General features: G+C 70.9%; 37 protein-coding genes and 1 tRNA gene (1 of these 38 only partly in view). 14 read left to right on the forward strand and 24 right to left on the reverse strand.

The annotated features are described in order from the left end of the window. Positions 1-351: 351 nt before the first annotated feature. Positions 352-1773 (forward strand): glucuronate isomerase, encoded by a 1422-nt coding sequence (gene uxaC / locus QMK61_RS10235; RefSeq protein WP_302072099.1) that lies wholly within the window; start codon positions 352-354, stop codon positions 1771-1773. A 287-nt stretch (positions 1774-2060) separates the two neighbouring features. Here uxaC and QMK61_RS10240 read toward each other — a convergent pair whose 3' ends face one another. The 8 genes from QMK61_RS10240 to QMK61_RS10275 all read right to left on the reverse strand — a co-directional run bounded on the left by QMK61_RS10240 (position 2061) and on the right by QMK61_RS10275 (position 16233). Continuing rightward, positions 2061-3632: an alpha-L-arabinofuranosidase C-terminal domain-containing protein gene (locus tag QMK61_RS10240; RefSeq protein ID WP_302072100.1), complete on the reverse strand. Its 1572-nt coding sequence runs from the start codon at positions 3630-3632 to the stop codon at positions 2061-2063. A gap of 81 nt (positions 3633-3713) precedes the next feature. After that, complete coding sequence (locus QMK61_RS10245; protein ID WP_302072101.1) at positions 3714-5186, reverse strand: mannitol dehydrogenase family protein; 1473 nt, start codon at positions 5184-5186, stop codon at positions 3714-3716. Then, positions 5186-6226 carry a sugar kinase gene (locus QMK61_RS10250; RefSeq protein ID WP_302072102.1) on the reverse strand — a complete coding sequence of 347 codons (1041 nt, stop codon included), beginning with the start codon at positions 6224-6226 and terminating at the stop codon, positions 5186-5188. Before QMK61_RS10250 ends, QMK61_RS10245 begins: the two co-directional genes overlap by 1 nt. A gap of 180 nt (positions 6227-6406) precedes the next feature. Further along, positions 6407-9103, reverse strand: a complete 2697-nt coding sequence (locus tag QMK61_RS10255) for a glycoside hydrolase family 3 protein (RefSeq protein ID WP_302072103.1) — start codon at positions 9101-9103, stop codon at positions 6407-6409. A 16-nt stretch (positions 9104-9119) separates the two neighbouring features. Then, a complete protein-coding gene (locus QMK61_RS10260; protein WP_302072104.1) occupies positions 9120-10829 on the reverse strand; it encodes a glycoside hydrolase family 43 protein in 1710 nt (569 codons plus the stop codon). A gap of 16 nt (positions 10830-10845) precedes the next feature. After that, complete coding sequence (gene manD, locus QMK61_RS10265) at positions 10846-12099, reverse strand: D-mannonate dehydratase ManD (protein WP_302072105.1); 1254 nt, start codon at positions 12097-12099, stop codon at positions 10846-10848. A 1-nt stretch (position 12100) separates the two neighbouring features. Continuing rightward, complete coding sequence (locus QMK61_RS10270; RefSeq protein WP_302072106.1) at positions 12101-14101, reverse strand: sialate O-acetylesterase; 2001 nt, start codon at positions 14099-14101, stop codon at positions 12101-12103. Then, complete coding sequence (locus tag QMK61_RS10275) at positions 14095-16233, reverse strand: alpha-glucuronidase family glycosyl hydrolase (RefSeq protein ID WP_302072159.1); 2139 nt, start codon at positions 16231-16233, stop codon at positions 14095-14097. The genes QMK61_RS10270 and QMK61_RS10275 overlap by 7 nt, the downstream gene beginning before the upstream one ends. 253 nt (positions 16234-16486) lie before the next feature. Between QMK61_RS10275 and QMK61_RS10280 the strand changes: the two genes are divergently transcribed. Continuing rightward, positions 16487-17518 carry a LacI family DNA-binding transcriptional regulator gene (locus QMK61_RS10280; RefSeq protein WP_302072160.1) on the forward strand — a complete coding sequence of 344 codons (1032 nt, stop codon included), beginning with the start codon at positions 16487-16489 and terminating at the stop codon, positions 17516-17518. Positions 17519-17847: 329 nt separating this feature from the next. Here QMK61_RS10280 and QMK61_RS10285 read toward each other — a convergent pair whose 3' ends face one another. The 6 genes from QMK61_RS10285 to QMK61_RS10310 form a co-directional block, all read right to left on the reverse strand. Further along, the gene (locus QMK61_RS10285) at positions 17848-19302 is read right to left on the reverse strand and encodes a sugar porter family MFS transporter (RefSeq protein ID WP_302072107.1); all 1455 of its coding nucleotides are present in this window, start codon (positions 19300-19302) and stop codon (positions 17848-17850) included. Between the two features lie 200 nt (positions 19303-19502). Further along, entirely contained in the window at positions 19503-20843 is a 1341-nt protein-coding gene (gene xylA, locus QMK61_RS10290; protein ID WP_302072108.1) for a xylose isomerase, read from the reverse strand. Positions 20844-20904: 61 nt separating this feature from the next. Then, positions 20905-22419, reverse strand: coding sequence for a xylulokinase (gene xylB, locus QMK61_RS10295; RefSeq protein ID WP_302072109.1), 1515 nt, complete (start codon positions 22417-22419; stop codon positions 20905-20907). 256 nt (positions 22420-22675) lie between these two features. Then, positions 22676-22752 (reverse strand) — tRNA-Arg (locus QMK61_RS10300). A 175-nt stretch (positions 22753-22927) separates the two neighbouring features. Beyond that, positions 22928-24826, reverse strand: a complete 1899-nt coding sequence (locus QMK61_RS10305; protein ID WP_302072110.1) for a M61 family peptidase — start codon at positions 24824-24826, stop codon at positions 22928-22930. A gap of 125 nt (positions 24827-24951) precedes the next feature. Then, complete coding sequence (locus tag QMK61_RS10310; protein WP_302072111.1) at positions 24952-26880, reverse strand: M61 family peptidase; 1929 nt, start codon at positions 26878-26880, stop codon at positions 24952-24954. Positions 26881-27139: 259 nt separating this feature from the next. Between QMK61_RS10310 and QMK61_RS10315 the strand changes: the two genes are divergently transcribed. Continuing rightward, a complete protein-coding gene (locus tag QMK61_RS10315) occupies positions 27140-27988 on the forward strand; it encodes an energy transducer TonB (protein ID WP_302072112.1) in 849 nt (282 codons plus the stop codon). Between the two features lie 173 nt (positions 27989-28161). Here QMK61_RS10315 and QMK61_RS10320 read toward each other — a convergent pair whose 3' ends face one another. The 6 genes from QMK61_RS10320 to glk all read right to left on the reverse strand — a co-directional run bounded on the left by QMK61_RS10320 (position 28162) and on the right by glk (position 38719). Next, complete coding sequence (locus QMK61_RS10320) at positions 28162-29181, reverse strand: DUF3667 domain-containing protein (protein WP_302072113.1); 1020 nt, start codon at positions 29179-29181, stop codon at positions 28162-28164. 64 nt (positions 29182-29245) lie between these two features. Then, on the reverse strand, positions 29246-30787 hold the full coding sequence (locus QMK61_RS10325) for an amino acid permease (RefSeq protein ID WP_302072114.1): 1542 nt from the start codon (positions 30785-30787) through the stop codon (positions 29246-29248). 141 nt (positions 30788-30928) lie between these two features. Beyond that, on the reverse strand, positions 30929-31960 hold the full coding sequence (locus QMK61_RS10330; RefSeq protein ID WP_302072115.1) for a glycerophosphodiester phosphodiesterase: 1032 nt from the start codon (positions 31958-31960) through the stop codon (positions 30929-30931). Positions 31961-32189: 229 nt separating this feature from the next. Next, positions 32190-34499: a family 20 glycosylhydrolase gene (locus QMK61_RS10335; protein ID WP_302072116.1), complete on the reverse strand. Its 2310-nt coding sequence runs from the start codon at positions 34497-34499 to the stop codon at positions 32190-32192. Between the two features lie 133 nt (positions 34500-34632). After that, entirely contained in the window at positions 34633-37551 is a 2919-nt protein-coding gene (locus QMK61_RS10340) for a TonB-dependent receptor (RefSeq protein WP_302072117.1), read from the reverse strand. 103 nt (positions 37552-37654) lie between these two features. Further along, a complete protein-coding gene (gene glk / locus QMK61_RS10345; RefSeq protein WP_302072118.1) occupies positions 37655-38719 on the reverse strand; it encodes a glucokinase in 1065 nt (354 codons plus the stop codon). Between the two features lie 405 nt (positions 38720-39124). Between glk and QMK61_RS10350 the strand changes: the two genes are divergently transcribed. The 5 genes from QMK61_RS10350 (at position 39125) to QMK61_RS10370 (ending at position 44534) form a co-directional block, all read left to right on the forward strand. Next, positions 39125-40411 (forward strand): sugar MFS transporter, encoded by a 1287-nt coding sequence (locus QMK61_RS10350; RefSeq protein ID WP_302072119.1) that lies wholly within the window; start codon positions 39125-39127, stop codon positions 40409-40411. Between the two features lie 82 nt (positions 40412-40493). Next, complete coding sequence (locus QMK61_RS10355) at positions 40494-41525, forward strand: LacI family DNA-binding transcriptional regulator (RefSeq protein WP_302072120.1); 1032 nt, start codon at positions 40494-40496, stop codon at positions 41523-41525. Positions 41526-41744: 219 nt separating this feature from the next. Continuing rightward, a complete protein-coding gene (locus QMK61_RS10360; RefSeq protein ID WP_302072121.1) occupies positions 41745-42779 on the forward strand; it encodes an SIS domain-containing protein in 1035 nt (344 codons plus the stop codon). Then, a complete protein-coding gene (gene nagA, locus QMK61_RS10365) occupies positions 42779-43936 on the forward strand; it encodes an N-acetylglucosamine-6-phosphate deacetylase (protein WP_302072122.1) in 1158 nt (385 codons plus the stop codon). Before QMK61_RS10360 ends, nagA begins: the two co-directional genes overlap by 1 nt. A gap of 46 nt (positions 43937-43982) precedes the next feature. After that, the gene (locus QMK61_RS10370) at positions 43983-44534 is read left to right on the forward strand and encodes an SRPBCC domain-containing protein (protein ID WP_302072123.1); all 552 of its coding nucleotides are present in this window, start codon (positions 43983-43985) and stop codon (positions 44532-44534) included. A 239-nt stretch (positions 44535-44773) separates the two neighbouring features. Here the strand turns inward: QMK61_RS10370 and QMK61_RS10375 are convergent, their stop codons facing one another. Continuing rightward, the gene (locus tag QMK61_RS10375; RefSeq protein ID WP_302072124.1) at positions 44774-46498 is read right to left on the reverse strand and encodes a sulfatase-like hydrolase/transferase; all 1725 of its coding nucleotides are present in this window, start codon (positions 46496-46498) and stop codon (positions 44774-44776) included. 212 nt (positions 46499-46710) lie between these two features. On the opposite strand from QMK61_RS10375, the gene QMK61_RS10380 reads away from it, so the two are divergent. From QMK61_RS10380 to thrC, 5 genes are all read left to right on the forward strand, one after another. Continuing rightward, on the forward strand, positions 46711-48711 hold the full coding sequence (locus QMK61_RS10380) for a bifunctional 2',3'-cyclic-nucleotide 2'-phosphodiesterase/3'-nucleotidase (protein WP_302072125.1): 2001 nt from the start codon (positions 46711-46713) through the stop codon (positions 48709-48711). A 208-nt stretch (positions 48712-48919) separates the two neighbouring features. Beyond that, a complete protein-coding gene (locus tag QMK61_RS10385) occupies positions 48920-49072 on the forward strand; it encodes a hypothetical protein (protein WP_302072126.1) in 153 nt (50 codons plus the stop codon). A 90-nt stretch (positions 49073-49162) separates the two neighbouring features. Further along, positions 49163-50314, forward strand: a complete 1152-nt coding sequence (locus tag QMK61_RS10390; RefSeq protein ID WP_302072127.1) for a homoserine dehydrogenase — start codon at positions 49163-49165, stop codon at positions 50312-50314. Then, positions 50311-51306: a homoserine kinase gene (locus QMK61_RS10395; RefSeq protein ID WP_302072128.1), complete on the forward strand. Its 996-nt coding sequence runs from the start codon at positions 50311-50313 to the stop codon at positions 51304-51306. Before QMK61_RS10390 ends, QMK61_RS10395 begins: the two co-directional genes overlap by 4 nt. A gap of 14 nt (positions 51307-51320) precedes the next feature. Then, positions 51321-52637, forward strand: coding sequence for a threonine synthase (thrC, locus tag QMK61_RS10400; RefSeq protein ID WP_302072129.1), 1317 nt, complete (start codon positions 51321-51323; stop codon positions 52635-52637). Between the two features lie 114 nt (positions 52638-52751). Here thrC and QMK61_RS10405 read toward each other — a convergent pair whose 3' ends face one another. Both QMK61_RS10405 and QMK61_RS10410 read right to left on the reverse strand, forming a co-directional pair. Then, positions 52752-54350 carry a glycosyl hydrolase family 39 gene (locus QMK61_RS10405; RefSeq protein ID WP_302072130.1) on the reverse strand — a complete coding sequence of 533 codons (1599 nt, stop codon included), beginning with the start codon at positions 54348-54350 and terminating at the stop codon, positions 52752-52754. A 34-nt stretch (positions 54351-54384) separates the two neighbouring features. Next, complete coding sequence (locus QMK61_RS10410) at positions 54385-55740, reverse strand: GH1 family beta-glucosidase (RefSeq protein WP_302072131.1); 1356 nt, start codon at positions 55738-55740, stop codon at positions 54385-54387. Positions 55741-55859: 119 nt separating this feature from the next. On the opposite strand from QMK61_RS10410, the gene ugpC reads away from it, so the two are divergent. Then, positions 55860-56954 carry a sn-glycerol-3-phosphate ABC transporter ATP-binding protein UgpC gene (gene ugpC, locus QMK61_RS10415; protein ID WP_302072132.1) on the forward strand — a complete coding sequence of 365 codons (1095 nt, stop codon included), beginning with the start codon at positions 55860-55862 and terminating at the stop codon, positions 56952-56954. A gap of 212 nt (positions 56955-57166) precedes the next feature. On the opposite strand, the gene QMK61_RS10420 is transcribed toward ugpC, so the two are convergent. Then, positions 57167-57671: the 3' portion of a carbohydrate ABC transporter permease gene (locus QMK61_RS10420; RefSeq protein ID WP_302072133.1), read on the reverse strand. The gene runs 317 nt beyond the window's last position; 505 of the gene's 822 nt are visible here — the last part of the coding sequence; its start codon lies off the right edge, out of view; its stop codon occupies positions 57167-57169.

Consider the following 57671-nt stretch of genomic DNA (forward strand, 5'->3'; position numbering starts at 1 on the left):
GCGAAGCCTCTCTCCCTTCGGGAGAAGGGCTGGGGGTAAGGGTTCGGCGACGCCGCAGCGCCCCGCTCCGCACGAACCCTCACCCGCCTGCCGGCGCCCTCTCCCGGAGGGAGAGGGGTTCACCCGGCAGCGTGGGCGAGAACGGGTAGCTCATGGGTTCCGATGGCATGCCGTCCTTGCCGGACTGGCGCTGCTGGCCTGCACGCCGGTCCACGCGACGACCGATTGCGCACGCCGGGCCACAGCCTGCGCGTCGGCCACCCGGCGTAGTGTTCCAGCGCGCCGAGGTCGACCTCGGCGCGCCGGAAAGCGCACGGCGATAAAGTGACTCCTCCTTCCCGAAGCATGCGCATGAACGACGCCAAGCCCCTGCACCTGGACGAGCACCGCCTGTTCGCCGCCGATCCGACCCAGCGCGCCATCGCCGCGCGCCTGTACGCGCAGGCCGGCACGCTGCCCATCGTCAGTCCGCACGGTCACACCGACCCGTCGTGGTGGGCCACCGACGCGCCCTTCTCCAGCGCCACCGAGCTGCTGCTGGTGCCGGACCATTACGTGTTCCGCATGCTCTACAGCCAGGGCGTGCCGCTGGACGCGCTGGGCATCCCGCGCCGCGACGGCTCGCGCGCGCGGGTCGATCCGCGCGAGGCCTGGCGCGTGTTCGCGCGCCACTTCCACCTGTTCCGCGGCACGCCGTCCGCGCTGTGGCTCAACCACGTGTTCCACGAGGTGTTCGGCCTGCGCGTGCGGCTGGACGAGGGCACTTCCGACCACTACTACGACACCATCACCGAGGCGCTGCAGACCGACGCGTTCCGCCCGCGCGCCTTGTTCGAGCGCTTCAACATCGAGGTGATCGCCACCACCGAAGGCCCGCTGGACGCGCTGGCGCACCACCAGACGATCCGCGACAGCGGCTGGGGTGGCCGCGTGCTGACCGCCTACCGCCCGGACGAAGTGGTCGACCCGGAGCACGAGGCCTTCGCCGGCGCGCTGCGGCGCTTCGGCGAGCTCACCGGCGAGGACGTGCTGGACTGGGACGGCTACCTGCGCGCGCACCGCAAGCGCCGCGATTTCTTCATCCGCATGGGCGCCACCTCGACCGACCACGGCCACGAGACGGCGCTCGCCGCCGATCTCTCCGCCGCGCAGGCGCGGGCGCTGTTCGCGAAGATCGTGCGTGGCGACTTCGACGCCAGGGACGCCGAGCTGTTCCGCGGCCAGGTGCTCACCGAGATGGCCGCAATGAGCCTGGACGACGGCCTGGTCATGCAGCTGCACCCGGGCTGCTGCCGCAACCACAACCCGGCGCTGTTCGAGACATACGGCCGCAACGTCGGCGCCGACCTGCCGCTGGCCACCGAGTACGTGCGCTCGCTCAAGCCCCTGCTCGACCGCTTCGGCAACGCGCCTGGCTTCCGGCTGATCCTGTTCACCCTCGACGAAAGCACCTACTCGCGCGAGCTCGGCCCGATGGCCGGCCACTACCCCGGCCTGCTGCTCGGCCCGGCCTGGTGGTTCCACGACGCACCCGAGGGCATGTGGCGCTTCCGCGAGCAGACGCTGAGCACGGCCGGCTTCTACAACACCGTGGGCTTCAACGACGATACCCGCGCCTTCCTCTCGATCCCCGCCCGCCACGACGTGGCCCGGCGCATCGACTGCGCGGTGCTGGCCAGGCTGGTGGCCGAGCACCGGCTGGACGAGGACGAGGCTGCCGAAGTCGCTGTCGACCTGGCCTACCGGCTGCCCAAGCGGGCCTACCGGCTGTAGGCCCGGGGTTCGGCGCGCGCTTCGGCGGCGCGGCTCCCAGGCCGGCGAGGCACCGGCACCGACTCGTCCTCCAGCGCCTCCCGTCATGCCGGCGAAGGCCGGAGGGCTGGTCATCCAGTGCCTCCTGGGTCCGGAGACATCCAGTCGCTGGATTCAAGCTCCTCCCCCTGCTTGTAGGGGGAGGTTGGGAGGGGGTGCTTTGATCTACAAACCCGGAAGCACCCCTCCCCGACCCGCCCCTGCACGCAGGGGAGGGCGCCGTCTCCACGCCCACGTTGGGCATACGCTCAGGGCCGCAGCACCACGACCGTGACCGAAGCGGGCGGCAGGGTCAGCATGATGGCGCCGCTTTTCAGCCGGCCGCTGATCGGCCTGGGCACCACCGTGCGGGGGTGGTCGAACGTGTTGACGCTGTCGACCTTCGGCGCGGCGAGGGTCTGGCCGTCCGCCGAGCTCGCCTTGACGCCGGGCACCGCGGCATCGACCTGCAGCGACCGCTCCGGATCGAGGTTGGTCAGCGCCAGCCAGACCTGGCCGTCCTTTCCCCTGGCGGCGATCGCGTCGAGGCGCGGCAGGGTGGTGCCGCCGTGCACGTACGAACCCGCGTCGTAGCTGACCGGCAGGAAGGTGGCGTCCTGGAACGGCACATACATCCGGAAGACGTGATAGGTCGGCGTCAGCACCATCTTCGGCCCGTCGGTGAGGATCATCGCCTGCAGCACGTTGATCATCTGGGCGATGTTGGCCATGCGCACCCGGTCGGCGCGGCGGGCGAAGATATTGAGGTTGAGGGCGGCCAGGATGGCGTCGCGCTGGCTATTCAGCTGCATCAGGAAAGCGGGATTGGTGCCCGGCGTCGGGGCCAGCCACGCGCCCCATTCGTCGACCACCAGCGCGATCTTCCTGTCCGGGTCGTATTTGTCCATCACGGCAGACTGCTTGTCGATCAGCGGGCCCATCTTCAGCGTTTCGCCGAGCACGTGCGCATAGGCCGTTTCGTCGAACCCGGTGGCGGGCATGTGCGGCGGCCAGCCGCCGTAGACCGTGTAGGAATGCAGCGACAGGCCCTGGATGTCGAACGACCAGCCGTGGTGCTCCTTCCACGTCTTCATCACCGCCTCGGTCCAGGCCGTGTCGTCCGTGCCGGGGCCGACGGCGATCTTCAGCGATGGTTGCTTCGGGTCGTAGCTGCCGACGAAGCGGGCGTAGCGGCGCAGTTCGGCCGTGTATTCGTCCGGCGTCATCAGGCCGCCGCAGTCCCAGCTTTCGTTGCCGATGCCCATCATGGCGACGCGGTAGGGCGCCGGGTGGCCGTTGGCGGCACGCATCTTGGCCAGCGTGGTCGGCTGGTCGGCGGTCATGTATTCCATCCAGTCCTGCGCCTCGCCCACCGTGCCGGAGCCGACGTTGAGCGACACGTAAGCCTCGGCGCCGATCTGCCTGATGAAGTCCATGTACTCGTCGGTGCCGAAGGCGTTGGAATCGACCACGCCGCCCCAGGCCGTGTTGACGCGCGTGGTGCGATGCGGGCCCACGCCGTCGCGCCAGTGGTAGCTGTCGGCATAGCAGCCGCCCGGCCAGCGCACGTCCGGCACCTTGAGCGCCTTCAGCGCCGCCACGACGTCGTTGCGGATGCCGCGCGTGTTGGGAATGGGCGAGTCCTTGCCCACCCAGATGCCGCCGTAGATGCCGTGGCCGAGCTGTTCGGCGAACTGGCCGAAGATATGGCGGTCGATCGTCGCGCCGGGCTTGCCGATGTCGACGACGAGGCGGATCGGCTGGCCAGTGCTCTTCGCTCCCGCCGTGGCGGCAAAGGCAATGGCCAGCATGCACAGGCCCGCGGTCATGAGGTGGCGCATGGAATCCCTCCGGCTTTTCTGCAATGAAAGGAACGTGGTGAGCTGCGTCCGGCAACAGCCGCACGGGGCAAGCCGCTTCGGCTATGACAGCGCCCTGCCCACGGCAGCCGGCGAGCCGTCGCCGAGCCTGGCGTAGGCGCGCTCGAGCGCGCGGGTGAAACGCACGTCGTCGCGCAGGCCGGCGAATACCGGGTCGCGCGCGAGGAAGCCGGCGACGTCGTGCGCGGCGTCGCCGTTGCAGGCGCGACCGGCCGCGGCCAGCGCGTCGGCCAGGGGATCGACCAGCGGTTCGCCGCGCGCGGCCTGCCGGCGCGCGAAGACGAGCCAGCCGGCCACCGGCAGGCACAGGCGCTCGACCGGGCGGCCGGCGGCGAGAGTGTCGGCGATCGTGCCGAGCAGGCGCACCGGCAGTTTCTGCGAGCCGTCCCAGGCGATCTGCGCCAGCCTGTGGCGGATCGCCGGGTTGCGGAAGCGTTCGAGGATCGCGCCGATATAGCTCCCCGCGTCCAGCCCCTCGGGCAGGGCGGTCGCCGGCGCGATGGATTCGCGCATCAGCCGCTCGGCGAAGGCCGCCAGCACCGGCTCGGCCATCGCGTCGGCCACCGTCTCCAGCTCCAGCAGCGAGCCGAGGTAGGCCAGCGTGGAATGCGCGCCGTTGAGCAGGCGCAGCTTGGCGCGGTCGTAGCCGGCGATGTCGCGGCTCAGCGTCACGCCCACGCGCTCGAACGGCGGGCGCGCGTTGCAGAAGCGGTCCTCGACCACCCACTGCATGTAGGGCTCGCGCTGCACCGGCCACGCATCCGCAACGCCCAACGCGTCTCCGACGCGCGCGCGCAGCGCGTCGTCGGTGGCGGGCGTGATGCTGTCCACCATCGAGCACGGGAAAGCCACCGCGTCGGCGATCCACGCGGCCAGCGCGGCATCGATCCGCTGCGCGTACTGCAGCACGGCGCGGCGCAGGCGCTGGCCGTTGCCGGCGAGGTTGTCGCAGCTCAGCGCCGTGTACGGCGCGATGCCGCACCGCCAGCGCGCGCGTAGCCCGGCGACGAGGTAGCCGACCACGCTGCGCGGCGCCTCCGGCGCGGCGAGGTCGTGCGCGATCTCCGGGTGGGCGAGGTCGAGGCCATCGCCCACCAGCGCGTAGCCTTTCTCGGTGACCGTCAGCGTGACCAGCCGCACCGCGGGATCGGCCAGCCGCGCCAGCACGGCGTCGGGCTCCCTCGGGGCGCACAGCCATTCGCGGATCGAGCCGATCACGCGCAGGCGGTTCGACGCGCCGAGCAGGGCCAGCGTGTAGAGCCCGTCCTGCGGACGCAGCGCGTCGCGCACCTCGGCGCTGTGCAGCGAGACGGCGCAGATCCCCCAGTCCGGGTGGTCGGCCAGCAGCGCGTCGATGTAGGCCGCCTGGTGCGCCCGGTGGAACGCGCCGGGGCCGAAGTGCACGATGCCGATGCGCACCTCGCCCGGCGCGTAGTCCGGGCGCGCCACGGTGGCCGGCAGCGCGGGCAGCGCGGCCAGCGACAGGCGCCGCTCGCGGGAAGACGCGGCTGCCATCAGCGCCGCACCTCGAAACCGCCGTCGGCGAGGAAGGCCCGCATGTCGGCCTCGCGCAGCAGGTTCACGTCGCCGGGCACCGAGTGCTTGAGGCAGGCCGCCGCCAGCGCGAAATCCAGCGCGGCCTGGTCGTCCATGTCCCGCAACAGGCCGTGCAGCAGGCCTGCGGCAAACGCGTCGCCGCTGCCGATGCGGTCGACGATGCCGATCAGCCCGCGCGGCGCCGTGGCGAGCGTGCGGTCGCGCTGCGCCAGGCGGCCGAGCAGGTCCTGCTCGTCGGCGCTGCGGTGGCGGCGCGCGGTGGTGGCCAGGCGCTGCAGGCGCGGCCACGCCGCGAAGGCGGCTTCGGCGGCGCGGTGGAAGCCGTCGTCCGTGGCCGCGAAGTCCCGGCCGAGGATCAGCGCGACGTCGCGTTCGCCGCCGAAGACCAGCTCCGCCTCGGCCACGACCTCGCGCAGCAGCGCGGGCGCCTGCGCGGCGCGCTCGCCCCACAGCTTGCCGCGGTAGTTGCAATCGAACGACACCCGCACGCCTCCCGCGCGCGCGGCCCGCACCGCGGCCAGCGCGGCCTGCGCCGTGGCCTCGCCCAGCGCGAGGTTGATCCCGGACAGGTGCAGCCATTGCGCCCCGGCGAGCAGGCGTGGCCAGTCCCAGGCCTCGGTCGGCGTGCGCGCGAATACCGAGTCGGCGCGGTCGTAGATCACCTCGGCGGGACGATGCATCGCGCCGGGCGCGAGGAAGTACAGCCCCATGCGGCCTTCCGTGTGGCGCACGCCGCCGGTGTCCACGCCGTGGCGGCGCAGCTCGCCGGCGCAGGCGTGGCCGATCGCATGGTCGGGCAAGGCGCTGACCATCGCGCTGGCATGGCCGAGGATGGCGAGCGAGGCGGCCACGTTCGCCTCCGCGCCGCCGAAGTGGACGTCGAAGCGGGGCGATTGCAGCGGCAGCTCGCGCCCCGGCGGCGACAGCCGCATCAGCAGTTCGCCGAAGCAGACGATGCGGGGCCGGTCGGTGGGAGGCGGCGGTTCGTGCGACTTCATGGTTTCTCGTCACTCATCGGCGTGAAAGCCCCTCTCCCCTCGGGAGAGGGGTTGGGGTGAGGGTTCGGCAATACCGCCATGCTTTGCTCCGCTCGTACCCTCTCCCGGCTGCCGCCACCCTCTCCCACGCGTGGGAGAGGGGCCCACGTTGCGGTGTCTGTGCAAGCCGGGCATGGTCTTTCAGCGCTGCACGGTGAAGTCGCGGGTGAGGCAGATGTCGGCGCTGGAGGCGCCCACCTGTACCTGGTAGCGGCCGGGATCGACGGCGTAGGCGCTTCGCGCCACATCGTAGTAGCGCAGGTCGGTGCGCGGCGTGACGTCGAAGCTGACGCTGCGTTCCTCGCCGGGTTTCAGGGCGATGCGCCGGAAGCCGCGCAGTGACTTGATCGCGCGCGCATGCGGTGCCTGCAGCGCGCGCAGGTAGAGCTGCACCACCTCGTCGCCCGCGCGCTGGCCGGTGTTCTTCACCTTCACGGTGACTTTCAGGTGCCCGTCCGGGCCCAGCGTGTCGCGGTCGAGCCGCAGGTCGGAATAGGCGAAACGGGTGTACGACAGGCCGTAGCCGAACGGATACAGCGGCTCGCCCTTGAAGTAGCGGTAGGTACGGCCCTGCATGGCGTAGTCGTCGAACGGCGGCAGTTGCTGCACGCTCTTGTAGAAGGTGACCGGCAGCCTTCCGGCGGGGTTCGCGTCGCCGAACAGCGCGTCGGCCACCGCGTTGCCGCCGCGCTGGCCCGGGTACCAGGCCAGCAGGATCGCCGGCAGGTGTTGCTGCGCCCAGTCGATCGCCAGCGCCGAACCGGTGGTCAGCACCAGCACTACCGGCTTGCCGGTGGCCTGCAGCGCCTTCAGCAGTTTCTGCTGGGTGGCCGGCAGCGCCAGCGTGGTGCGGTCGCCGCCGGCGAAGCCCGGGTAGTCGACCGGCATCTCCTCGCCTTCCAGGTCGCTGGTGAGGCCGCCGGCGAAGATCACCACGTCGGCCTGCCGCGCCGCGTCCAGCGCCGCCTCGAACGGCGGCTTCGCGCCGGGCATGCGCCAGGCCAGCCGCACGCTGGCGTTGTGCGCGTCGCGCACGTAGTCGAGGCGGATCGCATGGGCCTTGCCGGCCTTCAGCTCGACGAAGGCGCCCTGCCCGCGCCGCGTCGATTTCGCGTCCCAGCGGTCCAGCAGCAGGCGACCGTCGAGGTAGAGGCGGAAGCCGCTGTCGGCGGCGGCGCCCAGCTCGTAGCGTCCCGACACCGGCGGCACCAGTTCGCCGCTCCAGCGCGCGGCGAACTGGTGGACGTCCAGCGCCTGCGCGTCGGGCAGCTTGCCGTCGGCGACCAGCGCGTCGGTGGGGCTGGCGTGGATGAAGTGGAAGCCGACCCGCGGGTCGATGCGGGTCAGCACCGGCGGCGCGGTGAAGTCGGCGCTGCGGAAGTACTCGCCCTTGAGGCCGTGTTCGCGCGAACCCGGCGCCGGACGGAGGTAGGCGCCATCGATCACGCGGCCCACGTCCGGGCCGTCGAAGCCCTGCACCAGCTCCGCACCCCGCACGTAGCTGACCTGCGCGTGCGGTACCGCCTCGCGGATGCCCTGCAGGAGGGTCACCGGCGCCCGCGGCGTGCCGTGGTAGTTGCCCACCAGCGCCTGCACGCTGTCGGCGGTGGGGCCGATCACCGCGATGCGCCGCACCTTGCGCGACAGCGGCAGCAGGCCGTCGTTCTTCAGCAGCACCATCGATTCCTGCGCGGCGCGGCGCGCCAGCGCGTCGTGCTGCGGTGAGCGGATGGTCGAGAGCGGCAGCGACGACCACGGCACGCGTGCGGGCGGGTCGAACATGCCGAGCCGGAAGCGGGCCAGCATCAGCCGCGTGACCGCGGTGTCGATGGTGCGCTCGCTGACCAGGCCGTCGTGCACGGCCTGGACCAGCGCGGCGTAGGTGGTGCCGCAGTTGAGGTCGTCGCCGTGGTTCACCGCCATTGCCGCGGCCTGCTCGGCGGTGGGCACGACCTTGTGGAACTGGTAGATGTCGGCCACCGCATCGCAGTCGGAGACCACGTAGCCCTTGAAGCCCCAGTCCTTGCGCAGGATGTCCTGCAGCAGGCGCTGGCTGGCGGTGGCCGGCACGCCGTCCACGCGATTGTAGGCACCCATCACCGCGTCGACCCCACCCTGCTGCACCAGTGCCTGGAACGCCGGCAGGTAGGTCTCGTGCAGGTCGCGCTCGCTTGGATGCACGTCGAAGCGGTGGCGCTCGGATTCCGGCCCGCTGTGCACGGCGAAGTGCTTGGCGGTGGCGTCGAGCTTGCGGTACCTGCCCGGATGGCGCGGATTCGCGAGCGAATCCACGGTGTTGTCGTCGCCCTGCATGCCGCGCACGAAGGCCACGCCCAGGCGCGCGGTGAGGTAGGGATCCTCGCCGTAGGTCTCCTGCCCGCGGCCCCAGCGCGGGTCGCGGAAGATGTTGATATTGGGCGACCAGAAGGTCAGGCCTTCGTAGCGGCCGCGCATGCCGCGGCGCTGGAAGTCGTTGTACTTGGCGCGCGCCTCGTCGCTGATCGCGGTGGCTTCTTCGTGCAGCAGCGCGGGGTCGAAGGTGGCCGCGAGGCCGATCGCCTGCGGGAACACGGTGGCCTCGCCGGCGCGCGCCACGCCGTGCAGCCCCTCGCTCCACCAGTCGTAGGCCGGCACGCCCAGGCGCGGGATCGCGGGCGCGCTGTTCTGCATCTGCGCGACCTTTTCCTGCAGCGTCATGTGCGCCACCAGGTCGGCGGCGCGTTGCTCGAAGCTCAGCGAGGTGTCGCGCCAGGCCGGCGCGGCGTGGTCCGCGGCGGCGCTCACCGGGATGGCCTGCGCGGCGAGCAGCAGCACGGCGGCGAGGGATCGGATCTGCATGCGTTCGGTCTCCCTTTCAACGGACCGCTTCGGTCCGGGCATACGGTCCCAGCATGGTGCCGACGAAGCCGCCGGCGACGTCGGTGCTGAGGATGGTGGCGTCGTCGCCGCGGCGCAGCCAGCGCCAGCCTGTGCCGTCGGCGTCCCAGGCGAACGCGTAGGCGCCGCCGTCGCCGGCGATCTTCAGTTTCAGCGTGGCGCCGGGTTTGATCCGGCCGGGCTCGATCCACGCGTGGGCGACGGTCGTCGGCTGGCCGCCGGCATCCTTGCGCAGGAACAGCTCGACGCGCGCGCCGACGCGGTGCACGCCGAGGAAGTACCAGTGCGTCTCGTTCTGGAACGCGGCCAGGCCGGCGGCGGTGCCGGGCTTCGCCGGCACCTCGAGCGCGGTGCTGGCGTCGAAGGCGAGGTGCTGCTGGCGGCGCGCGAGGAAGGACGGGTTGTGCAGCGCGTCCAGTCCTTCCGGCAGCGGGTGGAGGGTGAGCATGCCGGGCCGCGCGCGCAGGTCGGCCCACGGCTGCTTCGGTGCGCGCAGGTAGAGCCAGGCGCGGTCGAGCGTGGGTTTGTCGAAATCGTCGCGCCAGGTGAAGTTGCCGCTCATCGGCGCCTGGCTCGCCCCGTTCCACGCGAAGGACGGCGACGGCGCGATGCGCGGGACCGTGTGGCCGTGGTCGAGGATCACCGGCCAGCCGTTCTTCCAGCGCACCGGCAACAGCCAGGTCTCGCGGCCGGTGTTGAAGTGCGTGCCGCCGTAGGCGCGGCTGGCCAGGAACAGCGCCCACCATTGGCCGTCCGGCCCCTCGACCAGGTCGGCGTGGCCGGCGTTGATCACCGGGTCGGCGCGATCGGCGGGCAGGTCGCGCTGGGTCAGGATCGGGTCGTGCGCGTACGGCTGGTACGGCCCCCACGGCGAGCGGCTGCGCAGCACCACCTGCGAGTGGTTGAGCGCGGTGCCGCCCTCGGCGCAGGACAGGTAATACCAGCCGTCGCGCTTGTACAGGTGCGGCCCCTCGATCCAGATCGGATGCTTCGACAGGTCCACGCCGCCGTTCAAGATCACCTTGCGCGGCCCGACCGGCTGGCGCCGGGCCAGGTCGAATCGCTGCATCCAGATCGCGCGGAGGCCCTCGTACAGCGGCGGCCCTTGCGGCGGGCCGTTGTTGAGCAGGTAGACCTTGCCGTCGTCGTCGAAGAACAGCGACGGGTCGATGCCGTCCACGCCGCGCAGCCAGGTCGGGTCGGACCACGGCCCGGCGGGATCCTTCGCGGTGGCGAGGAAATTGCCACCGCCGTCGACCTCGGTGCCGACCACGTAGAAGCTGCCGTCGTGGAAGGCGATCGAGGCGGCGAACAGGCTGCGGCTGATGCGCTGCCCATCGAAGTCCATCTGCGCCGGGCGGTCGATGACGTTGCCGATCTGCTTCCAGTGCACCAGGTCGCGGCTCTCCGACACCGGCAGGCCGGGGAAGTAGGCGAAGCTGGAATTGACCAGATAGTAGCGGTCGCCCGCGCGCGTCACGCTCGGGTCCGGATAGAAGCCGGCCAGCACGGGGTTGCGGTAGTGCCCCGGCGGCAGCGGCTGCGCGAACGCGGCGTCGTGGCCGCGGTATTCGAACCAGTGGTAGCGCACCGCTTCCCCCGCCCGTGCCGCCGGCAGCGCGAGCAGGCCGGCCAGGCCCAGGCAGGCCCGGGCCAGCGCGGCGGCGGACGGCAGCGAACGGCTCATGCCCTTCCCGGCCTCCTCACCAGTTCCACATCGCGCCGTCTTCCAGCCGCGCGACGGGCAGCTGTTTCGGCGCATACGGATACTTCGCGGCCAGCTTCTCGTCGATCGTCACGCCGTGTCCCGGCGTGTCGCCCACGTGCAGGCGGCCGTCACGGAACGCGTAGTCGTGCGGGAACACCGCGTTGGCCTCGTCGGAATGGAACATGTATTCCTGGATGCCGAAGTTGGGCACCCAGGTGTCGAAGTGCAGCGCCGCGCCCATCGTCACCGGCGACAGGTCGGTGGCGCCGTGGAAGCCGGTGCGCACCTGGTACAGCGCGGCGAAGTCGGCCAGCCGGCGCATCGCGGTGATGCCGCCGCCGTGCACGAGGGTGGTGCGGATGTAGTCGATCAGCTGCTGCTCGATCAGCTGCTTGCAGTCCCAGATCGAGTTGAACACCTCGCCCACCGCCAGCGGCGTGAGCGAGTGGCGGCGGATCAGTTCGAACGAGGCCTGGTTCTCCGCCGGGGTGGCGTCCTCCAGCCAGAACAGCCGGTACGGCTCCAGGCTGCGCGCCAGCCGCGCCGCCTCGATCGGGGTGAGCCGGTGGTGCGCGTCGTGCAGCAGCTCGACGCCGTCGCCGTGGTCGGCGCGCAGGCGCTCGAACAGCTTCGGCACGATCTCCAGGTAGCGCGGCGTGGACCAGGTCGTCTCCAGCGGAAGCTCGCTCTCGGCCGGCTCGTAGGGCTTGCCCTTGACCGAGATGCCGTAGGCCTTCTTCACGCCCGGCACGCCGCACTGCGCGCGCACGGCGAGGAAGCCCTGCTCGACGAACTTGCCCACCTCGTCGCTCGCTTCCTCGATGTCGCGGCCGTTGGCGTGCGCGTAGACCAACGCCCCCCCGCGCGAGCGGCCGCCCAAAAGCTGGTAGAGCGGCAGGCCGGCCAGCTTGCCGAGGATGTCCCACAGCGCCACGTCCACCGCGGCGATCGCGGTCATCGTCACCGGGCCGCGCCGCCAGTAGGCGCCGCGATAGAGGAACTGCCAGAGATCCTCGATGCGGCCGGCGTCGCGGCCGATCAGGTTGGGCACCACGTGGTCCTGCAGGTACGACGCCACCGCCAGCTCGCGGCCGTTGAGGGTGGCGTCGCCGAGGCCGCTGACGCCGCTGCGGGTCTCGATCTTCAGGGTGACGAAGTTGCGTCCCGGGCTGCTGACGATGACGCGCGCGGCGACGATCTCGCGGTCGCGCGCCGAGCCGTGGGCGGGGGTGGCGGAAGCGGTGTCCATGTCAGTGCGTGCTCGCGGAAGTGACGGGGATCTCGAACGGCCCCGCGGGCAGGCCCGCCTGGTCGTAGAGCGTGCAGATCGGGCTGTCGGCCCAGCAGTAGCGCACCCGCGCCACCGCGTCCGCCGTCGCCGGCACGTGCAGGGTGACCTGGTCGCCGTGCATGTCGGCGACGGCGTACCGGCAGGTGCCGGGCCGCGCCCCGCACAGCTCGAAGCCAGCCGGATGGTCGGTGCTGTAGGCGACCAGCTTGCCGGTGACGTCGCCGAAGCGCAGCGTGACCGCGTCGCCGGCGCGCCGCGCCGACAGCGGCACCGGCCCCGACGGCGGCAAGGCCGTGTCGCCGTAGATCACGTGGCGCGCCACCCGCGCCAGCCGGCGGCCGAGTTCCTGCTTGTTGGCGGGGTGGATGTCGTAGCGCTCGCCGATGTCCACCGCGACGGCCAGGCCCGAGCGCGGGTCTTCCGCCGCGACCCGGCGCTGGCTCTCGCGCACGTCGGCCCAGCCGCTCTCGCCGGGCTGCGTGGGCGAGGGGCCGTAGCTGGAAAGCTGCACGATCAGGAACGGCAGGTCCGTGCCGAAGCGCGCGCGGAAGTCGTCGCGCAGCCCTTCCAGCAGCGCGCGGTAGTTGTCCGGGTCGCCGGTGTTCGACGCGCCCTGGTACCACAGCGCGCCGCGGAAGCCGTAGTGGCCGAGCGGCGCGATCATGCCGTTGTAGAGCGTGGTGAGGCCGGACGTGGACTGCCACGGCAGGCCCGGCGGCGCACCGTAGGCCGCGGGCACCACCTTGTACTGCCAGCCCCGCAGCGGGATCGAGGTGCCGTCCGCCAGCTTCAGCGCACGGCTGGACGCGGGGCCCTGCAGGCCGTCGTCGCGATAGGTGCCGAGCACGTTCAGCGCGATCAGGTTCACGCCTTCGTGCAGCACCCCGGCCGGCACGGCGTAGTGGCGCTGCACGCTGCCGTAGGCGGTGCCGACCCAGTGCCCGTTGACCCAGGTCTGGTCGATCTCGTTGGCCAGCAGGTCCAGCACGGCGCCCTGCGCGGCCTGCGCCTTGTCCAGCGTCACCGTGGTGCGGTACCACAGCATGCCGGTGAACTTGTCCAGCGACGGCACGCCCCAGTGCTGCCAGGCGCCATGCTGCAGCGGCGCGCGCCGCCAGCCGGGCTCGCCCAGGCTCGACGCGTTCCACGGCGCGTTCGCCGCGGTGGCGCCGGGCCGCGACAGCCACCAGGCCTTCCATTGGCGATCCCATTGCTGCTCGGCGCGCGGGCGGTTCTTCGCGTAGAGCGCGAGCAGGTCCAGCCCCTGGTCGTAGCCGCCGACCTTGCGCAGCGCCTGCGCGCTCATCCACGGCTCGATGCGCGAGCCGCCCCAGGCGGCCACCACCATGCCCATCGGCACCGGCACGGTCTTCTGCAGCTCGCGCGCGTAGTAGTAGCAGGTGGCGGAGAAACCCGGCACGTTGGCCGGCGTGGTCGGCAGCCAGTGGTCCGTGCGCGGGATCGCCGCCTGCGGGGTGGCGCTGGCGGTGTCGTCCACGGTGAGCATGCGCAGGCGGTCGTTCGACGCGTTCCGGGTCTCGGAATCCAGGTCCAGCGTGCGCCGCACCTGCAGCGCCATGTTGGACTGGCCCGAGCACAGCCACACGTCGCCGACCAGCACGTCGCCGATGGTCTGCGTGGCGCCGTCCGCGCTGCTCACGGTGAGCGTGTACGGCCCGCCCGCGGGCAACGCGGGCAGCGTGGCCTGCCAGCGTCCGTCGGCGTCGGCGCGGCCGTGCACGGTGTGGCCGGCGAAGCGGATCGTCAGCGCCGCGCCGGGCTTCGCCCGGCCCCAGACGGGGTCGGCGCGGTCGCGCTGCAGCACGGCGTGGTCCTGGAACAGCGGATTGAGCAGCGTGGCATCCGCGGCGCATGCCGCGCCCGTGCCCAGGCACAGCAGTGCCGCGACGCCGGCGAGCGTGCGGTAATGGAACGGCGTCGGCCTTGCGTCGGTCACCATGCGGAATACCCCGGCACGTACTTGAAGGAAAGGGACTGGTAGTACTTCAGCGGATGCGCCGGCGGCGCGTAGCCGGCCGGCAGCGGCAAGCCGTTGAGGCTCTGGAAATAGGCGAGGCAGGCGTCGCGCCACCACTGCGCCTCGCGCTGCTGGATGGCGAGGAAGCTGGCGACCTGGCGATAGCGTTCGTCGTCGACATGGCCTTTCAGGCCGGCCCAGGTTTCGCGCATCCGCCTCACGTCGTCGACGCCCTGCGTGTAGTGGCGCACCAGCGCGTCCCACAGCGTGCGGCCGGAGCGCATGCGGTACGTCCACGGCACGTGGTGGAACCACAGCAGGTACCTGTCAGGGATCCGCCCGAGGTCGGCGAATTCGCGCGCGACCGGCGGCGCGTACTGGGCCACCGCGTCGCTGCCGGTGGCGGTGCGGTCGAAGCCGATGCCGTCGTGGTCGGCGCGGTGGAAGTACACCGGCGTCCAGTCGGCGCGCGGGCCGCTGGCGTCCCATGGCTCCGGGCCGTAGTGGTGGCCGTGGCCCATCAGGTGGGCCAGGCCCAGCGGCGTCATGTAGTCCACCGCCGCCTCGCGCGAGCCCATCATCATGTCGACCACCGGCCGCACCACCGCCGCGTCGTTGCCGAAGGTCATGCGCGTCCATGCCTCGGCGATGGCGCGCGCGGACAGCGTGGGATCCCAGGCGAGCCGCCCGAACGCATACCAGTTGGCCTGGTTGAACACCGAGCCGCACCAGTCGCGGTCGGCGCCGATGTTGGCCACGCCCGCGATGCCGGTGAGGGCGTGGCCGTCCAGCGTACCGTCGACCACCTTCGCCACGGTGGAACCCGGGCCGCGCGCCATGGTGTCGGCCGACAGCGCCTCCCGGTACAGCGTCCCGAGGTAGACCAGGTGGGTGGCGAAGCCCAGGTACTCCTTGGTGACCTGGAACTCCATCATCAGCCGGGTCTTCGGCATCGCGCCGAACAGCGGGTTGAACGGCTCGCGCGGCTGGAAATCCAGCGGGCCGTTCTTCACCTGCAGCAGCACGTTGGCGGCGAACTGGCCGTCCAGCGGCTTGAACTCGTCCCAGGCCTGCTTGGTGCGGTCCTCGCCGGGCTTGTTCGCGTAGACGAAGGCGCGCCACATCACCACGCCGCCGTGCGGCGCCAGCGCGGCAGCCAGCATGTTGGCGCCGTCGGCATGGCTGCGGTGGTAGTCCTGCGGGCCGGGCTGGCCTTCCGAATTGGCCTTGACCAGGAAGCCGCCGAAGTCGGGGATCCGCTTGTAGATCTCGTCGGCCTTTTCGCGCCACCAGCGGCGCACCTGCGGGTCGAGCGGGTCGGCGGTCTTCAGCCCGCCCAGCTCGATCGGCGCGCTGAAGCGCACGCTGAGGTAGACGCGGATGCCGTACGGCCGGAACACGCCGGCCAGCGCCGCCGCCTTCTCCAGGTAGGCATGGCCGAGCACCAGCGGATCGGCGTTGACATTGTTGAGCACGGCGCCGTTGATGCCGATCGAGGCGTTGGCGCGCGCGTAGTCGGTGTAGCGCGGCTTCAGCTCGTCCGGCAGCGTCCACCAGTCCCAGATCGAGGCGCCCGCGTAGCCGCGCTCGACGCTGCCGTCGAGGTTGTCCCAGTGGTCCAGCACGCGCAGCTTCACCCGCGGCCGGTCGCGCAGGTCGAGCCGGTCCAGCGGCTGCGCGGTCTGCAGCAGGCGCAGGAAGCGGAACGCGCCGTACAGCACGCCGACGTCGGTGTTGCCGGCGATCACGGTGGCCGCGTGGCCATCCACCACCGCGCTGCGGACCAGGTAGCCCTCGCGCCCGAGTCCGCGCAGGTCCAGGTGCAGCCCCGCGACCAGCGGTGACGAGGCAGGCGTGCCGACGACGACCGCGCCGTCGTGCGTCACCCGGTCGGATAGCGCCGGCGCCCGGCCGAGCAGGCCGCCCAGGCCGCGCAGCAGTTCGCTGCGGATGGCCGCCTGGGTGGCCGTCGACGTGCCGGCGACCAGCTGGGTGGCGCGGCCACGGTAGGCATCGGCCTGCGCGGCCGGGAGCGGGCGATAGCGCAGCCACAGGTCGTAGCCGTCCTCGGCGCGCGCATGCCCCGCGCACAGGCACGCCACCAGCAGCCACAGGCCGGCGAAGAACGGGCGCGCCCACGCGGACCGGCGCGCGCCGGCCGTGCGCGGGGCCGTCGTGCCGCTGCGGCTCTTGTCACGCACGGATTCTGTTATCGCTACCATGTGCCAAGATGCATGCATGTCCGATCCGCTTTCAGGATGGATACCGAGTCATGTGGCCACCGTGCCGCGGCCTCCCCCGCCGCGCGCCCACTGGAGGGAAACGGCATTGAAGAAGGCAGCCAGGAAATCGGTCCGCCGCAAGGGCATGGCCGTCACCATCGACGAGGTGGCCGCCCGCGCCAAGGTCTCGCCGATGACGGTGTCGCGCGTCGTCAACGGCCACAGCAAGGTGCGCGACGCGACCCGCGAGAGGGTGATGCGCGCGGTGCAGGAGCTGGGCTACGTGCCGAACCGCGCCGCCAGCTCGCTCGCCGCCGCGCAGGACGCGCGCATCGCGCTGATCTACACCAACCCCAGCGCCGCCTACCTGCGCGAGCTGCTGCTGGGCGCGCTGCACGGCGCGGCGCGCACTGCGGCGCAACTGGTCATCGCCGACTGGGAGGGCTTCGACGCCACGGCCGAACGCAAGGCCGCGCGCGAGCTGGCCAAGAGCGTGGGCGGGGTGATCCTGCCGCCGCCGCTGTGCGAGTCCAAGGTGGTGATCGAGGAGCTGACCCGTGCCAGCGTGCCGATGGTGGCGATCGCCTCCGGCCACTTCAGCCACGACATCTCCAGCGTGCGCATCGACGACTTCCTGGCCAGCAAGGAGATCGTCGAGCACCTTGTCAAGGCGGGCCACACGCGCATCGCATGCATCAAGGGCCACCCCAACCAGGCGGCCAGCACGCGCCGCTTCGAGGGCTACCAGGCCGCGCTGAAGGAAGCCGGCATCGCCGCGGACGCGAGCCTGGTACAGCAGGGCTACTTCACCTACCGCTCCGGCCTGGACGCGGTGGAGAAGCTGCTGTCGCTGCGCAAGCCGCCCACCGCCATCTTCGCCAGCAACGACGACATGGCCGCGGCGGCGGTCTCGGTGGCGCACCGGCACGGACTGCGCGTGCCGCAGGACCTGTCCATCGTGGGCTTCGACGACACCTCGGCCGCCACCACCGTATGGCCCGAGCTGACCACCGTGCGCCAGCCGATCGCCAGCATGGCCGACTCGGCGATCGACATCCTGCTGCGCACGATCCGCCGCAAGCCCAGCGACACCCGCGTGGTGGTCGACCACGTGGCGGCGCACCAGCTCGTGCTGCGCGACTCGGTGGCGCCGCCCGGCGGCAAGGCGCGCGGCTGAGTCACCCGGCTTTGCAACCGGCTCTCCCGCCGGAGACCGAGACAACGACTCGATTTCCGGTGGCGACCACCTATCCGGCTCGTCATTCCGGCGCAGGCCGGACAAGCGCGCAGCGCGCAGAACGTCCGCAGGACGGCCCCGCAGGGGCGAGCGCAGCGAGTCATCCAGTAGCCGTAGGGCTTGAGCGAGCGTGGTCGCCACTGGATGACCAGACCTTCGTCTGTTGATAAAGCGCCTCCGGCCTGCGCCGGGATGACGAGCGAGAGCACGGCGCCCCACCGGCATAGGGGCAGCCGTCGGCACCGCTGGCAAGGTTCCGCCGCCCACGCCTAGCCCTCCATCTGCTCCAGTTCCTTGCCGCGCGTCTCGCGCACGCAGCGGAACACGAACCACACCGACAGCGCGGCGGCGGCGGCGTACAGGCCGTAGGCGCCGGCCAGGCCGATGCCGGCGAGCAGCAGCGGGAAGCTCACGGTGATGGCGAAGTTCGCCATCCACTGCACCGCGCCCGCCACCGCCAGCGCCGAGCCGCGGATCTGGTTGGGGAACATCTCGCCCAGCATCACCCACATCGCCGGCCCCCACGACATGTTGAAGAACACCACGTAGGCGTTGGCGGCGACCAGCGCCAGCAGGCCCGCGGCGTGCGACAGCACCAGGTGGCCGCCGGCATCGAGCCCGGCGCCGGCGAAGGCCGCGGCGACCAGCGCCAGGGTGACCGTCATGCCGATCGAGCCGATCCACAGCAGCGGCTTGCGGCCGATCCGGTCGATCAGCGCGATGGCGACCAGGCAGGCGCCGATGCTCAGCGCGCCGGACAGCACGTTGATCAAGAGCGCGTCGCTCTCGGAAAAACCCACCGCCTGCCACAGCACCGCGCCGTAGTAGAAGACCACGTTGATGCCGACCAGCTGCTGGAACGCGGCCAGCCCCACGCCCACCCACACGATCGGGCGCACGCGGCCGCGCGCGCGGTCGATCAGGTCCGACAGCCGCGGGCGGTGGCGGTCGCCCGCCAGCGAGGCGTCGATCTCGTCCAGCTTGGCGCGCGCCACGCCCTCGCCGTACAGCCGGCCCAGCACCGCCACGGCCTCCCCGTCGCGCCGCCGCAGCGCCAGGAAGCGCGGGCTTTCCGGGATGAACAGCAGCGAGACCAGGAACAGCGACGACGGCAGCGCCTGCACCCAGAACATCCAGCGCCATGCCTCCTGTTGCAGCCACAGCACGGCGGTGGAGGCCCCCGCGGCGCGGGCCAGCAGGTAGTTGCTGAGGAAGGCGCAGAACAGCCCGCCGATGATCGCGATCTGCTGCACCGTGGCCAGCCGTCCGCGGTAGCGCGCCGGCGCCACCTCGGCGATGTACGCGGGCGCGATGATGCTGGCGGCGCCAACGGCGAAGCCGCCGACGACCCGGGCGGCGACGAACCACCAGGCCGCCTGCGCCGCGCCGGCACCCAGCGCCGACAGCAGGAACAGCACCGCGGCCACGATCAGCACCGAGCGCCGTCCCCAGCGGTCGGCCACGCGACCGGCGAAGAACGCGCCGATCGCGCAGCCGAGCAGCATCGAGGCGACCTCGAAACCGGTCGCGGTGGCGCCGGAGCGGAAGGCCGTCTTCAACCCGTCGATGGTGCCGTTGATGACGCCGCTGTCGAAGCCGAACAGGAAGCCGCCCAGGGTGGCGACGCAACTGATCTGCACGATCAGCCGGGTGTTTTCCGTCCGTTGTGCGGGTGCGCTGCCTTCGAGCACGGCGCCCTGCGTGTCATAGATATCTGCTGCCATGAGCCGGTTCCCCTCCCCTTGCCCGGCTCACGCCGGCCTGTGATTCCCCGGTGTGCGCCGGGCCCCAGTCACCGTTCGCCCCCGGATCAAGTCCGGGGCAGGCTCTGAGCGTAGGCCCGCAGGGCCGGAGTCGAAGGGCATTGAGGGATGCTTCGACTCCGCTTGCTTGCGCAGGCCACGCTCAGCACGAACGGTACCCATCAACGCATCAGGTACTGGTTGACCAGGTTCTCGTAGCGCTCCTGCTTGCCGCTCACCTGGGCCGGCTCGCCGTTCGCGGCAGCCAGGTCGCGCAGCGCGGCCAGGCCCAGCTTGCCCTGCGCGAAGTCGTGCCCGGGGCCCTGGTCGAAGCTGGCGTAGCGCTCGGCGCGCCAGCGCTCCCAGGGCGACTGCGTCAGCAGCGCGTGCGCCACTTCCAGGCCGCGCGCGAAGCTGTCCATGCCGCCGATGTGGGCGAGGAACAGGTCGTCGCGGTCGGTGGATTCGCGGCGCACCTTGGCGTCGAAGTTCAGCCCGCCCGGCGCCAGCCCGCCCTGGCGCAGCACCACCAGCATCGCGCCCACGGTGTCGTACAGGTCGCTGGGGAACTGGTCGGTGTCCCAGCCGTTCTGCGCGTTGCCGCGGTTGGCGTCGATGCTGCCCAAGAGGCCGTGGTTGGAGGCCATCTGCAGGTCGTGCTCGAAGGTGTGGCCGGAGAGCGTGGCGTGATTGGCCTCGATGTTGAGCTTGAAGTCCCGGTCCAGGCCGTGCTCCTTCAGGAAGCCGACCACGGTCGAGGAGTCGAAGTCGTACTGGTGCTTCATCGGCTCCATCGGCTTGGGCTCGATCAGGAAGTTGCCCTTGAAGCCGATGCTGCGGCCGTAGTCGCGCGCGGCGGCGAGGAAGCGCGCGAAGTGCTCCAGCTCGCGCCGGGTGTCGGTGTTGTGCAGCGTGGCGTAGCCTTCACGGCCGCCCCAGAACACGTAGTTGCCGCCGCCCAGCTCGACGGTGGCCTCCAGCGCGGCCTTGACCTGCGCCGCCGCGCGCGCCACCACCGCGAAGTCCGGGTTGGTCGCCGCGCCGTTCATGTAGCGCGGGTGGCTGAACAGGTTGGCGGTACCCCACAGCAGCTTCACGCCCGTCGCCTGCTGGCGCTCTTTCGCCAGCGCCACCATGTGCTTGAGGTTCTGCTCGTACTCGGCGACGTCGTCGGCGTCCGGCGCCATGTCGATGTCGTGGAAGCAGTAGTACGGCGCGCCGAGCTTGGTGAAGAACTCGAACGCGGCGTCGAGCTTGTCCTCGGCGCGGCCCAGCGGCGTGCTCGCCGCGGTGTCCCACGGATAGACGCGGGTGCCCGGCCCGAACGGGTCGTGGCCGGCGTTGCAGAAGCTGTGCCAGTAGCAGACCGCGAAGCGCAGGTGCTCGGCCATGGTCTTGTCGCCGATCTTCCTGTTCGCGTCGTAGTGCTTGAACGCCAGCGGGTTGTCCGATTCGCGGCCCTCGTAGGGGATGCGGCCGATGCCGGGGAAGTATTCGCGCTTGCCGATGAAGGGCGTGCTCATGGGGTCGGGATTCCTTGTCGATACGGGAGATACGGAGGTGGGTGTGGGGCTCGGCAGCGCGTCAGTCGCCGTCCGCGGCGGACCGGTGGGCGTGGCTCGCCACGGCCGCTTCCAGGTGCTGCCGGAAACGGCCGTAGTGACTTCGGTAGACCGCGGCGGCGTTCGCGTCGGGCCGGGCGGACAATTCGGGCGCGAGGCGCACGTGCTCGGCCGCGAGGGCGGCGATACCGGCCTGGCCGCCGCCGGCATGGTCGAGCGCCCACAGCGCCTGCAGCGCGGCGCCGAAGGCGGCGCCCTCGGCCTGCGTGGGCACGTCCACCGGCAGTTCGAACACGTCGGCGACCATCTGCCGCCACGCGGCGCTGTGGCTGCCGCCGCCGGTGAGGCGGATGGCGTCGAAGCGCATCCCGGCCGCCTGCAGCAGTTCGTAGCCGTAACGCAGCGCGTAGGTGGCACCCTCCATCGCGGCGCGGTAGAGGTTGCCGCGACCGAGGTTGCCCGCGTCCATGCCGTGCAGGCTGGCGCGCGCGTGCGGCAGGTCGGGCGTGCGCTCGCCGTTGAAGAACGGCAACAGCACCAGCCCGCCCGCGCCCGGCGCGGTGCCGGCCAGCACCGCGTCGCCGTCGCGGCTGTCGAAGCCGAACGCGCGCGCCACGTTCTCGGTGGCCACGGTGCAGTTCATGGTGCAGATCAGCGGCAGCCAGCCGCCGGTGGAGGAGCAGAACGCGGCCCAGCGCCCTTCCTCATCCACCACCGGGCGGTCGGCATGCGCGAACAGCGTGCCCGAGGTGCCCAGGCTCATGCTCAGCACGCCGGGGACGACGTTGCCGGTGCCGATCGCCGCCATCATGTTGTCGCCGCCGCCGGCCGCCACGCGCACCGTGCGCGGCAGGCCGAGTTCGTCGGCGACGGCCGGGGCGATCGGAAAGCTCGCATCCGCCTCGACCAGCGGCGGCAGGCAGGCGGACAGGTCGCGTTCGCCATCGGTGGCGGCCAGCAGGGGCGCCGCCCAGCGCCGTGCGCGCACGTCCAGCCAGCCGGTGCCGGAGGCGTCGCCGCATTCCATCCAGCGCTCGCCGGTAAGCCAGAAGTTCACGTAGTCGTGCGGCAGCAGGATGCTCGCCAGTTGCCGGTAGGCATCGGGCCGGTGCCGGCGCGTCCACGGCAGCTTCGAGGCGGTGTAGCCGGCCAGGATGGGATTGCCCGCCAGCGCCACGCAGCGTCGCGCGCCGCCCGCGGCCGCCATGATCCCGTCGCACTCGCGCTGTGTGCTGGTGTCGCACCACAGCTTGGCCGGCGCCAGCACGCGGCCGGCGGCGTCCAGCGGCACGAAGCCGTGCTGCTGCCCCGACACGCCGAGCGCGGCGACCCGTGCGCGCAGCGCCGGTTCCAGCTTCACGAAGCAGGCGCGGATCGCGTCGAGCCACCACGCCGCCTCCTGCTCGCGGCTGCCGTCGTCGCCCGCGATCAGTTCCAGCGGATGGCCCTGCGTGGCGACGACTTCGCGCGTCGCGGCGTCGTACGCCACGAGCTTCACGCTCTGCGTGCCCACATCCAGTCCGACGACCAGGCTCATGCGTATCCCGTGCCCATAAGTGTTAGCGCTAACATCAACCTAACCAAAAAAATGCCGGCTTGGCAAGAACGATTTTTCGCGCCGGGTTCCACGGTCCGGCAGCAGACCGTGGAAACTCTACTCGCGCTCGTGCGAATTGCCATGTCGCAGCGCAAAACGACCGTGGCCGATATGCAGGCAGGAAGCGCACATGAAAAGCCCCGCGTGGCGCGGGGCTTTTCGATGAATCCGCCGCAGACGGCCGCGGATCGGCAACTGGCGCGCCCGGAGGGATTCGAACCCCCGACCAATGGCTTCGGAAGCCACTACTCTATCCGGCTGAGCTACGGGCGCATGGTGATGGTCGCGACGGCGGCGGACGTGTGTCCGGCCGACGGCGGAGGCGCAGTATAGCGGAGTTGGCGGGGATCGCCCATGCGGGCGATCTCCGCTCGCACGAGGGGCCGGCGCAAGGGCCACCCCTCGCCCCAACCCTCTCCCCTTCGGGGAGAGGGAGGAAAGCGCGCGCTCAGCGGGCCTTGAACAGCGTGGTGAGCGTGTCGGGCTTGCCGGTGTCGCGCACCAGGTGCGGGTACTTCAGGCCGTCGTGGTAGTCGATGCGGATGGTCTTGTACTCGTCGAAGTCCTTCACCAGCAGTTCAATCGGCTGGCTCTTGTCCTTCGCGGCGGCGGTCACGGCTTCCTTCAGCGCGTCGGGGTCGTAGTCATGGCCGTTGACGGCGACGACGGTCATGCCCGGCGACAGGCCGGCCTTGAACGCGGGACCGTCCCACAGCACGTCGCCGATCGCGCCGCCCTTGCCCACCGACACGCCGAGCGAGTAGGTGAGGTCGGCGAAGTGGCGGCGCGCCTCGAAGGCCTTCACCGCAGCGCTGGGCTGGTCGGTGTAGACCAACTTCCAGCCGTGCGACTCGAAGCCGCCGATCAGCGGGCCGTGGCCGTCCAGCAGGTTGCGCAGGTACTTCGCCCAGTCGTACGGGGCGATGTCGTTGAGCGTCTTCACCACGTCGTCGAAGGTGTAGGTGTTGGTGACGAAGCTGCCGTTGTCCATGCCGAAGAAGGCCTTGGCGAAGTCGTCGATGCTCTTCTTGCCATGGCTGAGCTCACGCAGCTTGCCGTCCACGTCCAGCCAAATCAGCTGGCCGGCCGAGTAGTAGTCCTCGCTGCTCTGGTAGTTGCGGTACGGCAGCGGCGCGCGCTGGGCGATGATCGGGTCGTTGGTGGTGTCCTGCACGTTGCGCCAGCTGGCGAGGCCCGGGCGGCCCTTGTCGTAGGTGGCGGCCACGAAGGCCCACATGTCGTGCGCCTGTTCGTCGTTCCACAGGCCGGAGCGCGAGGCCATCACCTGGCCCCAGAACTGGGTCTGGCCCTCGTACACCCACAGCAGCGAGTCCTGCATCGGCACGTTGAAGTTCGGCGTCCACAGGTCGGCCGGGCGGCGGTACTTGCCGTCCCAGGAGTGGTTGAACTCGTGCGAGAACAGGTCGCGGCCCAGCGCGTTCTTCTTCCACTCGGTGAAGAAATCGGCCGAGGTGCCGTCCTCGCTGGACTGGTGGTGCTCCAGGCCGTTGCCGCTCATCTTGTCGCTGAGCGAGACGAGGAAGTCGTAGTGCTTGTAGTGGTGCGCGCCGTACAGCTTGTACATCTGCTGCACCAGCTCGCGGAACGGCTTGACCTGCTCGGGCTTGATCTCGAGGTACTTCGGCGCGTCGGCCACGATGTCCATATGCACCGGGGCCTTGGCGCCGGGGTCGAGATCGATGCGCTTGAAGTACTTGCCGGCGTAGATCGGCGAGTCCACCAGGGTATTGAAGGTGGTGGTCTTGAAGTGCACGGTGTCACCGTCGCGCGAGGCCACTTCCAGCGCGCTGCCGAACTGCCAGCCGGCGGGGAAGGTCACGCTGGCGTCGGCCTTGATCTGGCGGGTGTAGTAGCCGGCCGGGTACAGCGTGTTGGCGTTCCACTGCAGGTTGAGCATTTCCGGCGTCATCACCACGCGGCCCTGGCGGGTGTTCTGCGGCGACAGGTACTGGAAGTCGACCTCGACGTTGCCGGCGCCCTGCGGCACCTCGACGTGGAAGGCGTAGACGTTGAGCGGGTCGCGCGTCCACGGGATCACCTTGCCGTTCGCCTTCACCACCAGGCCGGCGAACTTGTCGATCGGGCCGCTGGGCGAATGGTTGCCCGGCAGCCACTGCGGGTACAGCAGGGTCAGCGGGCCGGGTGCGGCCGGCACCACTTCGTGCACGCGGAATATGCGGTGGGCGACGTCGGTGGCGTCCACGCTGATCTGCAGCGTGCCCGGGTAGGCCACGTCCTGCGGCGGCGGCACATCGGCGAGTGCGTTGAGGCTGACCAGGCCGAAGGCGCTGGCGACGATGGCGGAAGCGAGGCGTGTGGCTTTCAATGGATTCTCCCTTGGGCTACGACCCGCGCGGAGGAACGGCGCGGGCACGAGGTTTCGATGCTAGACCGGCCGCAGGACCGGCTCCCCTGCCAGAGGTCATGCCGGCCGCAGCGGCGCGGCCCCGTCTACTTCTTGCGCGGCGCGATGATCGCCCCGAGCAGGTCCTTGCCGTCGGCACGCACCAGGTGCGGATACTTCAGGCCGCCGTGGTAGTCCACCTTCACCGTGCTGTAGGTGTCGATGTTCTTCACCAGCAGCTTGATCGGCGCGCTGCCGCCCTTGGCCGCCTTCACCGCGTCCTTCAGCGCCTCCGGCGAGTAGTCCTTGCCGTCGACCGCGACGATCTCGAGGCCGGGCACCAGACCGGCCCTGAACGCCGGGCCGTTCCACTGCACGTCGTAGATGCTGCCGCTCTTGGAAGCGGACAGGCCCAGCGAATGGGCCAGGTCGGCGCCCGGCCGCACGCTTTCCATCGCCTTGGTCTCGGCGTTCGGCTGGTCGGTGTAGACCAGCTTCCAGCCGCCGCGCGCGATACCGTGCTCGGGGAGTTCGGGGCCGGTGTAGTCCAGCCGCGCGTGCAGGAACGTCGCCCAGTCGAACGGCTGCACCTGGTTGAGCGTGTTCACCACGTCGTCGAAGGTGTAGGTCTTGGTGACGTAGCTGCCGTTGTCCATGCCGTAGAAGGCGCGCGCGAAATCGTCCAGCGAATGCCTGCCGCCGGAGAGTTCGCGGATCTTGGTGTCCACGTCCAGCCACAGCAGCTGGCCTTCGGGATAGAAGTCGGTGCCGCGACGCCAGTTGCCCCAGCCGCCGCCGCCGTAGTAGGTGAGCGGCGCGGCGTCGGCGGTGTCCTGCAGCGAGCGCCAGGCGCGGCCGGTGCGCGCGCTCATCGCGGCATCGATGTTGGCCATCGTGTCGCGGAACTGTTCCGGCGACCACAGCCCGGAGCGCGCGGTGAGCACGCTGCACCAGTAGTCGGTGAGGCCCTCGTACACCCACAGCAGGTCGTCCTGCATCTTCACGTTGAAGTTGGGCGTCCACAGGTCGGCCGGGCGGCGGAACTTGCCGTTCCACGAGTGCACGTACTCGTGCGGCATCAGGCTGGCCGCCAGCGTGTGCATGTCGTCGTTGGTGAAGAAGTCGGCCGGCAGGCGGTCGTCGCTGGACTGGTGATGCTCCAGCCCGAAGTGGCCGGTGTGGTCGGACAGGGTGAGCAGGAAATCGTAGTGGTCGTAGTGGTGCGCGCCGAACAGCAGGTTGGTCTGCGTCACCACCGCGCGCTGCTGCTCCAGCTGCTTGGCGCTGAGCTTGACGTCCTTGGCGTCGTCGCCCACCACGTTGAGGTGCACCGGCACCTTGGCGCCGGGCGCCAGGTCGACGCGGTCGAAGTGCTCGCCGGCGATCAGCGGCGAGTCCACGAAGTTGTTGAAGCTCACCGGCTTGAACCGCACGGTGCCACCGCTCTGGCTGGCCACCTGCAGCGCGGTGCCGAACTTCCAGCCCACGGGCAGCTGCACGGTGGGCTGGATCCGGATCTGCCGCGAGTAGTAACCGGCCGGATAGAACGCCACCTGGTTGAACTCCACGTCGACGAAGTTCGGCGTGGACGAGGCGCTGGCCCCGAACAGGCTGCCCTGCCCCGGCGCCGGCGACAGGAACTGGAACTGCAGGTCGAGCTGGCTGGCGCCCGCGGGCACGTCCAGCTTGATCGCGAACATGTCGCGCAGGTCGCGCCGCCACGGCAGCTGCTTGCCGTTGGCGGTGACGACGAGGCCGGCGACGTTCTCGATCGGGCCGGACGGCGCATGCTCGCCCGGGATCCACTCCGGGTACAGCAGGGTGAGCGGGCCCGGCTTCACCGGGATCGTCTCGTGCACGCGGAAGATCCGCTTCGGCGCGTCGGTGAGGTCGACGTTCACCGCGAGCTGGCCGGGATACGGCTGGTCGACCGGCGCCGGTCGCGAGGCATCCTGCGCGAAGGAAGAAGCGGGCAGCGACAAGGCCCCGATCACCGCGGCGGCGATCAGGCTGGAACGGAAGGCTGGGATTTTCACGCGGAGACTCCGGACGGACGCCGGCTCCGCGGACGTCCCGTCCGCATCACCGGCCGAAAAGCGCCGACGGCCGCGGAACGGCCACCGGCGTGGGACCGGGCGATGGTAGATCGAAGGCCGCACGGCTCACCCTGCCAGAGGTCATGCCGCAGGGGCCGCAAACTCTTGCGCCAGGCCGTTTTGCGCACCGTGCCGCGCTTGACCGTGCCACGGCCACGGAACAGACTGCTTCGCGGCAATCTGGGGAGGGAATCATCGGATGAGACGTTTCCTGCGAAGCATGGCATGGATGGCCGCCGGCCTGGCCTGCACGCTGCCGGCCCACGGCAGCAGCCTGCGGCAACTGCGCGAGTCGGCCGAGGCGAGCATGTTGGTGACCGGCAGCCTGATCGTGAATCCCGACGGCAGCCTGCGCAGCTACCGGATCGACGATGCGGCGAAACTGCCGCAGGCGGTGCTCGGCCTGATCTCGAAAAACGCCGCCGGCTGGCATTTCAGGCCGGTGTTGCAGGACGGGCGCGCGGTGGCCGCCGAGGCGAAGATGTCCCTGCGCATCGTGGCCAGGCCCGAGCCCGACGAACGCTACGAGTTGTCCATCCGCGGCGCGCAATTCGGCCGCGACGTCCACAGGGCCATCAGCGCCGACCACCGGGTGCCGCCCTGGTATCCGATGAATGCGCGTTTCGCCCGGGCCGGCGCCGACGTGTACCTGGCCCTGCAGGTCGACCGTACCGGCAAGGTCGTCGATGCGGCGGTGACCCAGGTCAACCTCACCGCGGTCGGCAACGACCGGCTGATGGCCGAGATGCGCAAGTCCTTCGCGGCTTCGTCGGTGGATGCCGGCAAGCGCTGGACCTTCAAGATCGCCCAGGGCGCCGTGCCGCCGCCGGACGGCTACTGGGTCGTCCGGGTGCCGATCGCGTTCAGGATCTCGCGAAGCGAATCCCGCGGACCCGCCTGGCACGCCTATATTCCCGGCCCGTTGCAGTACGTCCCCTGGCTGCAGCACGACAACCTGGCGGGCAACGATGTGGACGCCATGCCCGCAAACGGCGTCTACGACCCGCGCAATGCGCTCACCCTGCTCACGGGCTTGAACCGCGGCTGAGAGCCTGTTCAAAATCTCCCCGTGGCCCGCGCCGGGAGCTGTTTGCGCGCAGGCCAAGGAAGAGCGAGGGAGTGGACGTCCGTCCACGACGGAGCGATGACGCCGGCCTGTGGGCAAACAGACCCGGCCCGAAGGGTTGCCTTGCCTTGGCCGCCAGGCAAACCGGCTGACGCTCAACCCGGCAGTGCGCGGCAGGTCGCGAAGAACAGCAGCACGCGGTACAGCTCCAGCGACGCGCACAAGCCGCCAAACATCCATGCGGACAACGCCAGGCTGCCGAGGCGGGAAAACCGGAAATAGCCGCGCACGGCCAGGCAGAGGTAAGCCAGCGCCAGCAGGCCGGCGACCGCCGTCGGCACGCTGTCGCCCTGGAACGGCACCGGCAGGTGGCCGAGCAGCGCAGCAAGGCCATACCTGACGCCCCACAGCAGCCAGCCCACGGCCAGCAGCACCAGCAGCACGCCGCTCCAGGCGTGCGTGGCGAAAACCGCCAGCTCCGGCAGGTGGCGCCGCAAGGGCGCCAGCACGAGCCACAGCCAGCATGCGAGCAGCGGGATGAATGCGATCACCAGCGCACGCGACAGCTCGTCCGTGCGCTGGTTGTAGACCTGCTCGTAGCGCAGCAGCGCCTGCAGGGCCTGCGGATGGCGACCGGTGCCGGCGTCCCGCTGCAGCTCGGCTTCGCCCGGCACGTGCCCCGAGCGCCTGGCCGCAGTCATCGCCCGGTAGCCAAGGTCCAGGTAGTCCTGCATGGCGGCCGCGCGCGTCGCGGGCGTGAACTCCGACCCGAGCGCCCGCTCGGCCACCACGGCCTGCTTCGCCTGCGCCCACGGCGCCGCCACCAGCTGGTAGTAGAGCGGCGTGGAAAAGGTCGCGTCGGCGCTGAGCAGGAAGTACAGCAGGTTGACCGCGAAGAACAGCGCCACCGGCCGCGTGTAGGGCACGCGCCGGCCGCGGAAGTATTCGCGTGTCAGCCCGCCCGGCTTGAACAGCAGCAGGCGCAGCGAAGCGAGCAGGCGGCCCTCGCCATGCGAGAACGCCTCGAACCACTCGCCCGCGATGTGCCGCAGCGTATGTTCGCCGGGATGCAGGCGACGCTCGCCGCAGGCCTGGCAATACTCGCCGCCCAGCGGCGCGCCGCAGTTGGCGCACACCGCCGCGGATTCAACCGGCGCCTCCGTGGACTCCCGCATGGCCCGCCCCTCCTCCGGACCGGGCCATCATGCACCGGCCAGCGCGCCGGCGCACGTGCACGCATCAGCCGTCCCGTTCCAGCCGGCTGTGCCGCATGCCGTAGCCGAAGTAGATCAGGCAGCCCAGCGCCATCCAGACCACGAAGCGCTCGAAGGTGATCGCCGGCAGGCCGCCGATGCGCTGCCAGCCGTGCGCGTCCGGCCACGGCAGGCCGAAGATCAGCAGCAGCGAGAACGCCACGCCCAGCGGCGCCAGCAGCGCGATCCACGGCATGCGGAAGCTGCGCGGCAGCTCGGGCTTGCGGATGCGCAGCACCAGCACCGCCGAGCAGATGATGATGAAGGCGCTGAGCGTGCCGATGTTGACCAGCTCGGCCACCTCACCAATCGGCAGCAGGCCCGCCACGACGGCAGTGAACACGCCGAGGATCAGGGTCGGCCGCGCCGGCGTGCCGAAGCGCGGGCTCACCTTCGCGAACCACGCCGGCAGCAGGCCGTCGCGCGCCAGCGCGAACCAGATCCGCGCCGCGCCCAGCATGAAGGCGAACAGCACGCTGGTGACGCCCACCACCGCGGCCACCGCGATCGCCACGCTCACCCAGTGCAGGCCGATCGCCTCGAACGCCTGCGACACCGAGGCGTCGCCGCCGAGGTTGCTGTAGTGGGTGATGCCGGTGAGCACCAGCGACACCGCGATGTACAGCACCATCGCCACCGCCAGCGACAGCAGCACCGCGCGCGGCAGGTCGCGCTGCGGATGCCGCGCCTCCTCCGCCGCGGTGGTCAGCGTGTCGTAGCCGAACACCGCGAAGAACACCACGCTGGCGCCGGTGAGCACGCCGGCCCAGCCGAAGTGGCCCACGCCCTGCGCGTCGAACAGCCGCGGCGGGATGAACGGGTGCCAGTTCGCACCATGGATGAAGAACGCGCCCACGCCGATCACCAGCAGCACGCCCAGCACCTTGATCGCCACGATCAGCGTGTTGAAGCGCGCGCCCCATTCCATGCGCACCGTCAGCAGCAGCGCCACCGCCAGCGAGACGCCGGCGGCGATCACGTTGAAGCGGTGGCCGTCGCTGGGCGCGGCCACCGCGGTGCCATGCACGCCGAACACCTGTTGCAGGTAATAGTGCATGGTCTGCGCGCTCATGCTCTGCTGCGCCCATTCCGGCAGGTGCACGCCGGCCGAGGCCAGCAGCACCTGCACGTAGCCCGACCAGCCGATCGCCACCACCGCGACCACCAGCGCGTATTCCAGCAGCAGGTCCCAGCCGATGATCCAGGCCACGAACTCGCCCAGCACCGCGTAGCCGTAGGTGTACGCGCTGCCGGTCACCGGGATCAGCCCGGCGAACTCGGCGTAGCACAGCGCGGCGCAGGCGCTGCCCGCGCCCGCGATCAGGAACGACAGCGCCACCGCCGGACCGGCGTTCATCGCCGCCTGCTGGCCGGCCAGCACGAAGATGCCCACGCCGATGATGCCGCCGATGCCGATCGCGGTGAGTTGCCACAGGCCGAGCACCCGGCGGAAATCGCCGCGCCGGCCCGCCTCGGACTGCAGCTGTTCGACGGACTTGTGGCGCAGCATGCGGCTCAGCAGGCTCATTCGGCATATCCCAGGCAAAACAGGCGTCGATCATATGCGAAACCGGCCGTGGTCACGGACGAGCATGACCAATGGCAGGGTAAGAGCCTGTTCACGACCCCGGGGGCGGTACGGAATCGCCGGGAACCGCGAACGGGCCTTCTATGCCAGCGCCGCGCGACCCAGCGCCGGGTCGTCGGTGAAGAAGGCATCGATGCCGGTGGCGAGGTAGGCGCGGATCTCGGCGACACTGCCGGCGGCGTCGCGCGCGGCCGGATCGGTGCCGTGCCAGAAATCGCGGGCGATGAACTGCCGCTCGGGGCGGAAGGTCCAGACGTGCACCTCCAGCCCGGCGGCGTGCGCGTCGCGCACCAGGGGGGTCGGCGCGGCGAGGCGGCCGGCCGAGTCGAGCGGAATGACCGCGCGCAGGCTCGGGCCGATGGCGTCGGCGTGGCCGGCGACCTCGCGCAGGCCCTCCGCGGTGGCCATGTCGGCATAGCGCAGCGCGCCGCCGGCCGCAGTCACGTCGTACGGCTGCATCGCAGGCTCGTCGAGCAGCTGCAGCAGGCGGATGTTCGAATGCCGCCGGCCCAGCCGTTCGCGTAGCCAGCGCAGGTTGCCGACCTCGAACGACTGGATCTCCACCGGCGCGACGCGCGTGTACGGATGGGCCGCCAGCGCGTCGAGCAGCACCGGCTCCAGCGACAGGCCGATCCGGCGGAAATGCGTGCCGTGCTTGATCTCGGGCACCAGGCCGATGCGCCGGCCCAGCCGGGCGGACGCCGCCGCGGCCAGCGCGATGATCTCGTCCAGCGTAGGCACCTCGAACTGGCCGTCGAAGCGGGTGCCGCGCAGCGCCGGCAGGCGTTCGCGGGCACGCAGCGTCTTCAGCTCGGCGAGGGTGAAATCCTCGGTGAACCAGTCCTCGCGCGGCTCGCCGTCGATGCTCCGGCGGCAGCGGCGTGCGGCGAACTCCGGGTGCGCCGCCACGTCGGTGGTGTCGCCGATGGCGTTCTCGTGGCGCGCCACCGGCACGCCGTCGCGGGTCATCACCAGGTCCGGCTCGATGCAGTCGGCGCCGTCGGCGATGGCCTGGGCATAGGCCGCCAGGGTGTGCTCGGGGCGCAGCGCGCTGGCGCCGCGGTGGGCGATCACCTGGACGCGCGGGGCCAGCGGGTTCTCGATCGGCGGCATGGGGGCGGCGTCCGCGGGAGATGCGCGGAGGTTAAAGCCATCGAGGGTCCGGCGGAACTCGCGGAAAACCGTTCGCCTGGACTTGCGGCGGCATGGATGGCCGCGCTTTGCGGAGCCGGGAAGCCGAAGGGCGCCGGATGCCGGGCGGCCCTTCGACTTCGCCGCTGCGCGGCTACGCTCAGGGTGAACAGTAAAGTGAGTGGCGTCGGGAAGGAAAAGGAGATGCGCCTCAGCGGCCGGCTTCCAGCGACACCCGGCCCAGCGCGTACAGCGGGCCGTCGATGGGCGCGGTGTAGACCAGGCACAGCGTATGCTCGCCGGCCTGCGCGGGCAGCTTTGCATCGAGCTTGAACTGGCGCTGGCTGTGTGCGGGATCGGGCAGCGGCATCGAGGCGAGCACGGTGCCGTCGCAGCGGTCGGCGTGCACCACCAGCTCGCCGAACGGCGTGGCGTGCGGGCGCGAGACCACCAGCTTCTGCTCGTGCGCCAGCGCGTAGTTGCGCACCAGGCGCACCGCGTCCACGTGGATCGCCTGCACGCCGTCCATCAGCGTGGGCGGGAACAGCTGGCAGCTGTCGAACACGTTCACGGCATACACCGGCTGGGTGCTCGTCGCGTCCGGCATCGGCTGCACGCGCAGGCGGAAGTCGCTGCCGGGGCAATTGGCCAGCGCGGTGCCAGGCAGGCTCAGCAGCGAAGCGCGGTCCAGCGTGCGCTGGCGCGATGCGGCCAGCGCGCTGCCATCGGCGGCGAAGCTGGCGGCGCGCACGGTGGCCGGCAGCGCCAGGTTCAGCGGCGCGTCGTAGCGCGGCGAGGCCGGCGTGGGCGCGCTGCCGTCCAGGGTGTAGTGGATGGCGCCGAAGCCGGCCTGGTCGGAGAGCGTGACCGTGGCCTTGCCGGTGGCCAGCGCCACGTTGCGGTCGGTGGCGATGTCCACCGCGAAGGCGCTATCGGCATAGTTGACGTGCTGGGCGCGGTAGCGCGCGAGCTGCGCCGGCAGGCGGGCGAGGAAGCCGGGCCAATCGTGGCGGGCGGCCGGCGACCAGGCCAGTTCGGCCAGCGCGTCCAACCGCGGGAAGACCATGTGTTCCACGTGCGCCATGCTGGGGATGTGCTCGGTCCACACGTTGGCCTGCACGCCCAGCACGTGCTTCGCCTGGGTCGCGTTCAGCACGTCCGGCACGACCTGCAGGTCGTACACGTCCTGCAGCGATTCCACGCCGAGGCGGCCGGCGTACTCGTCGGCGAGGTCGCCCTGCACGTGGTCGAAGTACAACCCCGGCGAGGGCGACATCACCACGTCGTGGCCGAGCAGGGCGGCCTTGATCCCGCCGTCGATGCCGCGCCAGGACATCACCGTGGCGTCGGCCGGCAGGTTGTCGCCTTCGAGGATCTCGTCCCAGCCGATCAGCTTGCGGCCGTGCTTTTCCAGGTAGCGTCCGATGCGGCCGATGAACCAGCCCTGCAGCGCGTCCTCGCTGGTGATGCCGAGCGCGCGCATCTTCGCCTGCACCGTGGGCGAGGCCTGCCACTGGTCCTTGATCGCCTCGTCGCCGCCGACGTGGATGTATTTCGACGGGAACAGCGCCATCACCTCGTCGAGCACGTTGTCGATGAAGGTGAAGGTGTCGTCGTCCACGTTGTACAGCCAGGGGTTGATACCGGAGTCGACCGACACCTGCGGCCGCCTGCCGGTGACGCCGATGCGCGGGTACGAGGCCACCGCGGCCTGCGCGTGGCCCGGCATGTCCAGCTCCGGCACGATGGTGACGTGGCGCGCGGCGGCGTAGGCCACCACCTGGCGGATCTGCGCCTGGGTGTAGAAGCCGCCGTAGCGCTTCGGCTCGCCGTCGTGGCCGGCGTCCGGCGGCGTGCGCCAGGCGCCGATCTTCGTCAGCTCGGGATAGCGCTTGATCTGGATGCGCCAGCCCTGGTCGTCGGTGAGGTGCCAGTGCAGCACGTCGAGCTTGTGCTGGGCCATCTGGTCGATCAGCTTCTCGACGTCGGCCACGCTCTGGAAGTGGCGGGCCGAGTCGAGCATCAGCCCGCGCCAGGCGAAGCGCGGCCAGTCGCGGATGGTGAGCGCGGGCACGTCCACCGCGCCCTGCTTCGCGTCGGGCGTGAGCAGCTGGTACAGCGTGACCGCGCCGTGGAACAGCCCGGCGTCGTCGCGCGCCTCGATGCGGATGCCCTGCGGCGTGACGCTGAGCGCGTAGCCTTCCGCCGCGGCCACCGGCGCCTGCGGGTCGCGTTGCAGCACGATGGCGGACGCCGCCTTGCCGCCGTCGTCGATGCGCAGGCGCAGGCCGCGCGTGCGCGCCAGCAGGGCGGCGAGGTATTCGGCGGTGCCGCGCGTCGCTGCGGAGGCGTCGGCCGGCACGATGCGCGTATCCGCATCGACCTGGAAGCGGCCCTGCGCCATCGACAGCTGCGCGGGCAGCGGGATCAACGCCGACGGCGCCACGGCAGCGGCATGCAGCGGAAGCAGCAGCCCGAGCCACAGGCAGGCACAGGCGACGAGCGGCGGGCGACGTGTCATCAGGGTCTCCGGCAGGCATCCCAGCATGCCATGCATGGCCGGGACACGCATAAAAAAACGGACCTGGAAACCAACGCAGGCCCGTTCGGGGAGAGTGCGGGCCCTCCGTGGCCCGCGGCAATGCTGCGGTGGATCAGAACTTGAAGTTCGCCGTGAGGTAGTACTGGCGACCGTTCGTGTAGAACGCCTCCGGCACCTTGCCGAAGCCCAGGCCCGCCTGCGCGCCGTTGACGTAGTAGCGCAGCTTCGGGTTGTTGAGGTTCATCGCGTCGAACGAGAAGCTCACGTGGTCGTTGAGCCTGTAGCCCGCGGAGAACGACAGGTAGCCGGTACCCGCCTGGTAGTACGGCAGCAGCGGCATGGTGTTGCCCAGGCCGCCCGCCGTCACCGGCATCATGCCGTCGTAGAACGAGGAGCGGTACGTGTAGTTGATGCGGGCGTTCCAGTGGCTGTCCTCGTAGAAGCCGGACAGGTTGACCGTATCCCGCGAGGTGCCGAACAGCGGCCGGTTGCCGGCCGACACGCCGCTCGCGGCCGTGCCGTCGGCGTTGTAGAGATAGGTGCCGCCCGACGAATGGCCGTTGCTGTAGGTGTAGTTGACCTGCGTGCCGAAGTGCTCGCCGATCGGCTGCACCCAGTTCAGCTCCACGCCCTTCAGGTTGCCGTTGACGTTGACCGGGATGCTGACCAGGTAGTTGCTGTAGATCGGCGTGTGCGACGGGTTGCCCACGCCGTAGGTCAGGTAGTTGTTGAGGTAGGTACCGGACGTGGTGCCGTAGTCGTAGTAGTTGTTCAGGTCCATCTGGTAGACGCTGAGCGACAGCAGGCCGCGCTTGGCGAAATACCACTCCAGCGACGCGTCGAAGTTGGTGGAGAGGATCGGCTTCAGGCGCGGGTTCGGACCGCTGCCGGAACCCTCGACGCCCGGGGCCTGCGGATCGTTCAGGCCCAGGAAGCCCGCCAGCTGGCCGTAGTCCTGCCGCGTGAGCGTCTGCGAGGCGGCGAAGCGCGCCAGCAGGCTGCCGTCGTCGTTGAGGTTGAACTTCACGTTGAGGCTGGGCAGCAGCTTGCCGTAGTGGTGCTTGTAGTAGTTCCAGTACCAGCCGGCCGGGTAGAACGCCGAGGCCGGGGAACCCGCGCGGTGGTCGGTTTCCTGGATGCCCGGGCTGGTGTAGCCGATGTCCTCGTTGGTGCCGACGTAGCGCAGGCCGACGTTGCCGCTCCAGCGATCACCCACGAAGTTGGCCTGCAGGTAGACGGCGCTGTTCTTCTCCGTCATCGCATAGATGTCGTTCGGATAGAAGCGCGAGGTGCCGGGATCGTCGGTCACCGCCCGGTTCGCGTACTTCGCGTTCAGCTGCGCCAGCTGCGCGGGCGTCCAGTACCAGATGCCGGACGGCATCTGACCCACGCCGAGATCGCTGGCGAAGCTGCTGGGGTAGTTGCCGCCGCTGGGCGGGTAGATGGTCGCACCCTGGGCGAACGACACGTCCGACGCCCAGTTGGGGCCTTGCGCGATCGCGGTCGGACTGTTGTGCGTGTGCTTGGCGTAGCGGCCGCCGAACTGCAGCGAGGACAGCGCGCCGGCGTCGTCGAAATCGAACTCGCCATCGGCCTGGAACCAGTGCTCCTTGTCGACCACGTGCACGTCCTGGTCGCCGAAGATCCAGTCCAGGCCGGTGGTGGCCGGGTTGTAGGTATTGTTGACGCCGCCCAGCGTCCAGTCGAACGGCTTGCCGAGGCCGTTCATCGCGTAGCTGGCGCCCTGGTCGTAGCCGGTGTCCATCTCCATGATGTCCTGGGTCGGCGTGTTGCCGGTGCCGCGGGTGGTGCCACCCTGGAACTTGAAGTTGAGGTTGCTGTTGACCTGCCAGTCGGCATCCAGGGTGATGTACGAGCTGGATTCGCTCTCGCCGGGACGCGAGATCATGTCGTAGATGCCCTGCGACACGCCGGTCTGCCCTTCCATCACCGCGCCGGTGAGGACGTTGCCGTTGCGGGTGTAGCTGCTCAGCGTGTCGCCCGGCAACTTGTCGCGCAGGCGCAGCATGTAGTTGCGGTTGTAGTCGGTGGCGTCCATCTTCGAATAGAAGCCATCGAGGTTGAAGGTCAGGTTATCGAGCGCCTTCCATTCGATGTCGATCGAAGCGCCCTTGCGCTTGCGCGTCTGGGTGAACAGCGCGGCGCCCGGCAGGTTGGGATAGAACACGCCGGTGCTCTTGCTGCCGTTCTGGCCGGTCAGGCCCAGCTGGGTGGCCACCGCCGAACCGGTCGGGATGTACGAGTAGCCGAGCATTTCCTGGCCGTTGCGCTGCAGGCTGCGCTCCTCGTAGAAGGCCTGCGCCATCACGCCGAAGGTGTTGTCGCTGTTCTTCCAGTTGACCAGCCCGCTGAACTGCGGCTTGGTCTTGCCCGGCAGGTCGGAATACACGCCGCCCACGCTGCCCTCGGCGGAGAACGGCTTGTCGAACTCCAGCGGCTTGCGCGTGATGATGTCGATCGAGCCGGCGGCGCCGCCCTCGAGCAGCCGAGCCTCGGAACTCTTGTGCACCACCACCTGGCTCACGATCTCCGACGGGAACATCGCGTAGCTGACGCTGCGGGTGCCGCCGCCGCCGGTGATGAACCAGTCGCCGGAGGCGACCGCATGCCCGTTGAGCGTGGTCAGGGTGAGCGACGGCGCGCTGCCGCGGATGCTGGCGCGGTCGGCTTCGTCGAAGCCACCCTCGGCGCCGGCGGCGTCGGCGATGTTCACGCCGGGCAGCTGGGCGATGGTGTCGGCCACGTTCTTGGCCGGCAGCCGACCGATGTCCTCGGCGGACACCACCTCGACGTGCGAGTCGGCGGCCTGCTTGGTGTCGAGCGACAACGCCTCGCTGTTGCGGATGCCGACGACGGTGACCGCCGCCAGCTGCTTGACCTGCTTGCCGTCCTGCTTGCTGGTCTTGGTGGTGGTGCCGGTCGCCTGGCTGCTGTCCTGCGCATTGAGCGCCCCCGACAGGCACAGGCCCGCGACGATGCTCGCGGCCAACAGGGTCTTGCGATGTGACATGGTGTCCTCCCCTCAGAGGCTGATCGGCAGCGGCGGGCGACCTGCCCCCTGTTGCCGTGTGGCGATCTGGGCTCGCGCCCGGTTCAGTGCTGGTTCCTCGACTTCACGTCCGCTCGGCGCGCCCGTCCCGGGCATCTGTCCCTTCCATGGCCTGGCCGTCCAGATACAGGCCCGCGGCGCCGATGACCCCGAGCTGGCCGTGCTCCATCAGTCGTACTGGTATCTGTTGCAGGTAGGGGCGCATCACGCCCTTGTTGAAGAAGCGCTCGGCGAACCGGCTGGCGAGCAGCAGCTCGCGGATCTGCGGCAGGATGCCGCCGGCGAGGAACACCCCGCCGCGCGCGCCGTACAGCAGCACCAGGTCGCCCACGAAGCTGCCGAGCAGGCCGCAGAACACGTCCAGCGTCTCCGCCGCCGCCGCGTCGCTGCGCGCCAGCGCGGCGCCGGTGACGTCGGCCGGGCGCATCAGCTCGGGACGCTCGCCGCGCAGCGCGCACAGCGCGCGGTACAGGTTGACCAGGCCCGGGCCGGACAGCGCGTGCTCGAACGACACGTGGGCGCGCTCGCGGGCCAGCAGGCGCAGCACCTCGATCTCGCGCTCGTTGCCCGGCGCCAGGGCGATCTGCCCGGCCTCGGTGGCCAGCACGGTGGCGTGCGGATGGCCCGGCAGCAGCACCGCCGAGCCCAGGCCCGTGCCCGGCCCCATCACCAGCACCGGCCCTTCGGCGCGCGGCGCGGCGGTCTCGATCACCGCGGTGGTATCGGCCTGGCCGAGGAACTGGGTGGCGTAGGCCACCGCCTCGAAGTCGTTGATCACCGCGAGGCTGGCGATGCCCAGCCGGTCGCGGATGTCGCGGATGGACACCGGCCACGGCAGGTTGTCGTTGACGATGGCGTCGCCCAGCACGTAGCCGGCGCTGGCCACCGCGCAGTGTTCCACCGGACCGGCGCCGACCTGGCCGACGAAGTCCTGCAGCACTGCGGTCAGGCTGGGCCATTCGGCGCAGGCGTAGCGGCGGTATTCCAGCACGGTGACCGGCCGCGTGCCGTCCGGGCGCGGACTGACCAGGCCGACGCGCGCATGCGTGCCGCCCACGTCGGCCGCCAGGAAAGCCGGCTGCGCCGCCGCCACCGCCCGTGCACCGCTGTGATTGACAGCCTGGGCCACGCGTCCCTCCTCGATCGATTCCCCGCTGCGCCGCGCTTGTCCCGGCGAGCCCCGTTTGACTGGCGGAGTCTGGTCATCCATGACAACGGTGTCAACACCTTTTTCGCAACGATTCGTCATATCGCTGGTGCGCTGCGCAAGGCGTGGCGCCCGAAGGGACTTCCGCGCCCCGAAAAAGCGATCAAGGCATTGATCCTCATGGATTATGGGAAGCGGCCCTCCCATCCGGACGGCGTTGCGCCGCACCAAGGGGCGAGGCGCCAGCCTCCCGGACGTGCGCTTGCAGCATGACCAAAGTCATGGCATCAATTGACAACGTTGCGCCTCGGGCTCGATAAAGGCCATCGGAGCGGCGCCGCCCACGGGGCTGGGCGCGCGCCGGTGTTCATCACGGGGAAAAAATCCATGTCGTCCATCTCGCTCGCCCACGACACGCCGCGCACGTCCAGCCTGCTGCCGATGATCATCATCGGCGTGCTGTTCTTCATCTTCGGCTTCGTCACCTGGCTCAACGGGCCGCTGACCATCTTCGTCAAGCTGGCCTTCCACCTCGACGACGTCAGCGCGTTCCTGATCCCGGTGGCGTTCTACGTGTCGTATTTCGTGCTGGCGCTGCCGGCAGCGGCGGTGCTCAAGCGCACCGGCATGAAGAAGGGCATGGCGCTGGGCCTGTTCGTGATGGCCATCGGCGCGGTGCTGTTCGGCCAGTTCATCGCCATGCGCCAGTACCACGGCGCGCTGGTGGGGCTGTTCGTGATCGGTGCCGGCCTGTCGCTGCTGCAGACCGCGTCCAATCCCTACGTCAGCATCCTCGGCCCGATCGACAGCGCGGCGCAGCGCATCGCCTTCATGGGCATCTGCAACAAGTTCGCCGGCTTCCTTGCGCCGTTCGTGTTCGGCGCCCTGGTGCTGCACGGCATCGACGCGCTCGACCAGCAGGTGAAGGCCGCACCCACCGCCGCCGCCGCGCAGGAATTGCTGAACAGCTTCGCCGCGCGGGTGTATTGGCCGTACATGGTGATGGCGGCGCTGCTGGTGCTGCTGGCGATCTGGGTGCTGCGCTCGTCGCTGCCGGAGATCAAGCCGGCCGGCGCCAACAGCGAGGAGGAGATCGGCCACCGCGGCGGCGGCATCTTCAGCTTCCCGCACCTGTGGCTGGGCGTGCTGTGCCTGTTCCTGTACGTGGGCGCCGAGGTCATGGCCGGCGACGCGATCGGCATCTACGGCCAGAGCCTGGGACTGCCGCTGGAGGCCACCAAGAACTTCACCTCCTTCACCATGTTCGCGATGCTGGCCGGCTACCTGGCCGGGCTGGCGCTGATCCCGCGCTTCATCTCGCAGCAGCGCTACCTGGCGGTATCGGCCGTGCTGGGGGTGGTGTTCGCGGTCTGCGCCTATGCCACGTCGGGCTACGTCTCGGTGAGCTTCGTGGCGGCGCTGGGTTTCGCCAACGCCATGATGTGGCCGGCGATCTTCCCGCTGGCGATCAAGGGGCTGGGCCGGCATACCGAGGCCGGCTCGGCGCTGCTGATCATGGGCATCGTGGGCGGCGCGCTGATCCCGCAGGCGTTCGTGCACCTGAAGGAACACATCGACTTCCAGCTCGCCTTCCTGCTGGTGATGGTGCCGTGCTACCTGTACATCCTGTACTACGGCATGCACGGCCATGCCGTGGGCGAGCACGCCTCCTGACGCGCCATGCATCGCCCCGTGCCCGCCATCGCCCGCGACGGCTGGGCTACCATGTCCCCCACGCTCCCAGGAGTTCCCTCCGTTGCGCAGTCCCACCATCAAGGACGTCGCCCGCCACGCCGGCGTCTCGCTGAAGACCGTCTCGCGCGTGATCAACCACGAGGCGGCGGTGCGCAGCGAAACCCGCGAGAAGGTGGAACGGGCGATCGCGCAGCTCGGCTACCGCCCCGACCCTTCCGCGCGCAGCCTGCGCAGCACGCACTCGTTCGCGATCGGGCTGGTGTACGACAACCCGAACGCGCACTACGTGATCGACATGCAGAACGGCGTGTTGTCGGCCTGCCGCGAGCGCGGCTTCGGCCTGCAGATCCATCCCTGCGACGCCACCTCGCCCAAGCTGGCCGAGGAACTGGTCGCGCTGGTCAAGCGCTCGCGCCTGGCCGGGCTGGTGCTGGCGCCGCCGATGTCGGAGCAGGCGCCGCTGATCGCCATGCTGAAGGCGCACGACATCGCCTTCGTGCGCATCATCTCCTCGCGCGAGGACCCGCACGACGGCTCGCCCTGCGTCTACATCGACGACCGCCATGCGGCCTATGCCATCACCGAACACCTGATCCAGCTCGGCCACACGCGCATCGGCTTCCTGTGGGGCGAGCCGCACCACCGCTCCAGCCCGGAACGCTACCAGGGCTACGCGGACGCGCTGAAGGACTACGGCCTGCCGCCCAACAGGAAGCTGGTGCTGCCCGGCCGCTACGCCTTCGACGACGGCTTCCGCAGCGCGCGCAAGCTGCTCGCGCTGAAGGACAAGGAGCGCCCCACCGCGATCTTCGGCAGCAACGACGAGATTGCCGCCGGCGTGCTGGCCGCGGCGCGCTCGATCGGGCTGGACGTGCCGTGGGACCTCTCCATCGCCGGCTTCGAGGACAGCCCGTTCTCCAAGCAGGCCTGGCCGGCGCTGACCACCGCGCGGCAGTCGATCGCCGAGGTGGGACGGCACGCCGCGCTGCGGCTGATGCGCAGCCTGCAGCAGCCCGACCCCGGCCCGGCCAGCGAGGGCTTCCTGCCCGAGCTGGTGGTGCGCGGTTCCACCGCGCCGCCGCGGCAGGGCTGAGCCTCCCGGCTTCTGCTCGTCATCCCGGCGCAGGCCGGAGGCGCTTTATCAACAGACGAAGGTCTGGTCATCCAGCAGCCGCACGGCCCGAGCAGGCGTCGTCGCACTCGATCCCGGCCTGCGCCGGGATGACGGCATGCTCGAACGTCGCGCCTCCATCCCTTGCAACCTCTCCCCGCACGCCCCAGCCGGCGTGCCGTCGACCTTCCCGGAGTCCCCATGAAGTCCCCCAGCGACACCCTGATGTACCGCGAGGCCAAGGAAACCGCCGCGGTGGTCGAGCGCCAGCTCGAGCGCAATGCCGCCACCCTCGCCGCGCTCGGCAGGCAGTTGCGCGCCGCGCCGCCGCGCTTCATCGTCACCTGCGCGCGCGGCAGCTCCGACCATGCCGCCGCCTACGCCAAGTACGTGTTCGAGACCCGGCTCGGCCTGGTCACCGCCTCCGCCTCGCCGTCGATTTCCTCGATCTACGACGCCGACCTGAAGCTGGACGGCGCGCTGTTCATCGCCATCTCGCAATCCGGCAAGAGCCCCGACCTGCTGCGCAGCGCGCAGGCCGCCAGGGACGCCGGCGCGCGCGTGCTGGCCATGGTCAACGTGGAGGATTCCCCGCTGGCCGCGCTGGCCGACACGGTGATCCCGCTGCACGCCGGCCCGGAACGCAGCGTGGCCGCCACCAAGAGCTACCTCGCCACGCTCGCCGCCGTGCTGCAGCTGGTGGCGCACTGGAGCGACGACGCCACCCTGCACGACGTCTGCGCCCGCCTGCCCGCCGACCTGCGGCGCGGCTGGGACGGCGACTGGAGCGCGCTCGCGGACGGCCTGCGCGAGGTGGGCAACCTGTTCGTGGTCGGCCGCGGCTACGGCTTCGGCGCCGCGCTGGAGGCCGCGCTCAAGCTCAAGGAAACCTGCGGCCTGCATGCCGAGGCGTTCAGCGCGGCCGAGGTGAAGCACGGTCCGATGGCGCTGGTGGGCGCGGGTTTCCCGGTGCTGTTCTTCGCCCAGGACGACGGCTCGCTGGCCAACACGCTGGCGGTGGCCAACGAGTTCCGCGCCCGCGGCGCGCGCGTGTTCGTCGCCGCGCCGGGCGAACACGGCCCCGACGCGCTGCCGCTGCCGGCCGACCTCGCGCCCATCGCCACCCCGCTGCTGGCGGTGCAGAGCTTCTACCGCGCCGCCAGCGCGCTGTCGCTGGTGCGCGGCTACGATCCCGACGTGCCGCCGCACCTCAACAAGGTCACGGAGACGGTGTGATGGAGAACCAGTCGACAACCGCCCTCGTCAACGGCCGCGTGCTGGGCGACCACGGCCCGCGCGAGGGCCTGGCCGTGCTGGTGGAAGGTGGGCGCATCGCCGCCCTCGTGGCACAGGATGACCCGCGCGTCGCCGCCGCGCGCCCGCACGACCTGCAGGGGAACCTGCTGCTGCCCGGCTTCATCGACGTGCAGGTCAACGGCGGCGGCGGCCTGCTGTTCAACGACGCGCCCACGGTGGACACGCTGCGCGGCATCGCCGCCGCGCACCGCAAGTTTGGCACCACCGGCCTGCTGCCCACCCTGATCACCGATACCGCCGAAAAGATGCACGCCGCGCTGGACGCGGTGGACGCGGCGATCGAACAGGGCGTGCCCGGCATCCTCGGCATCCACGTCGAAGGGCCGTTCCTCGCGCCGGGGCGCAAGGGCATCCACGACGCTTCGCTGTTCCGCCACCCCGACGCCGACGACATCGCCATGCTCGCCGCCAGACACCGCGGCAAGGTGATGCTGACGCTGGCGCCCGAGCAGGTCTCCATCGACGCCATCCGCACCCTGGCCGGGGCCGGCGTGATCGTGGTCGCCGGCCATACCGCGGCCGACTACGCCACCACCCGCGCCGCGCTCGACGCCGGCATCAGCGGCTTCACCCACCTCTACAACGCGATGACGCCGCTGGCCAGCCGCGAGCCCGGCGTGGTCGGCGCCGCGCTGGACGACCCGCACAGCTGGTGCGGCCTGATCGTCGACGGCCACCACGTCCACCCCGCCGCGCTGCGCGTGGCGATCGCCGCCAAGCCGCGCGGCAAGTGCGTGCTGGTCACCGACGCGATGCCGCCGGTGGGTTCGGACAACCCGGAATACGTGCTCAACGGCCAGACCATCGTCGCCCGCGACGGCATCTGCCAGAGCGACGCCGGCGTGCTGGCCGGCTCCGCGCTGGACATGGCCACCGGCGTGCGCAACCTGGTCGGGATGGTCGGCCTGCCGCTGGCCGAGGCGTCGCGCATGGCCAGCGCGTACCCGGCCGCGTGGATCGGGCTGGAGCGCACGCACGGACGGATCGCCGCCGGCTACCGCGCCGATTTCGTCGTGCTGGACGATACTTTGCACGTGCGGGAAACCTGGATCGGCGGAACCGGTCATCGCCACTGACCAGGGCCGGCTCCCGACATCGCCTGTCCCCGGAGAGGACGCCAGCATGCAGCGAACGCAGTGCCTGTCCGTATCGATGATCGCGCTGCTTCTCGCGGCATGCGGCCCCTCGGACGAAGAGCTGGCGTCGCTGGGGCGACACCAGCGCATCCAGGTCGACGCACCGGTACAGGCGACGTCGAGCATCACGATCGATGCGCCGGCAAGTCGCGTCTGGTCCATCCTCGCCAATGTCGCTGACTGGCCTCGATGGCAACGGGAGATCGATGCCACCTCGTCCGTCCACGCACTGGGCGAGAATCGCCGGTTCACCTGGCGGACCGGCGGCATGACCATCCACTCCCGCGTCGTCCTGTCCGAACCCGACACGGCGCTGGCGTGGACCGGTCGGGCCTACCTCGCCAGGGCGCTCCACGTCTGGAAGCTGACGGCCTTGAGCCCGACCCGGACGCGGGTCGAAAGCAGCGAATCGATGGACGGCTTCCTGCTTTCGCACTTCTATTCGTCGGCCCAGCTTCAGGCCACCGAAGACCATTGGCTCGCCAGCCTCAAGGCCGCGGCGGAGTCGGCGCGACCCGCGGAACAAGCCCACCGGTGACGCCGGCTCCCCGCCGGACCGGCGCGATGTCCGCCCCCTCAGAGCCTGTTCACGATCTCCAGACACCTCGCGTTGGCCTCGCATGGCCGCCATGCGAGGCCCACCCGCAGGGCCGGGTCTGTTTGCGCACAGGCCAGCGTCATCGCTCCGTCGTGGACGGACGTCCACGCCCTCGCTCTTCCTTGGCCTGTGCGCAAACAGCTCCCGGCGCGGGGTACTTGGAGATCGTGAACAGGCTCTTACTCGAACACGTGCAACCGCCCGAAGATCCACGCGTGGTACGACGCCAGCAGCGCCTTGTCCGCGCAGTCGTCGTAGCGACCGTCGCAGCGCTCGCGCAGCGCCTTCTGCGCCGCGAAGTACGGGTCCAGCGGCAGGCCGGCCGCCTGCAGCACCAGGCCCGGCAGGTAGGCGATGTCGAGCATCGGGTAGGCCGGCAGCGCCGGGCCGGGCACGTTGCTCTTGATCATGTAGTAGGTCAGGTAGTCGCGGTACGGCGCCAGCGCGGGCGGCAGCTCGCGCCGCAGGGTGGGCATCAGGCTGTCGAACGAGGGCTGGTGGTCGCCGAAGTGCACCAGCACGGTGGGCCGCGCCCGGTCGAGGAAGGCGTGTTCCAGCCCCTGCATCGCCACGTCCGAGTCGTGCAGGCGCGACAGGTAGGTGTCGAAGTTCAGCGCCGCGTCCGCTGGCAAGCCATGCAGCAGATTCTGGAACGGCTTCGGCAGCGTGTTCATCGGGTCGTCGTGCGGACCGTGCTCGTTGATGGTGAGCACCACCAGGAACACCGGCTGGCCCGGCTTGCGGGCGCCCGACCGGTCCAGCTCGGCGTACACGCGCTCGGCGGCGGCGAACATCTGCGCGTCGGTCTCTTCCCAGTCGTCCAGGCCCAGCTCGCCGGCGCCGTAGAAGCGGTCGATGCCATAGGCCTTGTACGCGTCCTCGCCGTTGAGGAAGTCGCCGTGGGTGGGGTAGACGGCCACCGTGAGGTAGCCCAGCCGCTTCAGCAGCAACGGCAGCGAGTCGCGCATGCGCGGCGCCAGCACGTAGGGCGCGTACATGCCGCCGGGGCCGAAGATGTCCTGCGGCAGGCCGGTGAGCGAGGCGAACTCGCTGACCCAGGTGCCGCCGCCGAAGGTATGCGTGCGCAGCACGCCGTGGCCGCGGGTGCGCGCGTCGGGCAGGAACATCGCCGCGTGGCAGGCCGGCACGTCGCAATGCGCGTACGGCGCCGGATCGAAGGTGCTCTCTTCCAGCACCTGCACGATGTCCGGGTACTGCGCCGCCGGCACGCCGCCCGGCGCAGCGGTGGCGGTGGCCTGCCAGTCGCGCTCGGCGATGGCGGCGTCGGCCATCGGCGGCAGGTGCACGCTGGAGTCGCGCAGGTTGACGAAGAAGTCGGTCAGCACCGCGTCGTCGGACATCTTGTCCCAGGCGTCGCGCGCATGCACCCGCGCGAACGGGCCCGACGGCAGCAGGCAGATCCAGAACGCCAGCGCGAAGACGGCGAAGCCGCCGAGGCGCAGCGCCGCACGCGGCCAGCGCCGCCAGTGCGCGAACAGCGGCCGGCTGCCGCGCCAGGCCAGCCACAGCAGCAGCGGCACGGCCACCGCCACGGCCAGCCCCACGCTGTAGATATGCGGGTAGCGGCGCAGCGTCTCGAACAGGCTGGAGCGCACGTAGTACACGAAGTCGGCCGGCATCAGCGGCGACTCGAGGTATTCCTGCTTCATCACCGTGATCGCGCGCAGCAGCAGGAACAGCCCGCCGCCCAGCACCAGCGCGAAGGCCGCGCGCGCGAACGCGCACAGGCCGGCGCCGGCCACGCACAGCATCAGCGCGAACACGAAGCCGCGCTGCTCCGGCAGCGGCTCGCGCCAGGCGGTGAGCCAGGCGCAGGCCGCGAAGAACAGCAGCGCGGCGACCAGGGTCGCGCGCCGACGGGTGAGGCGAAACGGTTGCCGCATGGTGTTGCCCCTGTGCTGGGCGCCGTGGCGGCGGCGCACCGTGTCGAACGTGGCGGTATTCTAGGGACCCCGCGCCTGTCGGTGGCGGCCCGCGGCCGCGGCCGTTGCCGGCCATTCCGCTTTCGCACGCCCGCCCCGCACGCGACCGGCGCGCGACACCGCGCTGCCATCCCTGCCGGCCAGAATCCACCCATTTCCACCCGGAGCCTTCCATGTCGCCACGCCCCGTCCGCCTCGCCGCCCTCGCAGCCGCCCTGCTGCTGGCCGGCTGCGCCCGCCAGGCCTTCAGGCCGGACCAACTGCCGGACGGCGCCCGCGCCGACGTGGCGATCCTGGAAACCACCGACCTCCACGCCAACGTCCTCGGCTACGACTACTACAAGCAGAAGGCCGACCCCACGCTGGGTTTCGAGCGCACCGTCACCCTGATACGCCGCGCCCGCGAGCAGTTCACCAACACCTTCCTGTTCGACGCCGGCGACACCATCCAGGGCACCGTGCTGGCCGACTACCAGGCGCAGGTGAAGCCGGTGCCGTGCGGCGAGGAGCTGGCGATCTACCGCGCGATGGACGCGGTCGGCTACGACGGCGGCACCGTCGGCAACCACGAGTTCAACTACGGCCTGCCGTTCCTGTCGCAGGTCACCGGCACGCCGATGAACGTGGATGGCGTGACGGCCGGGCACTGCGCCGGCCCCCGCTACCCGCTGGTGCTGTCCAACGTGCTGAGCACGCGCGACGGCAAGCCGATCTTCAAGCCGTGGACGATCGTCCAGCGCCGGATCGCCGCGTACACCCCGGACGGCAGCCAGCTCAGCGTGCCGCTGAAGGTCGCCATCATCGGTTTCGCGCCGCCGCCGATCATGGACTGGGACCAGCGCAACCTGCAGGGCAAGGTCACCGTCACCGGCGTGGTCGAGGCGGCGAAGAAGTACCTGCCCGAGATCGAGGCGCAGCACCCGGACCTGGTCGTCGCCATCCTGCACGGCGGCCTCGACACCGCGCCGTACACCCCGGCGATGGAGAACGGCGGCTGGTACCTCGCCGGCGTGCCCGGCATCGACGTGCTGCTGCTCGGCCACTCGCACACCGACTTCCCCGGCCCGCGCTTCGCACGCATGCAGGACGTGGACGACACCCGCGGCTTCGTGCGCGGCGTGCCGGCGGTGATGGGCGGCTTCTTCGGCAAGGACCTCGGCGTGATCAAGCTGGCCCTGACCCGCCGGGGCGACCACTGGTCGATCGACAAGGACCAGACCCGCAGCCAGGTCTGGCCGATCTGCACGAAACCCGGCGACGCGGCCAGCTGCGTGCCGGCCGACCCGGCCATCGCGCCGCTGGTGGGCAAGGTCCAGCAGGCCGCCGTGGACTACGTCAACACGCCGATCGGCAGCAGCCACGTGCGCCTTTCCAGCTACTTCGCCGACGAGGGCGACATGACCGCGCTAGCCGCGGTGAACGCCGCCCAGCTCGACTACGTGCGCCGCGAGCTGCCGAAGACGCACCCGGAACTGGCCCACGTGCCCGTGCTCTCGGCCGCCGCCGCGTTCCGCACCGGCTTCGGCGGCCCCGACGACTACACCGACGTCATGCCCGGCCCGCTCACCCTGCGCAGCGCCGCCGACCTGTACTTCTACCCCAACACCCTGGCCGCGGTGAGGACCGACGGCGCGGGCGTGAAGGCGTGGCTGGAGAAGTCCGCCGAACGCTTTCGCCAGGTCGATCCGACGCAGGCCGGCCCGCAACCGCTGATCAATACGCACTTCCCCGGCTTCAACTTCGACCAGTTGCAGGGCGCGGGGCTGCGCTACGTCATCGACGTGTCGAAGCCCGCCGGCCAGCGCATCGTCGCGCTCACCCTGGACGGCAAGCCGGTCGCGCCCGACCAGCCCTTCGTGGTGGTCACCAACAACTACCGCGCCAGCGGCGGTGGCCGCTTCCCGGGCCTGGACGGCAAGAGCATCGTGCTGGCCGCGCCCGACGGCACGCGCGAGATCCTGGCCGCCTGGCTGCGCAGGCACCCCGACCTCGAGGCGAAGGACCTGCCCGCCCGCTCCTGGCGCTTCGCCCCGCTGAAGACCCGCGGCCCGGTGACCTTCACCGCCGCCAGCGGCAAGCAGGACGTGGCGCGCGCCGACGGCTTCGACGGCATCCGCCAGCTCAAGGAAAACGGCGACGGCACGGCCACCTACACGATCGACCTGTCGCGCTGAGGCTTTGCCCCCTCTCCCCTTTGGGGAGGGGATTGAGGCAAGGGGCGGGGCTCGCCCTGAGCAAGCTGTTTGCGTTCGCCTCCTCTCCCCGGCGGGGAGAGGGAGAAGGCGGCGGCGAACGTATGGACGTCCAGACGCCTGTGCCCACGCCCCCATATTCCGCAAAGTCTATTGACAGCCGCGCAAGGCGCCCCCTATCTTCGAAGCCATGTCGCCCTTCTCCGCGCCCGCACGCACGTTCCACGCCCCGGCTCCCGCCGGGCGCGCGCGGCTGGTCGCAGGCGGCATCGCCACCATCGCCACGATCATTACCACCGGTACCGGTACCACCGGCTACGGGTGGGTGTCCGCGCGCGAGTAACCCTTACACGCCACGGTCCCGCCCTCGACGAGGCGGGCCGGCGCGATCCGACACCGCCAGGCAAGGACGGGACCTCCACCGGAGGTCACTGTGAATACCTGCGCCACACCGCTTGCCGAAGCCCTCAAACCGCTGCCCGCCGCCCTGCGCGCCACCACCGGCGCCACCCGACGCCGCACCCTGGCGGTGGGCGTGATCGGTCCCGGCCGGGTGGGCGGCGCCCTGCTGGCGCAGCTGCGCGCCGCCCAGCCGCGGCTGGAGCGCGAAGGGCTGGAGCTGTCGCTGCGCGGCGTCGCCGCCAGCAAGCGCATGTGGCTGGACTGCGACGACCCCGAACTGAACGCGCGCCACCACAGCGCGCAGACCTGGCGCCCTACCGACCTCGACGTCTTCGCCACCCACGTGCGCGGCCACGACGACCGCCACGCGATGCTGGTCGACTGCAGCGCGCACGAGGCGGTGGCCGCGCACTACGCCGGCTGGCTGGCCGCCGGCATCCACGTGGTGACGCCGAACAAGCTGGCCGGCAGCGGGCCGCTGGAACGCTGGCAGGCGATCCGCGCCGCCTGCGCCGAGGGGGCGCGCTTCCGCTACGAGGCCACCGTCTGCGCCGGCCTGCCGGTGGTGCAGACGTTGCGCGACCTGCTCGACACCGGCGACGAGCTGCTCGACATCGAGGGCATGTTCTCCGGCACGCTGGCCTGGCTGTGCAACCGCCACGACGGCCTGCAGCCGTTCTCCGCCCTGCTGCGCGAGGCGCACGCCAAGGGCTATACCGAGCCCGACCCGCGCGCCGACCTCTCCGGCGCCGACGTGGCGCGCAAGCTGGTGATCCTGGCCCGCGAGGCCGGCCTGCCGCTTTCGCTGGACGACGTGGAGGTGGAGAGCCTGGTGCCGCCCGCGCTGGCCGGGCTGCCGCTGGAGACCTTCATGCAGCGCCTGCGCGAACTGGACGCACCGCTGGACGCGCTGCTGGCCAAGGCGCACACCGCCGGCGGCGTGCTGCGCCACGTCGGCCGGCTCGACCGCCACGGCCGGGCGCAGGTGCGGCTGGCGGTGCTGCCGGCCACGCACGCCTTCGCGCATACCCGGCTCACCGACAACGTGGTGCAGTTCCGCACCGCGCGCTACCGCGACAACCCGTTGCTGGTGCAGGGTCCCGGCGCCGGACCGGAGGTGACCGCCGCCGGCGTGTTCGCCGACCTGCTGCGCATCGCCGAGTCGCTGGCGGTGCGGTCATGAGCGCCGACGCCCTGTGCAACGCCGCGCCCGCATCCGCCGTCGCACCGCCGCGCCCGCGCGTGGCGCGCGCCTTCGCCCCGGCCAGCGTGGGCAATGTGGCGGTGGGCTTCGACATCCTCGGCCACGCCATGGCCGGCGCGGGCGACCATGCCGAGGTGCGCGCGATCGACGAACCGGTGGTGCGCATCGCCGCCATCCACGGCACCGTCGCCGGGTTGCCGCTGGACCCGTACCGCAACACCGCCGGCATGGCCCTGCTGGCGCTGCGCGAAGACCTGCGCCTGCCGCACGGCTTCGAGCTGACCCTGTACAAGGGCATCGCGCTGGGCTCCGGCATGGGCGGCTCGGCGGCATCCTGCGCGGCCGCGCTGGTGGCCGCCAACGCGCTGCTGTCGCAGCCGCTGCCGCCCGCGGCGCTGTACCGCTACGCGCTGGACGGCGAGGCCGTGGCCAGCGGCAGCCGCCACGGCGACAACCTCGGTCCGATGCTGCTCGGCGGCCTGGTGCTGGCCACCCACGAACGCCTGCTGCGCATCCCGGTGCCGCCGGACTGGCATTGCGCGCTGGTGCACCCGCATTGCGTGCTGGAGACGCGCAGGGCGCGCGCCGCGCTGGCCGGCGACTACGCGCTGGGCGAGTTCGTGGCGCAGAGCGCCAACCTCGCCCTGGTGCTGGCCGGCTGCTTCCAGGGCGACGCCGCGCTGGTGCGCGAAGGCCTGAAGGACACGCTGGTGGAGCCGCGCCGCGCCGCGCTGGTGCCCGCCTTCATGCGCGTGAAACAGGCGGCATTGGATCATCGCGCCCTCGGCGCCAGCATCTCCGGCGGCGGCCCCAGCGTGTTCGGCTGGTACGAGCACCGCGCCGACGCCGAGGCCGCCGCCACCGCGATGCGGGCCGCCTTCGCCGAAGCCGGACTGGGCAGCGACGCCTTCGTCGACGCGGTCGACGGCCCCCCCGCCCGCCTGGTCGACCCCCTGCACGACATGCCCTGATGCGCGAGCCCGCCATGACCGAACCCCTGCTTTACCTCAGCACCCGCGGCCGCAGTCCTGCCGTGACGATCGGCGGCGCCATCGCCGCCGGCCTGGCGCCCGACGGCGGCCTGTACGTGCCCGAGGCGCTGCCGCGGCTCGACCCCGCCGCCTTCGACCCGCACGACACGCTGGCCGACACCGCCGCCACCCTGCTCGCGCCGTTCTTCGCCGGCGACCCGCTGGCCGCCCAGTTGCCGGCCATCTGCAAGGAAGCGCTGGACTTCGACACCCCGCTGCGCCCGCTGCCGCACCACGACGCGCACATGCTGGAGCTGTTCCACGGCCCCACCGCCGCGTTCAAGGACGTGGGCGCGCGCTTCCTCGCCGCCTGCCTGCGCCGGCTGCCGCGCGCGGACGAACGCCCGCTCACCATCCTGGTCGCCACCTCCGGCGACACCGGCGCGGCGGTGGGTGCGGCGTTCCATCGCCAGCCGGACGTGCGCGTGGCGATCCTGTACCCGGACGGCCTGGTCTCGCCGCGCCAGGCGCACCAGCTCGGCTGCTTCGGCGACAACGTGCAGGCATTGCGCGTGCAGGGCCGCTTCGACGACTGCCAGCGCATGGTCAAGGCCGCGCTCAACGATGCCGGACTGCAGGCCGAACGCCCGCTCAGCTCCGCCAACAGCATCAGCCTGGGCCGCCTGCTGCCGCAGATGAGCTACTACGCGCATGCCTCATTGCGCTGGTGGCGCGAGCACGGCACCCCGCTCAACTTCATCGTGCCCACCGGCAACCTGGGCAACGCGCTGGCCGCGCTGTGGGTGCGCGAGACCGGCCTGCCGGTCGGCGAGGTGTGCCTGGCCTGCAACGCCAACCCCACCCTGCCCGAGTTCTTCGAAGGCCACGACTATCGCCCGCGCGAAGCCGTCGCCACCCTCGCCAACGCGATGGACGTGGGCGCGCCCAGCAATTTCGAACGCCTGCGCTGGACCTTCCCCCACGCCGCCGACCTGCGCGCCCAGACCCAGGCGCTGGGCGTGGACGATGCCACCATCCGCCGCACCCTGGCCCGCCACGCGCGCGACCATGGCGAAGTGTTCTGCCCCCACACCGCCACCGCCATGCACCTGCTCGACCGCCTGCGCGAAGCGGGCGACGCCGCGCCCTGGGCGGTGGTCGCCACCGCCCATCCGGCGAAGTTCGAAAGCGTGGTGGAGCCGCTGGCCGACCGCCGCGTGCCGGTGCCGCCCGCGCTGGCGGCGATGCTGCAACGCCCGGCCCGTGCCGAGCCGCTGGCGGCCAGGGACGAGGCGCTGAAGCAATGGTTGCGGGAACCGGCGTACGCGTGACGGCACCCGCCGCATCACCCTTTGCGCTCCGTCACGCGCCGCAGCAAGGCGGATTCGTCCCGTCGCCCGATGGCTTGCGCATCCTGGCGGCGATCGGGCTCGGCTGGCGCCGGGTTACCGCACCTCGACCACCACCAAGCCTTGCGGCGGGACATCGAGACCGAGCTTGCCGCCGTGCAGCGCGACCTGCTCGGGCGGGGCCATCCGGCCGGCCTTGCGCAGCTTCGCGATCTGTTCGCGCGTGGGGAAGTCGGGCCGGCCCATGCGGTCGAACGCGGCGATGGCGTTGCCGTGCGCCTCGTCCAGGCGCCATACCTGCGCCGTGGCATTCGCCGGCAATGACGACACGTCGACCTCGAAGTGCTTCGCGTCGCCCTTCGGCTGGCCGACGGCATAGCTGGCGGTGTCGCCCACCGGCGGCGCGTAGTTCCACAGCGCCAGCACCAGGGTGCCGTCGGTGCGGCGGGTGGCGAGCACGGCATCGGAAGGCGCCGGCAGCCGCACGTCGCCCAGCCTGTGCAGCATCGCGAAGGCGTTGAAGGCCGGCTTGGGGATGTTGCGCTCGGCGATCAGGCCGAAGCCGCCATAGAACGGCGAGCGCACCACGCCCCCCTCCTCGAACACGTCGGAGAACGTCCAGTAGCTCATCATGTTCACCTTGCCCGCGCAGGCACGGATGGTGTTGGCGAGCCACGGGCCCATGTAGACCGTGTCGGTGACGTTGGGCAGGTTGGCGTAGGAGGCGTTGTACTCGCTCATGATGAAGGGCAGCTTCGGATACGGCGAGGCCAGCACCTCCCTGTGCACCTTGTCCACCGCGCGGCACACCATGTCCTTGCGCGGGATGTGCTCGTCGCTGTGGAACACGTTCTGCGCGGTGTCGTCGCCGTAGACGTGGGTGCTGACGAAATCCACCGGCACATGGGCCTCGTGCACGTGCTTGAGGAATCCGGCGACCTGCGCCGCCTGCGCCGTGGCCGGACCACCCACGCGCAGGCGCGGGCTTACCGACTTCAGCGCGCGCGCGGTGTGGTCGTAGAGCGTGTAGTAGGTCGGCATCTTGGGATCGCCGGCCCAGAAGCCGATGTTCGGCTCGTTCCACACTTCGAAATACCACTGCGACACTTCATCGATGCCGTAGCGCGCGACCAGATGCTGCGCGAAGGCGCGGATCATGCCGTCCCACAGCGCGTAGTCCTTCGGCGGCGCCACGTTGGGGTGGTACCAGAAATCCTGCCTCGCCTTGGGGTCGGACGACAGGTCGTCCGGCATGAAGCCCAGCTCCACGAAGGGGCGCACGCCGCGTTCCAGCAGGCCGTCGTAGATCTGGTCCACGTAGGAGAAGTTGTAGACCGGCCGGGCGTCCGCGCCCGACATGTCGGCGGCGTTGTAGAACGGCTGGCCGTTCTTGCCGAGATGGAACAGGCCCACGTCCTCGTCGAGGATGCCGTGGAAGCGCACGTAGCCGAAGCCGGTGGCCTGCTTCACGGCGACGAGGTCCTTGCGGTAGTCGTCGCGCAATGCCAGCGAGGCGCGGCCGGAACCGAACATCCGCTCCCAGAAGTGCGGGAACGGCGTGCCCGGCGCCTTCGCGTCGACCTTGACCTGCACGGTGTCGGCCGCCGCCGGCGCGGCCTGCGCGGCCCCCGCGGCGAACAGGCACGCGGCCAGCAGGCCCAGCGCGGCGTGCAACAGCTTCGGCTTCGCTTTCATCGGCTCCTCTCCATCGTGCATGTCGTTCGGCGGTTCATGGCTCGCCCAGCGCCTCGCCGTGGCTCGCGATCACCCGCGCGTAGAGCTTCGCGCTGGCCTTGGGCGTGCGCTTCTGGGTGGCGAAGTCGACGTGGTACAGCCCGAAGCGCTTGGCATAGCCCAGCGACCATTCCAGGTTGTCCAGCAGCGACCAGGCGTAGTAGCCGCGCAGGTCGACGCCGGCCTCGATGGCCCGGTGCGCCGCCTGCAGGTGGCGGCGCAGGTAGTCCGTGCGCAGCGGGTCCGGCAGCACCTCGCCATCGGCCACCGGCGGGTCGTAGAAGGCCGCGCCGTTCTCGGTGATGTACAGCGGGAGGTTGCCGTAGCGCTGGCGGAAGCCGGTCAGCATGTCGACCAGGCCCTGCTCGTACACCTCCCAGCCGGTCTCGGTGTGGGTGCGGTGGGGCTGGTACACCGGTGCGGCGCGCAGCGGCAACGCATCCGCGTCGTGCCGCACCACCGCGCGCGTGTAGTAGTTGAGGCCGACGAAATCCACCGGCTGCCGCGTGAGCCGGAAATCGTCCGCGGGGACGTCCGGCCAGGCCGCGCCGTACACCTCGCGCAGCTCGGGCGGGTAGCTGCCGAGCAGCGCGGGGTCGGCGAACTGCAGGTTCATGTAGGCATGCGCGCGGCGCGTGGCGGCGAGATCCTCCGCGCTGTCGGACGCCGGGTACTTGGGCTCGATGTTGAATACCACGCCGATCGCGTGGCGGCCGTGCGCGCGGTAGGCCTCGATGCCGGCGCCGCTGGCGCGCATCAGGTTGTGCGCCACGATCGGCGCCTCGTACAGGTTGCGGTGGCCCGGCGCCAGCGCGCCGCGCAGGTAGCCGCCGTCCACCACCACCCACGGTTCGTTGAGCGTGCTCCACTGCGGCACGCGGTCGTCCAGCGCCCTGAACATCGTCGTGGCGTAGTCGGCGAACCAGTGCGCGCTGTCGCGGTTCAGCCAGCCGCCGCGGTCGTCCAGCGCCGCGGGCAGGTCCCAGTGGAACAGCGTGACGTTGGGCGCGATGCCGTGCTCCAGCAGCTCGTCCACCAGCCGCGAGTAGAAGTCGAGCCCCTTCGGGTTGACCCGCCCGGTGCCCTCGGGCAGCACGCGCGACCAGTTCACGCTGAAGCGGTAGCTTTGCAGGCCCAGCGCGCGCATCAGCCGCACGTCGTCCTTGTAGCGGCGGTAGTGGTCGCAGGCCACGTCGCCGGTGTCGCCGTCCGCCATCATGCCCGGCGTGTGCGCGAAGCGCTGCCAGATGCTCGGGCCGGCGCCGTCCGCCAGCGGCGAGCCTTCGATCTGGTAGGCGGAGGTGGCCGCGCCCCAGAGGAAGCCGTCCGGAAAGCGGAATCGTCGCGTCATGGCCAGGGAAACTCCCGGATGCCGCATTGCGGCTTGATGTAATCGATTACATGCCCAGAATAGCCGAACGCCACCCGGCGACGCCAACCCGCGCCGCCCTTGCAGCAGGATCGACCGCCATGGCCACCGTCAGCCTGGACAACGTGCGCAAGGTCTACCCGGACGGCCACGTCGCCGTGGCCGGCGCCAGCGTCGAGATCGCCGACGGCGAACTGCTGGTGCTGGTCGGCCCCTCCGGCTGCGGCAAGACCACCCTGCTGCGCATGATCGCGGGACTGGAAACGCCCAGCGCCGGCACGCTGCGCATCGGCGGCCGCGAGGTGAACGAGGTGCCGCCGAAGGACCGCGACATCGCGATGGTGTTCCAGAACTACGCGCTGTACCCGCACATGACGGTGGCCGAGAACCTGGGCTTCGGCCTGCGCCTGCGCGGCGTGCCGAAGGCGGAGATCGCGCGGCGCGTGGGCGAGGTGGCGCGCCTGCTGGAACTGGACCAGCGGCTGGACGCGCGTCCCGCGGCGTTGTCCGGCGGCCAGCGCCAGCGCGTGGCGCTGGGCCGCGCGATGGTGCGCCAGCCGGCGGTGTTCCTGCTCGACGAGCCGCTGTCCAACCTCGACGCGCGGCTGCGCCTGTCGATGCGGGTGGAGATCGCGCGGCTGCATCGCCGCTTCGGCGCCACCACGATCTACGTCACCCACGACCAGGTGGAGGCGATGACGCTGGGCCAGCGCATCGTGGTGCTGGACGACGGCGCGATCCAGCAGGTCGACACGCCGATGGCCCTGTACCGGCGGCCGGCCAACCTGTTCGTGGCCGGCTTCCTGGGCAGCCCCGCGATGAACCTGCTGCGCGGCACGCTGCACCTCGATGGCGGCCTGGTCCTGGCCACGCCGCAGGGCGCGATCGCGCTGGGCGAGCCGCCGCAGGCGCCGGCATTGCAGGCGTGGCGCGACCGCGAGGTCGTGCTCGGGCTGCGCCCCGAGGACCTGCATCCGCTCGCGGCGGACGATCCCGGCGCCGCGCTGGAAGCGCAGCTCGAAGTGCTCGAACCGGTCGGCAACGAGGTGTTCCTCAACCTGCGCTACGGCGACCACGCGCTGGTCTCGCGCACATCGCCCGGCCTCGCGGCCGCGCCCGGCGAGACGATGCGCTTCGGCACCGCGCCGGGGCGTCTGCACTTCTTCGATCCGCGCGAAGGCACGCGGATCGGCTGAGGCGGGGACGCGGCGGAAGGGGCGCGCGGCGTTCGACCCCTGCGCCGACGCTTGTCTCCTCCCCCTGCTTGCAGGGGGAGGCTGGGAGGGGGCAGGCGGTCTTGCCGCGAGGTTGCGGGACCCCTCCCCGACCCTCCCCTGCAAGCAGGGGAGGGAGTCCGCCGTGCGGGAGCTCGCACGCCTCTGGATGGCCGGCAGGAGCATGCGCGCGCTCATCCCTTCACGCTGCCCAGCAGCAGCCCGTCGATGTAGTAACGCTGCATGGCCAGGAACAGCACCAGCACCGGCAGCACGGTGACCACCGCGCCGGCCATCATCAGCTCGCTGTCGCGCGCATGCTCGCGCGCCAGCGAGGCCAGGCCCAGCGGCAACGTGTAGTGGTCCTGCCCGGTCAGCTCGATCAGCGGCCACATGAAGTCGTTCCACGCGGTGAGGAAGGTGTAGATCGCCAGCGTGGCGATCACCGGCTTCAGCAGCGGCAGCACGATTTGCACGAAGATGCGCAGCTCGCCCGCGCCGTCGATGCGCGCCGCCTCCAGCAGCTCGTCGGGGATGCCGCGCGCGTACTGGCGCACCAGGAAGATGCCGAACGCCGTGGCCATGCCGGGCAGGATCACGCCGGCGTAGCTGTCCACCAGACCCGCGTACTCGAACATCAGGAACAGCGGCAGCATCGCCACCTGCGCGGGGATCACCAGCAGGCCGAGCACCGCGCGG

Source organism: Fulvimonas sp. R45, from assembly GCF_030504985.1.
Taxonomy (GTDB): domain Bacteria; phylum Pseudomonadota; class Gammaproteobacteria; order Xanthomonadales; family Rhodanobacteraceae; genus Rhodanobacter_A.

Excerpts from the sequence above, each read along its gene's own strand:
- QMK61_RS10410 (WP_302072131.1), bottom strand. The coding sequence starts at position 55,740 with ATGACGCGACGATTCCGCTTTCCGGACGGCTTCCTCTGGGGCGCGGCC.
- QMK61_RS10260 (WP_302072104.1), bottom strand. The coding sequence starts at position 10,829 with ATGAGCCGTTCGCTGCCGTCCGCCGCCGCGCTGGCCCGGGCCTGCCTG.
- QMK61_RS10370 (WP_302072123.1), top strand. The coding sequence starts at position 43,983 with ATGCAGCGAACGCAGTGCCTGTCCGTATCGATGATCGCGCTGCTTCTC.
- QMK61_RS10270 (WP_302072106.1), bottom strand. The coding sequence starts at position 14,101 with ATGGTGACCGACGCAAGGCCGACGCCGTTCCATTACCGCACGCTCGCC.
- QMK61_RS10315 (WP_302072112.1), top strand. The coding sequence starts at position 27,140 with ATGAGACGTTTCCTGCGAAGCATGGCATGGATGGCCGCCGGCCTGGCC.
- xylA (WP_302072108.1), bottom strand. The coding sequence starts at position 20,843 with ATGAGCACGCCCTTCATCGGCAAGCGCGAATACTTCCCCGGCATCGGC.
- QMK61_RS10285 (WP_302072107.1), bottom strand. The coding sequence starts at position 19,302 with ATGGCAGCAGATATCTATGACACGCAGGGCGCCGTGCTCGAAGGCAGC.
- uxaC (WP_302072099.1), top strand. The coding sequence starts at position 352 with ATGAACGACGCCAAGCCCCTGCACCTGGACGAGCACCGCCTGTTCGCC.
- QMK61_RS10380 (WP_302072125.1), top strand. The coding sequence starts at position 46,711 with ATGTCGCCACGCCCCGTCCGCCTCGCCGCCCTCGCAGCCGCCCTGCTG.
- QMK61_RS10405 (WP_302072130.1), bottom strand. The coding sequence starts at position 54,350 with ATGAAAGCGAAGCCGAAGCTGTTGCACGCCGCGCTGGGCCTGCTGGCC.
- QMK61_RS10350 (WP_302072119.1), top strand. The coding sequence starts at position 39,125 with ATGTCGTCCATCTCGCTCGCCCACGACACGCCGCGCACGTCCAGCCTG.
- QMK61_RS10255 (WP_302072103.1), bottom strand. The coding sequence starts at position 9,103 with ATGCAGATCCGATCCCTCGCCGCCGTGCTGCTGCTCGCCGCGCAGGCC.
- QMK61_RS10245 (WP_302072101.1), bottom strand. The coding sequence starts at position 5,186 with ATGGCAGCCGCGTCTTCCCGCGAGCGGCGCCTGTCGCTGGCCGCGCTG.
- QMK61_RS10385 (WP_302072126.1), top strand. The coding sequence starts at position 48,920 with ATGTCGCCCTTCTCCGCGCCCGCACGCACGTTCCACGCCCCGGCTCCC.
- QMK61_RS10250 (WP_302072102.1), bottom strand. The coding sequence starts at position 6,226 with ATGAAGTCGCACGAACCGCCGCCTCCCACCGACCGGCCCCGCATCGTC.
- QMK61_RS10395 (WP_302072128.1), top strand. The coding sequence starts at position 50,311 with ATGAGCGCCGACGCCCTGTGCAACGCCGCGCCCGCATCCGCCGTCGCA.
- QMK61_RS10320 (WP_302072113.1), bottom strand. The coding sequence starts at position 29,181 with ATGCGGGAGTCCACGGAGGCGCCGGTTGAATCCGCGGCGGTGTGCGCC.
- QMK61_RS10240 (WP_302072100.1), bottom strand. The coding sequence starts at position 3,632 with ATGCGCCACCTCATGACCGCGGGCCTGTGCATGCTGGCCATTGCCTTT.
- QMK61_RS10325 (WP_302072114.1), bottom strand. The coding sequence starts at position 30,787 with ATGAGCCTGCTGAGCCGCATGCTGCGCCACAAGTCCGTCGAACAGCTG.
- QMK61_RS10360 (WP_302072121.1), top strand. The coding sequence starts at position 41,745 with ATGAAGTCCCCCAGCGACACCCTGATGTACCGCGAGGCCAAGGAAACC.
- QMK61_RS10330 (WP_302072115.1), bottom strand. The coding sequence starts at position 31,960 with ATGCCGCCGATCGAGAACCCGCTGGCCCCGCGCGTCCAGGTGATCGCC.
- thrC (WP_302072129.1), top strand. The coding sequence starts at position 51,321 with ATGACCGAACCCCTGCTTTACCTCAGCACCCGCGGCCGCAGTCCTGCC.
- manD (WP_302072105.1), bottom strand. The coding sequence starts at position 12,099 with ATGGACACCGCTTCCGCCACCCCCGCCCACGGCTCGGCGCGCGACCGC.
- nagA (WP_302072122.1), top strand. The coding sequence starts at position 42,779 with ATGGAGAACCAGTCGACAACCGCCCTCGTCAACGGCCGCGTGCTGGGC.
- QMK61_RS10335 (WP_302072116.1), bottom strand. The coding sequence starts at position 34,499 with ATGACACGTCGCCCGCCGCTCGTCGCCTGTGCCTGCCTGTGGCTCGGG.
- QMK61_RS10375 (WP_302072124.1), bottom strand. The coding sequence starts at position 46,498 with ATGCGGCAACCGTTTCGCCTCACCCGTCGGCGCGCGACCCTGGTCGCC.
- QMK61_RS10340 (WP_302072117.1), bottom strand. The coding sequence starts at position 37,551 with ATGTCACATCGCAAGACCCTGTTGGCCGCGAGCATCGTCGCGGGCCTG.
- xylB (WP_302072109.1), bottom strand. The coding sequence starts at position 22,419 with ATGAGCCTGGTCGTCGGACTGGATGTGGGCACGCAGAGCGTGAAGCTC.
- ugpC (WP_302072132.1), top strand. The coding sequence starts at position 55,860 with ATGGCCACCGTCAGCCTGGACAACGTGCGCAAGGTCTACCCGGACGGC.
- QMK61_RS10280 (WP_302072160.1), top strand. The coding sequence starts at position 16,487 with ATGGCCGTCACCATCGACGAGGTGGCCGCCCGCGCCAAGGTCTCGCCG.